Source organism: Chromobacterium sp. FG22 (genome assembly GCF_057809415.1).
Map to the genome: position 1 here is coordinate 1 of NZ_JBMDJX010000026.1, position 55,174 is coordinate 55,174.

Sequence of the window (55,174 nt, forward strand, 5' to 3'; positions counted from 1 at the left end):
CGGCTGATCTACGACGAGGCGCTGTCCGGCCTGGGCCGCTGCGGCGCCTGGTTCGCCTATCAGGCGCTGGGCGCGCCGGCGCCGGACCTGCTGATTGTCGCCAAGGGCCTGAGCGGCGGCGTGCTGCCGGTGTCGGCGCTGCTGTTCCGCCAAGACATTTACCAGGCGGTGTTCGCCCGGCCCGGCTGCGCCAAAATCCACGGCTCCACCTTCGGCGGCAACCGGCTGGCCTTGAGCTGCGGCCTGCGCATGCTGGAGCTGTTGCGCCAGCTGGACGCGCCGGCGCGGGCGCGGGAGAGCGGCCGGGCCTTGCGGCGGCGTTGGCGGGAGGCCGGGCTGGAGGGCTTCGAGCTCGAGGGCCAGGGCCTGATGCTGGCGCTGCGCGCCGGCCCGGCGGCGCAAGACCGGCTGGGCGAGGGCGCCGCCGGCCTGCTGTGGCTGCAATTGCTGCAAGAAGGCGTGCTGACGGTGCCGGCGGCGCACGACGCCGCCGCGCTGCGCTTGCTGCCGCCCTTGAACGTGGCGGAAGCCGAGTTGGACTTTTTCCTGGAAGCCTGCCGGCGCGCCATCGCCGCGCTGGAACAAGAGGCGACGACATCATGAAGATACGACACGTATTGCTGGCGGTGCTGGTGGCGGCCATCTGGGGCCTGAGCTTCATCGTGGTGAAGATAGGGCTGACCGAGTGTCCGCCGCTTTTGCTGGCGGCGCTGCGCTTCGTGGTGGTGTTCGCGGTCGGGGCCTGGTGGTTCACGCGGCCGTCCTTGCCCTGGCGCTGGTATCTGCGCGCCGGGCTGTGCCTGGGCGTGATCCAGTTCGCCGGCCTGTTTTCCGCCATCAAGCTGGGCATGCCGGCCGGCATCGTGTCGGTGCTGGCCCAGTTGCAGGTGTTCATCACCTTGCTGCTGGCCAGTCTGCTGCTGGGCGAAACGCGCTCCCGGCTGCAAAAGGCGGTGATGGCGCTGGCGTTGCTGGGCGTCTTGCTGCTGGGCTACGCCCGTTACCAGGACGCCTTGCCCTTGCTGCCGCTGGCGCTGGCCTTGATCGGCTCGGCCGGCTTCGCCTGGGGCAATGTGGAGCTCAAGCGCGCCGGCAAGGTGGACATGTTCGCCTTCACCGTGTGGATGAGCCTGGTGCCGCCGCTGCCCCTGCTGCTGCTGTCCTTCGCGCTGGAGGGCGGACCGGCGGCGGCCTGGAGCGCCGTGGCCGGCTTCGGCTGGACCGCCACGCTGGCGCTGTTGTTCCTGGCCCTGGTCGGCACCCTGTTCGCGCTGGGCAGCTGGGGCAAGCTGCTCAGCCTGTATCCGGCCACGCTGGTGGCGCCGTTTTCGCTGCTCAGCCCGGTTTTCGGCCTGCTGGGCGGCTATTGGATCCTGCATGAGCATTACGACGCGCTCAGCATCGTCGCGTCGGCCTTGATCGTCGCCGCGCTGGCCTTGAACACTTACGCCGGCAAACTGGACGCCGCGCGCGGCTGGCTGGCCGTCCAACTGAACAAGAGGACCGCGCCGCGATGAAGGAGGCCGAACTGGAGATTTCCACCGACAAGCGCCGGCTGGACCTGGCGCTGATCCACGCCTTCTTGCACGATCACGCGCCCTGGGCCAAGGGCATTTCGCGCGCCACAGTGGAGCAGGCCATCGCCGGCTCGCTGTGCTTCGGCGCCTATCTGGACGGGCGGCAAGTGGGCTTCGCCCGCGTGGTGACCGATCTGGCCACCTTCGGCTATCTGTGCGACGTGTTCGTGACGCCGGAGCACCGCGGCCGCGGCTATGCGCGGCAGCTGATGCGCGGCGTCGCGGCCGAGCCGGCCTTGGCCCGGCTGCGTCGCATCGTGCTGGTGACCTCCAACGCCCACGCGGTCTACCGGCCCTTCGGCTTCGCCGCGCTGGAACACCCGGAGCGCTATATGGAGCTGCACCGGCCGGATGTCTACCAGGGCTAGCCGGTCAGCGCGTCCAGAGACTCCGGCAAGACCTGGCCGCCGTCCACGATCAGGGTCTGGCCGGTGATGAAGCCCGCCTCCTTGCTGGCGAAGAACAGCGCGGCGTTGGCGATGTCGTCCACGCTGCCCAGCCGCCGCAGCGGCACCGCCGCCGCCATCTTGTCCAGATAGTCCTCGCCCAGCTCGCGCAGCCCCTCGGTCAGCACATTGCCCGGCATCACCGCGTTGATGGTGATGTCGTCGCGCGCCAGCTCCAGCGCCGCGCTGCGCATGAAGCCCAGTTGCGCGGCCTTGCTGGCGCCGTAATGGCTCCAGCCGGCGTAGCCGGTGACCGGGCCGGTGATGGAGGAGGTCAGGATCACGCGGCCGTACTCGGCCTGCCGCAGATAGGGCAGCGCCGCCTGCACGCAAAGGAAGTTGCCGCGCACATTGGTGTGCTGCACCTGATCCCATTCCTCCGCGCTCATGCTCTCCAGCGGCGCGGACGGGAAGATGCCGGCGTTGCAGCACAGCACGTCCAGGCCGTTGGACGCGGCGGTGTCCGCCAGCAGGCGGGCCACGTCTTCGGGACGGGCCACGTCGGCGACGCGGCCGACGGCGTTCAGGCCGTCGGCGCGCAGGCGGGCCAGCGCGGCGTCCAGCTTGTCCCGGCTGCGGCCGCTGATGGTGACGCGCGCGCCGGCGCGCGCGAAGGCCCGGGCCAGGCCCAGGCCGATGCCGGCGGTGCCGCCGGTGATGAGAACGTTTTTGTCTTGAAGCGGGGTCAACATGATGAATCTCCTTGTGGGGGATGGCGATGTCGATGGCGTTAGCGCAGCTCGGGATGGCCGCGCAGCCGCTCCGCCATCAGTTCGATGAAGGCGCGGGTCTTGGCCGAGGCCAGCCGGCCTTCCTGATGCAGGATGTGGATGGGCTGGCTGGCGTCGTCGTATTCGGCCAGCAGCGGCAGCAATTGGCCGGCGGCCAATTGCGGCGCCACTTGATAAGACAACAGACGGGTGACGCCGAGTCCGGCCGCGGCGGCGGCGATGGCCGCCTCGTTGTTGCTGACGGTGAGCCGGGGTTTGAGGCGGACGCTCAGCGGCTTGCCGCCGTCGCTGAAGCGCCATTCGTGGCAGGAACCCACGCCGTGCGAGGCGATCAGCGCGTGGCGCTGCAAATCCGCCGGCGTGAGCGGAACGCCGCGCTCGGCGAGATAGGCCGGCGACGCGCAGACCACCCGCCGCACCTGGCCGACGCGCAGGGCGCGCAGATTGGAGTCCGGCAGTTCGCCGATGCGGATGGCCACGTCCACGCCTTCTTCCAGCAGATTGACCACCCGGTCCAGCAGCAAGGCGTCCACCGTCACCTCGGGATGGCGGCGCAGGTAGTCGTTGATGCCCGGCATCACGTAGCGCAAGCCGAACAAGGCCGGCGCGGTGACGGTCAGCAAACCGCGCGGCGGCGCCTTGCCGCCGGAGGCGGCTTCGTCCGCCTCGTCCGCGGAGGCGATCACCCGGCGCGCGTCCTCCAGATAACGCTGGCCGGCCTCGGTGACGCGCACATGGCGGGTGCTGCGGTTGAGCAGACGGGCTTGCAGCCGCGTCTCCAGCGCCGCCACCGCGCGCGTCACCGCCGGCGGCGACATGCCCAGCTTGCGCGCCGCGCCGGCAAAGCTTTCCGCTTCCGCCACCGCGATGAATACGGTCATCAAGTGCAATCGATCCATGTTTTTTGCCGTGATTGTTGCAATGGGCGAAACGGAGCATTGTGGGCCGGGGGCGGGAGGGCGGCAAGTGGCCGTTGGGACGGCGCCGCGCGCGTTCCTTATAGGGCGGAGCGGCGGAGCGCGGCCGGCTTATCCATTTGGTTTGACATGAACGGAAAGAAATAAAGCGTTTTCAATGCCTTGTCCTTGTATGTCAAGTGTGGCGAAGTACATTAGAAAATTTGCATGTTCGATACAAACAGTGTTATAACTTATTAGGTTTTTCATCAGGCGCACACCGCGCCACTCAAAATCGACGGTTTCGCGCCGTCGAGCCTCGCCTTAAACGCACCTCATGTCCGGCCCGCGCCGGACGTCTATTTACTGGCAGCTCTCTAGTTGTCGCGATCATTACAGCGGATCGCCGTGGCCTTGCCGGCCATTGCTTTCGCCAAGGAGGACGCAGATGCACAAAAGAGCGTTTAGCAAGCGCAGCATGATCGGGCTGATCCTGGTCGCCGTAGCGGCGGCGGGATTGATTTACGGTGTAAGCCCAGCCGTATGGACCGAGTACCGGGAAGATCTGATCTACCTGGGCCGGCAGCATCTCTATCTGGTGGGCGTCTCCATGGCGCTGGCTCTCGCGGTGGGCCTGCCCAGCGGCGTGCTGCTCAGCCGTCAGCGGCTGCGGGGCAGCGCCGAGCACTGGATGCAGATTTTCAATATCGGCAACACCCTGCCGCCCATGGCGGTGCTGGCGTTGGCGATGGCCTTGGTCGGCATCGGCGACGCGCCGGCCATCGTGGCGCTGTTCCTGGCGTCCTTGCTGCCCATCGTGCGCAATACCTATACCGGCCTGGCCGGCCTGCAGCCGGCCTTGCTGGAGGCCGCCGACGCGCTGGGCATGACCCCGCGTCAACGGCTGTGGCGGGTGGAGCTGCCCAACGCCTTGCCGGTGATTCTGACCGGCGTGCGGGTGGCGCTGGCGCTGAATGTGGGCACCGCGCCGCTGGCCTTCTTGATCGGCGCCAGCAGCTACGGCGAACTGATCTTCCCCGGCATCTACCTGAACAACCACACCGCGCTGCTGCTGGGCGCCGGCGGCACCGCGCTGATCGCGCTGACGCTGGACCTGACGCTGGCCGGCCTGGGCCGCCTGGCCGCCGCCCGCGGCCTGGCCTGATTCGAACCCCCTTGTCGCCCGTTCCGGCGGGCGCTCGCACGGAGGACCCCTATGACAAAAGCACTTTCCTTTTCGCCCTGGCGTCGGCTGGCGCGCCGCGCGCTGACGCTGGCGGCCTTGCTGACCGCCGCGCCGGCCTTCGCCGCCGGCCTGGTGCTGGGCAGCAAGAACTTCACCGAACAGCATCTGCTGTCCGACATCACCACGCAGTACCTGGGCAGCAAGGGCTACCAGGTCACGCAAAAGCCGGACCTGGCGACGGTGATCCTGCGCAACGCGCTGGAAAACCGCCAACTGGATCTGGTGTGGGATTACACCGGCACCGGCCTGATCATCCATCACGGCATCCAGAAAAAAATGAGCAACGAGGAGGCTTACGCCACGGTCAAGAAGCTGGACGAGCCCCTGGGGCTGATCTGGCTGAACCCGGCTCCGCTCAACAACACGTATGCGCTGGCGATGAAGCGCGTGCGCGCCGAAGCCGAGGGCGTGCGCACGCTGTCCGATCTGGCGCGGCGGGTCAATGAAAACAACGGTTCGTCCAAACGCTGGCAGCTGGGCTTCGACATGGAGTTCGCCGGGCGACCGGACGGCCTCAAGCCGATGCAGCAGCTGTACGGCATGGAATTGAGCCGGCCGCAGATCCGCCAGATGGACCCGGGCCTGGTTTACAACGCCATCCGCGACGGCTTCGTCGACGCCGGCCTGGTCTACACCACCGACGGCCGCGTCAAGGGCTTCGACCTGGTGGTGCTGCAGGACGACATGGGCTATTTCCCGGCTTACGCCGCCACGCCGGTGGTGCGCCGCGACACGCTGGAACGCAACCCCGGTCTGGCCGAGGAACTGAACAAGCTGGCCGCGCTGCTGGACAACGACACCATGTCCGAGCTTAACGCCAAAGTGGACATCGAACACCGTCCGGTGAAGGAAGTCGCCAGCGAATTCCTGCGCCAGCGCGGCCTGATCTAAAGGAGGCCGCATGGAAACCCTATTGCAAACCTGCCAGTTCATCTGGCAAGACCTGCCGCAAATCGCCGCCTTGGCGGAACAACATCTGAGGCTGGTGGGCATCGCCGTCGGTTTGGCGGTGGTGCTGGGCGTGCCCCTGGGCGTACTGATCGTCCGCTTTCAGGCGCTGGCCGGCCTGGTGCTGGGCCTGGCCACCGTGGTGCTGACCATTCCGGCCATCGCCTTGTTCGGCCTGATGGTGCCGCTGTTTTCCATGATCGGGCAGGGCATCGGCGCGGTGCCGGCCATTACCGCCGCCTTCCTGTACTCCCTGCTGCCCATCGTGCGCAACACCCACACCGCGCTGACCCATCTGGAGCCCGGCGTGAGAGAAGCCGGCCGCGGCCTGGGCCTGACCTTCTGGCAGCGCCTGCGCTGGGTGGAACTGCCGCTGGCCACGCCGCTGATCTTCGGCGGCATCCGCACCGCGGTGGTGCTGAACATCGGCGTGATGGCGATTGCCGCCATCGTCGGCGCCGGCGGCCTGGGCACTTTGATATTGCACGGCATCAGCCAGAGCGACATTCGCAAGCTGATCGCCGGCGCGGTGGCGGTGAGCGTGCTCGCCGTCGCGATGGATTGGTTGTTGCTGCGCGCTCAGCGCGCGCTGACCCCGAAAGGAATTCGTTGATGATTGAACTGCAAAATCTCTGCAAGCAATTTACCCAGAAAAACGGCCAGGTCTTCCAGGCGGTGGACAAGGTCAATCTGCATGTGCCGGAAGGCGAAATCTGCGTGCTGCTGGGCCCGTCCGGCTGCGGCAAGACCACCACCATGAAAATGATCAACCGCCTGATCGAGCCCACCTCGGGCAAGGTGCTGATCAACGGCGAGGACACCGCCGGCATAGACAGCGTGACGCTGCGCCGCCAGATCGGCTACGTGATCCAGCAGATCGGCCTGTTCCCCAATATGACCATCGAGGACAACATCACCGTGGTGCCGCGGATGCTGGGCTGGGACAAGAAGCGCTGCCGCGAGCGGGCGCGCGAACTGATGAGCATGGTGGCTCTGGACCCCAACCGCTTCTTGCAACGTTATCCGCGCGAGATGTCCGGCGGCCAGCAGCAGCGCATCGGCGTGATCCGCGCGCTGGCGGCCGACGCGCCGGTCTTGCTGATGGACGAGCCCTTCGGCGCGGTGGACCCGATCAACCGCGAGCAGATCCAGAACGAGTTCCTGCAAATGCAGCGCCAACTGGGCAAGACCGTGATGCTGGTCAGCCACGATATCGACGAAGCGATCAAGCTGGGCGACCGCATCGCCGTGTTCCGTCAGGGCCGCATGGTGCAGTGCGCCGGCTCCGATGAGATCCTGGCGCGTCCGGCGGACGATTTCGTCGCCAGCTTCGTCGGCCAGGACCGCACGCTCAAGCGCTTGCTGCTGGTGCAGGCCGGCGAGGTGGCGGATCAGCAGGAAACGCTGACCGCGCGGCTGGATACGCCGCTGGCGGCCGCTTACGGCCTGATGGACGACAACGACCTGATGCACCTGACCGTGGTGGACGCGGACGGACAGCCCTTGGGCTTTGTCCGGCGCCGCGACGCGCGCGGCGCGGACGGCGTGTGCGCGGACAAGATCAAGCCGGTGAGCGTGACCGCGGCGGCGGGCGAAAACCTGCGCGTGGTGCTGTCCCGCCTGTACGAGCACAATCTGACCTGGATGCCGGTGCTGGACGACGACGGCCGCTACAACGGCGAAGTGTCGCAAGACTACATCGCCGGCTATCTGAACTCGGGCCGCACCTCGACGCGCGGCGCGCGTCAGCCGGCGGGCTGAGGCGGGAAGGGCGGAGAGTCAGACCGATGGCTCTCCGTCGGCCGGGTCCGCTTCCGGCGAGTGGCTCAACAAATCTCCTGGCTGGCAGCCCAGCTGCCGGCACAGCGCGTCCAGCGTGTCCAGGCGCAGGCTCTTGACCTTGCCCAGCTTCAACAGCGACAGATTGTGCGGTGTGATGCCGATGGCCCGCGCCAGATCCTTGGATTTGATCTTGCGTTGCGCCAGCATGACGTCCAGCGTGATCACGATAGCCATGCCGGTCTCCCCAGGGTTTTTAATGTCTTTTCCAACAGCGGCTTACAGGCTTATGAGGGGAAACATACTCCGCTACGCCGTCCTGTGGCAATGCGGACGGTTGCGTCCGCGCTGAGTAGTTTTACCTATGGGCAAGCGGGGTGGACGGACCTATGTTGGTAGGGCGGTGTTGCGTATCCACTGCGCTCGCGATGCGGGCGGCGGCGGCGAAATCATCGCGACGCGGTAATTAATCATTGTTTTCGTCTGTTTGCATCGAAATCGGCGGACGCACGCGCGGCCCGGCTTCGCGCCGCGCTTGTCGAACCCGGTTCCGGCTCCTTATAGTGATGGCCATGAAGATGTTCAGCGCCGCGGCGACAGCGGACAAAGAGGGGCTCTTGGCATTTTTTGCGGCATATGGCCGCGCAGGAAGTGGAGGACGCGGACCATGGCGATCCGGACAGTAAGCGAGTTGCGCAAGCGGGCTGCGGCCGGCGAAACGCTGGATTTTCTGTTTTTCTGGGGACACAGGCCCAAACACGAGGACGGCGTCTGCAAGAGCTGCCTGAGTCAGTGGTTTCCGGTGGGCTTCGAGCTGGACGGCGTGAGCTACGCCAGCGCCGAGCATTATATGATGGCGGAGAAAGCCCGCTTGTTCGAAGACGCGGAAACCCGGGGCAGGATACTGGCCGCGGCCACGCCGGCGGACGCCAAGGCCTTGGGCCGCCAGGTGCGCGGCTTTGATTCCGCCTTGTGGCAGCAGCGCTGTTGCGAGGTGGTGATGCGGGGCAATCTGGCCAAGTTCGAGCAAAATCCGGCGCTGGGCGATTTCCTGCGCGGCACCGGTGACGCCATCCTGGTGGAGGCCAGCCCGGTGGACTGCATCTGGGGCATAGGCTGGGCCGAGGACGACCCGCAGGCCAGTCTGCCGGACATGTGGGACGGCAGCAATCTGCTGGGCTTCGCCCTGATGGAAGTGCGCGAACGCCTGCGTTAGCGCCTGCGGACGACATTAAAAAAACCCTGCCGGTTTCGGCAGGGTTTTTTGTTGGGCGGAGCCGCTTACTGCTGCTCGGCGTGGTAGGCGGTGACGCGTTCCACTTCTTCCTTGGAGCCGAGGAAAACCGCCACCCGCTCGTGCAGCTTCTGCGGCTGGATGTCCATGATGCGCTGATGGCCGTTGGTGGCGGCGCCGCCGGCCTGTTCCACCACGAAGGCCATCGGATTGCCTTCGTACATCAGCCGCAGCTTGCCGGCCTGGTCCGGGGTGCGCGCGTCGCGCGGATACATGAAGATGCCGCCGCGGGTCAGGATGCGATGCACCTCGGCCACCATGGACGCCACCCAGCGCATATTGAAATCGCGGCCGCGCGGACCGGTGCTGCCGGCCAGCAATTCGTCGACATAGCGTTTCACCGGCGCATCCCAGTGACGCATATTGGACATATTGATGGCGAACTCGCCGGTGCTTTCCGGCACTTTCATGTCCGGGTGGGTCAGCACGAAAGAGCCTTGTTCGCGGTCCAGCGTGAAGCCGTGGACGCCGCTGCCGAAGGTCAGCACCAGCAGGGTTTGCGGGCCGTACACGGTGTAGCCGGCGGCCACTTGCTCGGTGCCCGGCTGCAGGAAGGCGCCCTCGGTGGCGTGGTCAATGCCCTGCGGGCAGCGCAGGATGGAGAAAATGGTGCCCACCGAGATGTTGACGTCGATATTGGATGAGCCGTCCAGCGGATCGAACATCAACAGGTACTCGCCCTTCGGGTATTCGCCGGGGATGTGGTAAGGCAGCTCCATTTCCTCGGAGGCCATTGCCGCCAGGCTGCCGCCCCATTCATTGGCGTCCAGCAGGTAATCGTTGGCGATCACGTCCAGCTTTTTCTGCGCCTCGCCCTGGATATTGCCGGTGCCGGCTTCGCCCAGCACGTCGGCCAGCGCCCCCTTGTTCACCGAATAGCTGATGGCCTTGCAGGCGCGGCCTACGGTTTCGATCAGCAGGCGCAACTCAGGCGGCAGCGTGCCGGCCTTGCGTTGCTGTTCGATCAAAAAGCGGGAGAGGGTGATGCGGCTCATGGCAATCCTTAGCTTTGGGTGGGTGCGCGAAACAAATGCTCGATATGCCGGCATGAGCCGGCTTGACCGCCACATTATAACGGATAAGCGAGTTGCGGTCGTCATGCCCCCGGGCGCGCGGGGGCGGGCGGAAATCGCAGGCAGGCGGCGCGTGGAACGGCTATGAATAAAATCGGGTTCACGCGGTACGGGGAAAGACCATGGCTAAGGGTTTATTGACGCTGCTATTGCTGCTGGCGGCCTGGCAGGCGCGGGCCATCACCATCTACACCGAAGACTGGCCGCCCATCACATTCCAGCACAACGGCGTGCCGGACGGCATGGCGGTGGAAGTGGTGCGCGAGATCCAGACGCGCATGCACGACAACAGCGCCATCGACGTGGTGCCCTGGGCGCGAGGCTATAAAGAGCTGCTGACCACGCCCGGAGTGATGCTGTTCACCGTGGGGCGCAACGACACCCGGGAAAAACAGATGACGCTGCTGGGCCCCATCGCCATCTCGCAGACCGTGCTGCTGGCGCGCAAGGGCGAGGCGGCCGGCCTGCTGGCGCTGGGCAACGGCATTTATCACCGGCCGGTGGGCGCTTACCGCGGCAGCATCTTCGCCGACGCGGCGATCGCGGCCGGCTTCATCGAGGTGGATCTGGCGCCCACCCCGCAGATCACCGCGCAGAAGCTGCTGGTCGGCCGCTACGATATGTGGTCGGAAGGCGGCTTCGTCGTGGCCTCGGTGCTGAAAGACATCCACCAGCCGCCGGAGGCGGTGGAAGTGGTGCGGGTGCTGGAAACGCTGGAACTCTACCTGGCGTTTTCGCGCGGCACCTCGGCGGCGGAAGTGAAGCGCTGGCAGACCGCCTTCGCCGCCGTCAAGAAAGACGGCAGCTTCAAGCGCATCTACAACAAATGGCTGCCGCGCGACGCGGCGCCGATGGAGCTCAAGCTGATTGGCCTGCCCCCCGGTTCCGCGCGTTGATTCAGGCGGCCGCGTCCGGGCGGACGGCCTCGCCCTCCAGCCAGCGGCAGAAGGCCGCGACGGCGGCGTCCTCCGCCGCCGCGCGCGGCGCCACCCAGCAGTAGTCGCGCACCGTGGCCACCGGCGCCGGCAACGGCGACAACAGCACGCCGGCGTCTATCTGCGCCTGCGCCATCGGCATCGGCCCCAGCACCACGCCCAGGCCGTCCATCGCCGCCTGCAAGGCCAGCGAGAAACTGTCGAAATGCATGGCGCTGGCCGGCTTCAGCTCCGGCACCCCGGCCAGGGTCAGCCAGCGCTGCCAGGCGGTGGGGCGGGTGTCCGCGTAGAGCAGGGTATGCCGCGCCAGATCCGCCGGGCTGGCGATGGGCGCGGCGGCCAGCAGCGCCGGACCGCACAGCGGCAGCTCCCATTCCTTCAGAAAGGGCTTGGCGATGTGGCCGGGCCAATCGCCGGGGCCGCGGCGGATGGCGATGTCGAACGGACTGTCCAGCCGGCTGATGTCGCGGTCCGAGGTGGCCAGATGCAGCTCCAGCTCCGGAAACTGCTCGCGAAAACGGCTCAGCCGCGGCAGCAGCCAGTGCATGGCGAAGGTGGGCGTGGAATTGATGCTGATCCGGCGGCGGCGGTCCGCCTGCAGCAGCTGGGAGGTGGCGTTGGCGATCAGATCCAGGCCGTCCTGCACCTGCACCAGATAGCGCCAGCCGGGGTCGGTCAGCTTGACTCTGCCGCCGCTGCGCTCGAACAGCGGCACGCCCAGCCAATCCTCCAGCTGCTTGATCTGCTTGCTCACAGCCCCGTGGGTGACGAAGAGTTCGCCGGCGGCGGCGGAAAAGCTCTCCAGCCGGGCCGCTGCCTCAAAAATACGCAGGGTGTTGAGAGGGGGGTAAGTGCTCATGCTGTGATTTTAACTCACAATCTATGTTGCGATAACTCGTTTGAAAGCGGACGGCTAACAGCGTAATCTTCAGGCATGAAATCAAGGCCGCCGCCCGGCGTTGCGGCGCGGTCTTGATGGCCGCAGCCATAGCCTTACCTCATTGTCCCGCAGCGTCGGAGTCCCGGCCTTGCCGGGGACGCTGCCAACAACCCAAGCCATAAAGGTCAAAAGTCATGCTGGAAGCTTACCGTCAACACGTGGCCGAGCGCGCCGCGCTGGGCATCCCGCCGCTGCCGCTGTCCGCCAAGCAGGTGGAAGCGCTGGTGGAACTGCTGAAAAACCCGCCCAAGGGCGAGGAAAGTACCCTGGTCGAACTGATCACCCATCGCGTGCCGCCGGGCGTGGACGACGCCGCCAAGGTCAAGGCTTCCTTCCTGGCCGCCGTGGCCGAGGGCGACGCCCAATCCCCGCTGATCTCCCGCGAGCTGGCCACTCAGCTGCTGGGCACCATGCTGGGCGGCTACAACATCAAGCCGCTGATCGACCTGCTGGACGACGCCGCCGTGGCGCAGATCGCCGCCGACGGCCTGAAGAAAACCCTGCTGATGTTCGACGCCTTCCACGACGTGAAGGAGAAAATGGACAAGGGCAACGCCCACGCCAAGCAGGTGGTGGAATCCTGGGCCAATGCCGAATGGTTCACCAGCCGTCCGGCGGTGGCCGATAAAATCACCGTCACCGTGTTCAAGGTCACCGGCGAAACCAATACCGACGACCTGTCCCCGGCGCCGGACGCCTGGAGCCGCCCGGACATCCCGCTGCACTACCTCGCCATGCTGAAAAACGCCCGTCCCGGCATCACCCCGGAAGAAGACGGCAAGCGCGGCCCGATGCAGTTCATCGAAGACCTGAAGCAAAAAGGCCATCTGGTCGCCTACGTCGGCGATGTCGTCGGCACCGGCTCCAGCCGCAAATCCGCCACCAACAGCGTGATCTGGGGCACCGGCGAAGACATTCCTTACGTGCCCAACAAGCGCTTCGGCGGCGTGTGCCTGGGCGGCAAGATCGCCCCCATCTTCTTCAACACCCAGGAAGACTCCGGCGCGCTGCCGATCGAAGTGGACGTGTCCAAGATGGACATGGGCGATGTGATCGACATCTACCCGTATGAAGGCAAGATCGAGAAGGCCGGCCAGAAGATCGCCGACTTCGCGCTCAAGTCCGAGGTGATCCTGGACGAAGTGCGTGCCGGCGGCCGCATCAACCTGATTATCGGCCGCGGTTTGACCGGCAAGGCGCGCGAAGCGCTGGGCCTGCCGGCGTCCACGGAATTCCGCCTGCCCAAATCCCCGGTGGATTCCGGCAAGGGCTTCAGCCTGGCGCAAAAAATGGTCGGCCGCGCCTGTGGCCTGCCGGAAGGCCAGGGCGTGCGCCCGGGCACCTACTGCGAACCGAAGATGACCACCGTCGGCTCCCAGGACACCACCGGCCCGATGACCCGCGACGAACTGAAAGACCTGGCTTGCCTGGGCTTCTCCGCCGATCTGGTGATGCAGTCCTTCTGCCACACCGCCGCTTATCCCAAGCCGGTGGACGTGAAGATGCACAAGGAACTGCCGGCCTTCATCTCCACCCGCGGCGGCGTGTCGCTGCGCCCGGGCGACGGCGTGATCCACAGCTGGCTGAACCGCCTGTTGCTGCCGGACACCGTGGGCACCGGCGGCGACAGCCACACCCGTTTCCCGATCGGCATCTCCTTCCCGGCCGGCTCCGGCCTGGTGGCCTTCGCCGCCGCCACCGGCGTGATGCCGCTGGACATGCCTGAATCGGTGCTGGTGCGCTTCAAGGGCAAGATGCAGCCGGGCGTGACCCTGCGCGATCTGGTCAACGCCATTCCGCTGTACGCGATCAAGCAAGGCCTGCTGACCGTGGCCAAGGCCGGCAAGAAAAACGCCTTCTCCGGCCGCATCCTGGAAATCGAAGGCTTGCCGGATCTGAAGGTGGAGCAAGCGTTTGAGCTGTCCGACGCCTCCGCCGAGCGTTCCGCCGCCGGTTGCACCGTGCATCTGGACAAAGCGCCGATCATCGAATACATGACCTCCAACATCACCCTGATGAAGACCATGATCGCCAACGGCTATGAGGACGCGCGCACGCTGGAGCGCCGCATCAAGGCGATGGAGGCCTGGATCGCCAATCCGCAGCTGCTGAAGGGCGACGCCGACGCGGAATACGCGGCGGTGATCGAGATCGATCTGGCCGATATCCACGAGCCCATCGTGGCCTGCCCGAACGACCCGGACGATGTGAAAACCCTGTCCGACGTGGCCGGCGCCAAGATCGACGAAGTGTTCATCGGTTCTTGCATGACCAATATCGGCCACTTCCGCGCCGCTTCCAAGCTGCTGGAAGGCAAGCGCGACATCCCGGTGAAACTGTGGGTGGCGCCGCCGACCAAGATGGACGCCGAACAGCTGACCGCGGAAGGCCATTACGGCACCTTCGGCACCGCCGGCGCGCGGATGGAAATGCCGGGCTGCTCGCTGTGCATGGGCAACCAGGCGCAGGTGAAGGAGGGCGCCACCGTGATGTCCACCTCCACCCGCAACTTCCCCAACCGTCTGGGCAAGAACTCCAACGTCTACCTGGGTTCCGCCGAACTGGCCGCGATCTGCTCCCGTCTGGGTCGCATCCCGACCAAGGAGGAATACATGGCCGACATCGGCGTGCTCAACCAGAAGGCCGGCGAAGTGTACCGCTACATGAACTTCAACGAGATCGCCGACTACCAGGAACTGGCCGATACCGTGAAGGTGTAAGCCAGGCGATGGTTTGATGCCAGAGCCTTGGAGAGATGCCTGGGGAATGTTCCCAGGCCTAGCCCAGGAAAATACCCCGCGCCAGCGGGGTATTTTTTTGGCGGCAGCCATTCAAGAAAGCATCTCAGAGCCTGTTCAAAGTCTCGCGAGCCAGAGCGAGACAAGGCGAAAACGGCTGAGAAAGCGGAATGTACGCGTGGTACATGAGCATTTCGAAGCGGTACTCACCGTGCCACGTCTCACGAAGCGCAGCAGACTTTGAACGGGTTCTCAGACCGGCCGGCGCGTCTCCAAATACTGAGTAGGCGTTTCGCCGAGCACACGGCGGAAGGCTGAGGAAAAGGCGCTGGGGCTGGCATAGCCCAGGTCCAGCGCAACCCGCGTCATCGCTTGACCGGCGCTCAAGTGCTCGATGGCGGCGAGCAGGCAAACCTGCTGACGCCACTCGGCGAAACTCACCCCGGTCTGGGCGCGGAACTGCCGGGTGAAGGTGCGCCGGCTCATTCCCGCGTCGATGGCCACCGCATCCGGATCGACGCCTATCGATGGCGCATCAAACAGCCGCTGGCAGGCCCGAGCGAGTCGAGGGTCAGCGGGCAAAGGCGCATACAGCGACAGACGCGGCATCGATGCGATTTCCGCCACCAGCAGGCTCATCAGCTTGCCGTCACGGCCATCCCGGTCATATAGGGCGGGCAGATCGACAGCCTCCTCAAGCAATTGCCGCAACAGGGGGGAGACGCCATAGACGCCGCACCGCGGTGGCATGCCCGCAATTGCTGGCTCTTCGCGCGACACAAAAGCATTGAGCATGGTCACTGGCCCGCTCATCGTCATGGCATGGCTCATGTCGGCGGGCAGCCAGCAAGCGCGCCGCGGCGGCACGAGCCAGCGGCCTTCGGGTGTGGCCACGCTGATGGCGCCGCTAGAGGCGAAGGCAAACTGCCCGCGGCGATACGCATGCGCTGGAAACAGGGTGCCGGCCGCGTAATCGTTGGCGGTCACCACCACGCCGCGCGGGATGTTTTCGTAAGGATCAAGCAAGGTGTTTCTCATGGCCCAAGCCCTACAGTAAATGGCTTTTGATAGAAAGCGGGCCGATTCCGGCTGGTTTAGGATGCGTTATCGCCGTGCCTGCACGGCGCAATGGCGCCAGCGGCGGCACCCGTCGCGGCGAATATGCACATACCGGAGGCGATATGCCCAATACCTTTCTCCGCGTGGGGAATGGCCCTCACCCTGTCATCGTGCTGCATGGCTGGTTCGGCGATGCGCACTCGTTCAAGCCGATAGAGCCATGGCTATCTGGCCAGCGTTTCAGCTACATCTTCATGGATTGCCGCGGCTATGGCGGCATGCGGGAAGCGCGGGGCGCCTACACCATGGACGAAATCGCCGCCGACGCGCTGGCGCTGGCGGATGCGCTTGGCTATCCGGCTTTTAGCCTGATCGGCCATTCGATGGGAGGCATGGCGAGCGAAAGGATCGCGACACTGGCCCCGGAGCTCGTGCTGTCCATGCTTGCCGTGGCGCCGGTGCCTTGCGGCGGCATGGTTTACGATGCCGCGACGCGGCGTTTGCTCGAAGACGCCGCGGAACATGTGGACAGCCGCAAAACCATCATCAATCGCAGCACCGGCGGCCGGCTGCCGTCGTCCTGGGTCGAATGGAAGGCGGCCTATTCGGCGTCGCGCTCCTCCCGGCAAGCATTCGCCGCCTATCTACGCGCGTGGGCCGACACCGATTTCAGCGAGCAGATCAGCGGCCGGCATCCGGTGAAAGTCTTGGTGGGGGAGCATGATCCCACGTTCAATGCCCGGCTGATGGCGGACACCTATCTACGCCGCTCGCGCTGGCGGCGGCGATCGAGTCTTTCCTTGAACCCATCCGTGTGAGCAGCAAGCCGGAGCGGACGGCGCCCCCGTGCCAGCAGGCGGCCGCCTGCCGCTGAGGCGCGCATCGCTTCGGGGCGGCAGTTTTGGTGCGGCATGGCCTGAAATGCATGCCGGCCGAGCGTGCTAAAATGCCGCCCTTTATCCGATGGCGAATGCTTTTGAGCAAGGAGGCGCTTGGTGGAATTTCTGGTGAACCTGGTCATGGCCGTTGTGGTGACGGCTTATCCCTTGTGGCGCATCTTCAAGCGGGTCGGCTTGCCGCCTTATTATGCGCTGGTAGTGGTGGTGCCGGTTTTGGGCATGCTGGTAGCGCTGTGGATTCTGGCAAGGTCGAAATGGCCGGCGTTTGAAGGAGTCAAGTGATGGCGATAATGGGGATCATTCTGCTCTTGATCGCGGCGATCACGATTCTGACGGTGGTGCTGTCCGGAATCGTGATGTCGAGGATGGGGTATTCAAGATGGGCCGGCCTGCTTTTCGCGTTTCCCTTTTTCGGCATCGTCGCGCTTTGGTTCATGGCCTTTTCCCAATGGCCGCGGGAAATGAATGTACCGAAGAAAGATCAATAAGCGCGGATGTTTGCGCGCCGTCTTTATCTGCGCGCGGATACGGCCTGGGGTGGAGTCCATGCGCCTAGCCGGCACGCCAGCGCCAGCGCCGCCAGGCTGAGCCCCGCGGCCAGCCCATACCAGAGGCCGACGCCGCCCAGCCCTCCCTGGGTGGCCAGCATCCAGCCGCCGCCTATGCCTATCAGCCAATAGCCAATGCTGGCAATCCACATTGGCGCCAGCGTGTCGCGCAAGCCTTTCAGACTGCGCGACAAGATGATTTGAGCGGCATCCGCCAGCAAGAACCAGGCAAGAATGCCCAGCAGGATTTGGGCGTATCGCAACACCTCGGCCGCCTCGGCCTTGGCGGTATCGATGAAGATGCCGGCAATCCAGCCCGGCCCCCACCAGCAAAGCGCGGCCAAGGGCGCGGTCAGCGCGCTGATTAAGAGCAGGGCGCTCCAGGCCAGCCGGCGGCCGCCGCGCACATCGCCCCGCGCCGCCTTGGCGGCCAGTTGCACGGTGAGTAAATCGCCTATTCCCAGCGCCAGGATGATGAAAAGATCGCCAACGTAGATGGCTATGGTGGTGGCGGCCATGAAGGCCACGCCGAAGTAGCCCGCCAGCAGCGTCACCACGCCGAACAAGCTGCTTTCGAACAAGCCAACAGCGAAGGAGGGCAGGCCGATGCGGAGCAGGTCGCGGCAGGTTTGTCTGTCCAGCCCCGACAGCGAGCGCCAGCGAAAGCGGTAGCCGAGTCGATGCCGGCAGTGGCGAGCAATGGCGAACAACATCGCCCAACTGGCCAAGGCGGTTCCTATCGCCGCGCCGGGCAGACCAAGGGTGGGCAGGCCGAGCGCTCCGAAAACCAGTCCATAATTGAGCGCGGCATTCAGCAGCACGCCGCCCAGGCTGACGACGAAGATCACCCGGTTCGCGCCCAGCGCCGAAACATAGGCGCGGTAGACGCTGAAACCCAGCATGGCGGGAATGCTCCAGCCGGCGATGGCAAGGTATTGCGCGCACAAGGCGACCACGGCCGGGTCCTGGCCGGCCAGCCGGAACGCCGCCGGCAGCAGCAAGGCGGCGGCAATCAGCGCCGGGGACAGGGCGAGGCAGGCCCATAGACTGAGATCGAGCGCCGCCTGGGTACCGGCGTGATCACCGCGCGCATGGGCCTCGGAAACGAAGATGCACCCGGTCGAGACCAAGGCCATGCCGCCAAATATCAATGGAAACAGCGTGCCGATGGAAAGACCTATCGCCGCCAGCTCCGTGTTCCCGAGATGGCCGACGAAGGCCGCATCGGTAAGCGTCATCGCCACTTCGGCCAGATAGAAGCTGATCACCGGCAGCGAGCCCTTGAGCAAGCGGCGCTGCAAAAGCAGAGATCGCCGCACATGGCGGGCTGGCGAGCGGGAGAGGCCGGGCATTGGCGGTGCTTTTAAGCGCTTTGGCGCTGCATATCGGCCACCATTGCCTGTGCCCGTTGCGGATCGAGCCAATCCCTGCGGGCATCCGGGCTGAGCGCGTGCAGCGGATCCGGATATAGGAAGAGGCGGCCCGCTTTCACTGCAGGGGCGGTAAACGTGGATAGGCCGGAGTAACGATCATAGCGCTCATAACTATGAATAAGGCGCTTGCCGCCACCACCTGGGGCGTCGACGACAAATGCGGGCATATTGTAACCCGCAGTCAAACCCCTCACTGCTTTTTCCAGCTGGCAGGCCGTTGCCAAGTCAACTCGCATGTCTTCAATGCCGGGAACCGGGTCGCATAGGTACACATAATATGGATGTATGTGCAAATCCCCCAGATGTTTGATGAGAAGACCAAGCACGCTTGCATCGTCATTGACTCCGCGTAGCAGGACGGATTGATTTCGTACCATCACGCCTTTGGCAAATAGAAGATTGGCCGCGGACAATACGGAAGGCGTGATTTCAATAGGGTGATTGAAGTGGGTTTGCAGGGAGACTTCCACGCCTTGGCGCCGGCCCTCATCGCTTACCACGGTTAAGGCATCGGTCCAGGCGTGATCCCGGGTGATCTTCATCGGCAATACAGAGAGCCCTTTTGAAGCAAAGCGGATGCGCCGAATGGATGGGATGGAGAGGAGACCTCTTCCTATTTCTAGTAATTGGCTGGCTTTGAGCCGGGCGCAATCTCCTCCCGATACGACAACATCCACAATGCGTGGGGTCATGCGCAGATGGGACAGGATGGACTGCCATCGATGCGATATGGATTGGGCGCGAATCTTGATGACTGAACTGGTATCTACGCCGACATTGTAGCTGCGGGTGCAGAATCGACAGTAAACCGGGCAGCGATCCGTCACCAGCAACAAGGCTCGGTCCGGATAACGATGGACCAAGCCTTCCACGGGGGAGTCTGCTGTTTCATCCAAGGCATCAAGCGACTGCAACGGGTGCGATGCAGTCATTTCCGAGGCGAGGGGTAAAAACTGTCTACGGATAGGATCATGTTCCATATCTTGCCAATTAATCAGATCAAGCAGATAGGGGTTGATACGAACAGACATCGATGCTTGGTGCAGGCCGGCAATCATGTCGTCTAGCGCCGATGGGCGCAAGATCTCATCCAGCACCTCTCGCAGCTGTTCTGGCCGGGTAATGGTATGGCGCTCCTGCCAGAGAGGGTCGTCGAAGTGTATGTCCTTGACTAATTGATGTAGACGCATGGTAGGGTCGCCTCCAATGGCAATGAAGGAAAAACCTGGCCGGCCGTTTCGTTCAAAGGGCGGGATTTCTCATCAAGTGGCTGGGGCCCATGTCCTGATCTGCCGGCAGCAGTTGTGCCTGGATCTCCTCTTGTAAGATTTGCGGTTTATGCACGATACCGCCAAGGTCAAGTATCTTGACAGGAGCGACGCACGCCAGCCCTTTGACAAGATGGGACAGCTGGGCATGGCTGTGCGACTGGGCAAGAATCAATATCGGTTTCTTGAGGGCGGAGGCCCAGCCAAGCTCGATATGGGTGCCATCTGTCCGGATCAGTTGGCTCTGGCTGTCGCAAGGCAAGATGGCGATGAAGAGTGAACATTGCACCATCCAGTCATAGTCGCGCAGCACCACCTCGGTAGGCGAGTAGTTGTGGCTATCTTGCCCAAAGCGCTCGGCAAGGTGAGCAGAAAGCAAGTGCAGCCTCATCCCATGAATGGCGTCATGGACGGCCTTGATCGGTGATGCCGCTTCCGCCGTCATTCCCTCTTTTTTCAGCGCATGTTGAATGGGGCCGCCAACGAAGACAGAAACGCCCTCCGTACTAGCGGGTGAAATGTGCGGTGCTATCGAGTGATTCATCCCAGTCTCCATGGCTATGCCGTTTGATGGGTGGCGTGTTTGAGCACTTGTTCCACCACGTGCTCGAACAAGGCTTTGCCCAGCTCCATTGAGGAGCCCAAAGTGGAAGACAAGACCCCGTTGTTGCTGGTCATGTTGGGATCTGCAGGGTGGGAGTAGAGGCCGGGGAGCGGAGGGGTGTCATGGATGGGGCGTTCTACCCTGACGACATCGGGACGCAGGTAAAGCATCAGGCTCGTTTCTGTCAGTCCGGCATGTTCGGCATGCCAGCCGGGGAAGCGGGGGCCAATGTATTGGCAGATCCAATCAGCTTGTACCAGGCTCCACCAGCTGAAGGCGGAAACTCGGATATGCGTTAACTGGCCAGCCTGACGACAGTGGTCTATCGCCTCGAATAGGAAAGCCTCGTTCTCGTAGTGCCCATTGATTATCAGCAGATGCGAGCATTCCAGTTGGGCCAGGCCGGTGATGATTTCCTGCAGATAATCGATGAGGGTGGAGCCGGTCAGGTACAGCGTTCCCGGATAGAACAGGCCGCCGCCACTTTGTGGCAATGACCGGGCGCCAAAAGCCTGCGCGGGAGCAAGGTAAGCATTGTCCAGGCGCGTGGCGACGGCCTCACAGAGGGCCGCCGCGATGTCAAGATCGACGGATAAAGGCAGGTGTGGCCCATGCTGCTCTATGCTTCCCACCCCCCAGACCACGGTGGAATGTTTCACCATGGCGGGGAGTTCAGCGCTGGTCAGGTCTGCCAAGTGGCGAGCGTTAATCAGCATGTCTGCTCCTCCAAATACAAGCTGCTGCCTATCAATTGAGAGAGTGGGATCTGCCGTTCGGCCAACAGCTGGGTGATTCCTGTCGATATTTGCGCGACAGAATGGTTTTTGGTCTGCAACACAGAGTAAATCTGGACCGCATTCGCGCCTATGCATAAGTACTCGATGGCGTCGCTTGACGACATCACGCCTCCCGACCCAAAGATGGGTATGGAGACTCCGGTTTTGCGCAGCTCATAAATGGCGGCTTGCACCAGTGGGCGGATGCCTGGCCCCGAGTAACCGTATGCGCCTCCCAGGCGGATTTGCGATGTGCGGGGGTCCACGGCGAGTCCAAGAACCGTGTCGCTCAAGGTAATCGCATTCGCCCCAGCGCTGATGGCGGCGTCGACGCGCTGCCGGAGCGTGCTGCTGATGGCTAGTTTTACGCTGAAAGGTAGCTTAACGGCTCTTCTTACCGCTAGCGCATAGTCGAAAACCCGCTTGGGGGTATCCATCAACTTCTCAGCCTCGTTAAGGCAGGAAATACCGAGCTCCAGAGCTTGGCAGCCGGTTGTCGCAATGGCCGCGGCCAACGATGCGAGTTCGCCAGGCGAGTCGGCATGGATGGAAGCCATGACCGGCGCATTATCCGCTGCTAGGCGGGAGAGAATGGTTATCCACCCGCTGACGGGGCGCTGGGAATAGGTCGTGCTATTCAACCAGCCGCTTGGAATGGCAATCACTTTTTCATCATTGTCTTTGGGCGGCTTGGGGTGAATGGTCTTGGTGACGACGGCGCCCGCGCCCGCGCGCAGGAAACGCCGGATATTGCGCTCATTGTCGGTGATGGGACCAGACCCGACAATCAAAGGAGATAGCAGTGGCAGGCCACAGACTTGGTAAGCAGTCATGGGACTTTCCTTCTAATCTATTGTCGTGATCGCGCGCCTTACTGAGCGTGGGGTTCGTTCAAAATCGGCCGCGCTTCGTGAGTCATCGCACGGTGACTGCCGTAGGTGAAATGCTATGTGCCGTCCAGTGGGAACCCCAGTTGTTGCAGAGCTGCCAGGGCGGTTTGTTTCAAGGACAAGACCGACTCGGCAGTGGGACCCCACAGCATGAGGCTGATGCGGCCTTCTTGAAGTCCGGTGAGCTCACAGGGTATGCAACCTTCGGTTGCGGTCAGTGGGCTGCGAATAGATGAGCCCAGCTTGGAGAGAACTTCTTCGAATTGAACAGGGCGCTGTCCGTATAAATCGATGGCGCCAACCGTGTGGGTGCGTTGGTAGCCTGCGCCCAGCGTGGCCGAGGCAAACTCGTGCACATGCGTTGCACCGGTGCGGCGCGGATTCAGGTCAAGCATGATGCTGTCCCCATTTGGCAATGCGACCGCATCGATATCGAAATAACCGACATAACCGGTATCTTGCATGGCTTGCGCAAGGCCGAGACCTGCATTGCACAGCGGCTCGTACCAAGGCGCATGGCTGTGTTCAGGAGACACGAAGTTACCGCATAGCTCCATCATGTCGCTGAATAGCATGGAGCAGGCATAAGTCAGGTAGGGCGCTTGGTCGCTCTTCTTGGGGACAAAGTATTCCACCGAGGGAAAAATAAGTTCCTCGCCTTGAATGTATTCCTCAATGACGATAGGTTCGTCGCCAAAAAAAGAATTGGCGCCTAGCGTATCGCGCAGGATGGACCCGCTAGCGTCGGGTTGGAATACGTTCAGGCCAACGCTGGCCTCGCCGCGGTCCGGCTTGGCAATGACAGGCCTGCCCGTCGCCAACAGGTCGGCAATGGCGATGGCAGCATCTGCGCGCGTAGCGCAACTCTGGCCTTTGGCGATTCTGGCTCTGCCGACGCTGAAGCCATGATCAGAGGCGAATTGGCGAAAGCCGGATTTGGAATCCAGGCGGTCCCTCAAGGCCTGATCGGAACAGCTTTCAGGAAGCATCACGGTCAGTTTCAGCTGATGTCGCAGAAACTGCACCATAGGCCAGAGGTCTTGGGTAGTGGTGTGGACGATGAGCTGGATGCAGCGCTCCGCGCCGCTCCACTGTACGATGGCGGCCTGCAATGCAGAGTCGAGTACCACGTCCCGAAAGAGGTTGCCGCTGGGGTGTTTGGGGCTGATGTTTTGCGCGTGAGAGGCGCCAAGGAAGGCGCCGAGCCACGGGAATCCTGCTATTGGCTGCTCGGATATAGTTAGTTTATCCAATGGCCGCCAGAAGACCGCTTGATCCTGCTGCGGGAAGAGCGACTTGATGAGCCGTGCCTGCTCAGACGCGGTTGGCGCGCGCTGAATGATGGGCCGCAGGGTGTCGATTGCATTGGCGATGCAGACGGTGGGATATGAGGATGGATGAGGGGTCAAGGCCATTTCCTCCCAGCGGTTGCTCTTGACCAATCTTTTCGTCGCTAAGCCTCAGGCCGCGTCAATGCATCCCTTACGATGGGGTGATTCGGTCATATTGCTTATGAAATAGGTCAAGCATATTTAAAATGGATAGTCCATGTGCTGTCTGAGGCGGATACTAGGAGATGGAATTCTATGGTGCAAGTGATTTGATTAACTTATGTAGTTTTTTCGCCATTGCATCATCATAGGGTAGGGCGGTGCCTTGAAGGCAAGTGGAAGGCCGACCGTTTTCAATCGTGCCTCTTCGATGCGTGGCGAGGGGGAGGAATTGGCTTTAGGATAGCGCCTTCCTGAAAAACACCACTCTTTCGGTTTCCTCGAAACCCAGGCAGGCGTGCATGCGCTGCGAATCGACATTGCTCAGCGGCGTGTCGGACGCCAGTTCCATGCAGTCGTGTTCCAAGCCCCAGGCCTGCACCGCCGCCACCAATTGCCGGGCGATGCCGTTTCGCCGGCAGACGGGCAACACGAAAATGCCTTCCAGGAAGGCGACCGGGCTGTCGGCGCAACCATTGACATAGTCGTGCCGGATGGCGGCGTCGGCGAAGCCCACCGCCAGGCCGGCGGCATCCCGCGCCAGGAAGGCGGCAAGGTGGCCCGACGCTAGGATGGCCTCGCCGTCGCGGTAGTGGGCGGCGGACGCATGGTGCGGCCAGAGTTGTTGGCGCAGCGCCGCCCAGTCTGGCAGGGTGGCGTGGTCCAGTTTTTGAATCTGCATAAGGTTTCCTGTGCCGATGCGGCGACGTCGGAAAAAACAAAGGGCCGGCAAGGCCGGCCCGGTATGGAGGGGGAGGCGCGGCTTAGTCTACCTCGCCGCACAGCTCGCAAGGTTGATCCGTTTCGCCGTGGATGGCCAGGATGCCGACATCGCTGGCGCAGTGCTCGCAGAGGGTGAGCAAGGCTTGGGTGTTTTCCAAGGACTCTTGGCTCATGCCGCTCAAGACTTGATACTGTTGCATGTCTCAGCCTTTCATTGCTTGGATGGAGCCCGTACCCTAAACCGTTATGGCGCGGGTCGCCATACTCAGATAGGACAGGTCGGGCTGGGCGGCGCGTCATAAAAGCGTCACTGAACGCCGCCGAGGTTTATCAGGCGGTGGTCAGCACCACCACCGAGGAAATCACCACCGCCATGCCCACCCAGCCCAGCGGCTTGAGCCGCTGGCCAAAGAAGATGCGCGCGCCGATGGCGGTGCCGATGATGCCCAGCGCGCCCCACAGCGCGTAGGCCACGGCCAGATCGATGCCGCGCACCGCCTGGCCCAGCAGGGCGAAAGCCACCCAGACCATGGCGATGGCGCTGAAGCCCCAGGCCTTGTTGCGGAAGCCGTTGGATTTTTCCAGCATCAGGTTGGCGGCCACCTCGATCAGGGCCGAGGACACCACGAATACATAAAATACGGTTTTCATGCGGTTTGCTCCTGGGTGTGTTCATCGGCTTCGCCGGCCACCACGCAGGCGATGCCCACCACGGACAAGGCCAGTCCGATGATTTCCTGCGTCAGCAGCGTTTCGCCGAACAGATGGACGCCGATCAGCGCCAGGCCGGCCAGGCCCAGGGCTTCCCAGGCGGCGTAGGCGACGCCCACGGAAATGGTGCGGATGGCGAGGGATAGGAAGTAATAGGACAGCGCCAGCGCCGCCGCCATCACGCCGTAGCCCCAGTAGCTCTCGGTGCGGGCGGCGTAGGCCATGAAGGACGTGCCCAGGATTTCGGTGGCGATGGCCACCAGTAGAAAGGCCCAGCCCAGCCAGGCTGGGGAAGACGATTGAGTTTGCATGCTACGCTCCTGTGATTGGAAATCCGGAAGCCACATGCGCTAGAGGCGCAACAACGCTCCGCTAAAAGCGCGGATGACGCCGTCAGCAAAGACAGTCGGTCGCTTAGGCTGCCCCGTGAAACCGTCTGGGGCAGAAGGGTTGTTTATCGCATTGAAGCGCAAGATAAGCGCCTGTCAAAGGCGAGGCGCTTATGGTGGCTGTTTGATATTTTGAACAAATATAACACAACGCTAATAGTTGTTCAATTTAATTGATAGCAAAAACTTTCAAATGCTATTTGCACGCGGCCATCCGGACATTGTAGCGGCGCGCCAGACGCGGCAGCGTCCCGTCGTGGCACAGCGCGTTCAAGGCTTGGTTGAAGTCCGCCACCATGCCGGGTTTCACTGATTTCAAAGGGAATCCGTATAGATAGGTCAGCGGCTGTATGGTGGCCAGCGGGCGCAGGCCGCTCAGCGCTTCGCGCCGGATGATGTAGCGAGTGACGTCTTCGTTGGCGAAAACCACCGCGTCCGCGCCGTAACGCATGGCGGCCAATTTCTTTAACACCGTTTCCTGATTGTTTTCCACGGAGATGTTCATATTGGGCAAGCCGGCGATCAGCTTGTCCAGGGCGTTTTGAGAGATGGACGGGCCGTAGACCGCGATGCGGTGGTTGAGCAGGTCCTGGGGGCGCTGGTAGCGGAAGGTGGAGCTGGCGGTGGCGAACAGGCCGTAACTGCTGTTGTACACCGGGGCGCTCAAGGCCAGCGACATCCTGCGCTCGGGCGTGTCCTGCACCGGGAAAATGCCGTCCACCTTGCCTTCATCGGCCAGCAGCAGGGCGCGGCGCCAGACCATGGCCTGGATTTCGCAGTTCCAGTTCAGCCGCTGGCAGACGGCCACCAGCGTATCCACCATCAGGCCTTGGGGCTGGGGTTTGTCGGTCACCTCGATGAAGGGCGGAAAATCCTGGGTGACGAAGTGCAGGGTGGCCGCGTTGACGGGGAGCGACAGCGACAAGACCAGCGCGGCGCTGCTCGACAATTTCAGCATGTGCGGGCTTCTCCCCAGTGACGGCGCGGGGCCGGCGGCGCTCAGGCGAAAGCCGGTTTTAACGCCGTATCGCCGCAGCGCGGCAGACTTTGAACAGTTTCCTTATTACATTATGGTTGAGTTTTGACGCCGGTTTCTCGCTTTATCGGCCGGCCGGGCGCGTCCTTGAACGGCGCCCGGCCGGCGCGTCTTAATAGCCCATCGTGGCGCCGTCAGGGTTGCGCGGGTCGGAATAGCCGTACAAGCCGCCATCGCGCAGCTGTATGGTCTGGGTCCGGCCCATGCTGGGCTTGAGCGCGATCTTGTAGCCTTGTTCGCGCAGCAGGCGCAGCGTATCCGGGCTCAGGCCCTTTTCCACCCGCAATTCGTCCGGCAGCCATTGATGGTGCACCCGCGGCGTGGACGCGGCTTCCGCCGGGTTCATGCCGAAATCGACGGCGTTGACGATGGTCTGCAAAGTGGTGGTGATGATGCGCGCGCCGCCCGGGCTGCCGGTGACCAGCCAGGGCTTGCCGTTTTTCAGCACCAGCGTCGGCGACATCGAGGACAGCGGCCGCTTGCCGGCCGCCACCGCGTTGGCGTCGCCGCCGATCAGGCCGAAGGCGTTGGGCACGCCGGGCTTGACGGAAAAGTCGTCCATCTCGTTGTTGAGCAGAATGCCGGTGCCGCCGGCGATGATGCCGCTGCCGAAGTTCAGGTTCAGCGTGTAAGTCACCGCCACCGCGTTGCCTTGCTTGTCCACGATGGAGTAATGGGTGGTCTGGTCGCTCTCATAGGGCTGCGGCTTGCCGGGCTTGATCTCGGCGGCGGGGCGGGCCTTGACCGGGTCTATCGTCGTGGCCAGCTGATCGGCGTAGCGCTTGGAGGTCAGGCCGGCCTGCGGCACTTTGACGAAGGCCGGGTCGCCCAGGAATTCCGAGCGGTCGGCGTAGGCCAGCTTCATCGCCTCGGCCAGATAGTGGATGGTCTGCGCGCTGTTGGGGCCGTAGTCGGCCAGCGGATAGCGTTCCAGCAGGTTCAGGATCTGGACGATGTGGATGCCGCCGGAGCTGGGCGGCGGCATGGACACCACCTGATAGCCGCGATACGTGCCGCTGACCGGCGCGCGTTCCTCCACCTTGTAGCCGGCCAGATCGGCCTTATTGATCAGGCCGCCGTGGCGCGCCATTTCCGCCACGATCTTGTCGGCGATGTCGCCCTGATAGAAGGCTTTGGGTCCTTGTCGCGCGATCAGACGCAGCGATTTGCCCAGGTCGCGCTGCACCAGCTTCTCGCCGGCGCGCAGCGGGCGGCCGTCGCGGAAGAACACCGCCCGGCTACTGTCCCAGCGGCCCAGATTGTCTTTTTCCACTTCCAGCATTTCCGCCAGCGTCTGAGACACCGGGAAACCCTGCTCCGCCAGCTTCACCGCCGGCGCAATCACCTTGGCCAGCGGCAGGCTGCCCCAGCGCTGCTGAGCGTGGGCCAGGCCGGCCACGGTGCCGGGCACGCCCACTGCCAGGTGGGTGTACAGCGAGCGGCCGTCCACGACCTTGCCCTGCGCGTCCAGATACATGTCGCGGCTGGCCTTGGCCGGCGCGATCTCGCGGAAATCCAGCGCGATATTGCGGCCGCTCTTGGCGTCGTGCAGCACCATGAAGCCGCCGCCGCCCAGGTTGCCGGCGTTGGGCAGCGTCACCGCCAGCGCAAAGCCCACCGCCACCGCGGCGTCCACCGCGTTGCCGCCCTGGCGCAGAATGTCCAGGCCCACCTGGGTGGCCAGGCCCTGTTCGGTGGCCACCATGCCGTTGCGGGCGTAGACCGGGTGGAAGACATCGTAGTCGTAATCGTATTTGACCTGCGGCGGCGCCGGCGGGCTCAGCGCCAGGGCCGGGGCGTTGAAGCCCAGGCTCAGGGCCAGGGCCAGCGCGCTCAGCAGCAGTCTGGGGCGGGGACGGAATGGCGTCATGGTGATTCTCCTTTGTTGTTGGCGTTTTATGAATGTTGTGATTGCGAGAACATTCTACGGTGCCGCCGCCTGTCGCAAAAGCCTGATTTTCCATGCCAAATGATTTGAAAATCCCAAGCAGACACGCCTATAAAGAATCGAGTTTCATAAGTCATCACCTAGGGGGCTACCATGAGCATATCCCAACGTTTGCTGCTGACCTTGGCGGTCGCCTTGCTCGGCTTGTTCATTGTGGGCAGCTTCGGGCTGCTCCAGCTGCACCGGGCCAATGAGCGCTTCGACTATCTGCAGGCCAACACCTTTCCCAGCATCCATACACTGGATCAGGCCTTGCAGGCGCAAACCGATATGCGGGTGCTGACCTACCGCCACGGCATCAGCGAAGACCCCAAGGTCAAGGCCGATATCGAAGCCAATATCGCGCAGCTGGACAAGCAGATGGACACGGCGCTGGATCATTACCAGAAAGACCTGGTGTCCGACGACGAGGACAGGCGGATGATAGAAAAAGACCGCGCGGACATCCGGATCTACCGCCAGCAGCGCGACACCGTGTTCAAGATCTCCCGCGAGCAGCCGCCGGAAACCACGCGGCGGGAGCTGGTGGGCGGTCCGCTGTTGGCCACGGCCAAGACCGTGGTCAAGGACATCAAGGAGCATATTGAATTCAACTACGGCCTGGCCAAGAAATTGGCGGGCGAGAACGCCACGGCGTATCAGGAGGCTTTCGTGTCCTCCCTGGTGGTGATTGTGGGCGCCCTGATTCTGAGCGGGGCGCTGGGCTTCGCGCTGTTCCGCAGCATACGCAGCAGCCTGAACCAGATTGGCGAAACCCTGGATCAGGTCAGCGCCAGCAAGGATTTCCGCCTGCGCGCCAAGGTCTTGCGCAAGGACGAGATCGGCCGCACCGCCGCCGCCTTCAACCATTTGCTGGACGATCTGCAGCATAGCTTCCGCGGCATACGCGACAATATTTCGGAAATCGACAAAGCCACCTCCGGCCTGGCGGCCAACACCAATCAGATTGCGCGCAGCTCGGAAGTGCAGAGCGAATCCGCCGGGGCGATGGCGGCGGCGGTGGAGCAGATGACGGTGAGCATCAACCATGTGGCGGACAACGCGGTGGAGGCGCGCACCCAGGCGCAGCAGGCGGGCAGCATGGCCACCGAGGGCGGCCAGGTGATCTCCGCCACCGTGCTGGGCATTTCCGAGGTGGCGGGCGCGATCAGCGACGCCTCGCATCGCATTGGGCAATTGAAGGAAGACAGCGCCACCATCGCCTCGGTGATGGGCGTGATCAAGGACATTGCGGACCAGACCAACCTTTTGGCGCTGAACGCGGCCATCGAGGCGGCGCGGGCCGGCGAAACCGGCCGCGGCTTCGCCGTGGTGGCGGACGAGGTGCGCAAGCTGGCCGAGCGCACCGCCAGCTCCACCACGGAAATTGGCTCCATCATCAACAAGATGCAAAGCAGCACACTGGAAGCGGTGCAAAGCATGGAAAAAGTGGTGGAACAGGTGCATCAGGAAACCGACAACGCCCGCGAAGCCAGCAGCGTGATAGAGAAGATTCAAGACAGCAGCGGCCAGGCGATGGAACTGGTCAAGGACATTTCCGGCAGCATCAATGAGCAAAGCACCGCCAGCAACACCATTGCCCAGAAAGTGGAGCAGATTGCGCAGATGGCGGAAGAAAACGCGTCCGCCTCCAGCGCCTCGGCGGACGCGGCGGAGCAATTGCAGCAGCAGGCCAAGAATATCCTGAACACCGTGACCCAATATCAAGTGTAGGGCCGAGCCGACGCTAAATATTTGTTCTTAATAGATATTCTCACTTAGTACTTTCTCCTGTTTTCTGACTGCGCCTATAACAAAGCTACATGTGGTATCGGGCGAAGACACGGAGAATAAGGATGAATATCTCACAGCGACTCATGCTGACCTTGATGGTGGCCATGCTGGCCTTGATCGGCGTCGGCAGTTACGGCCTGTGGCAGTTGCACAGCGGCAATGAACGTTTCAACTATTTGAAGAACAACACCTTTCCCAGCATACAGGCGCTGGACCAGGGCCTGCTGGCCTTGACCAAGATGCGGGTGGCGGCTTACCGCCACGGCATCGCCGCGGACGCCAAGAGCAAGGCGGACGCCGAGGCGCAGATCGCCGAAGGCGACAAGATCCTGGATCAGGTGTTGGCCGCTTACGAGAAAGACCTGCTATCCAACGACGCGGACCGCAAGCTGCTGCAACAGGACCGGGCGGATCTGCAAGCCTACCGCAATAATCGCGAAAGCTTTTTGAAGGCTTCGCGCGAGCATCCGGGGCCGGCGACGCAGGCCATGCTGGTGGCCGGGCCGATACCGGACTCCGCCAAGGCCCTGGCCAAAGACCTCAACGACCACATCGACTTCAATTACTCCATGGCGGACAGCCTGTCCAAGGACAACGCCGCCGCTTACAGCATGGCCTTCGGCAGCTCGGTGGCGGTAATCGCCGCCTGTCTGCTGCTGAGCGGCGGCCTGGGCTGGCTGCTGTTCAGTCATATCCGGACCAGCTTGCACCAGATCCGCTCCACGCTGTTCAAGGTGAATCAGCACAAAGACTTCACCTTGCGCGCGCCGGTGGGACGCATGGACGAGGTGGGCGAAACCGCGTCCGCCTTCAACCAGCTGCTGGAGAATCTGCAGCGCAGTTTCCGGGACATCCGCGACAGCATCGGCGCCATAGACGGCGCGATGTCCGGCCTGGCCAACAATACTCATGAAATCGCCCGCAGTTCGGAAATGCAAAGCGAATCCGCGGCGGCGATGGCGGCGGCGGTGGAGCAGATGACGGTGAGCATCAACCATGTCGCCTCCAGCGCGGTGGAAGCGCGCGGGCAGGCGCAGCAGGCCGGCGAGAGGGCGACCGAGGGCGGTCAGGTGATTTCCGCCACCGTGCGCGGCATCACCGAGGTGGCCGGCGCGATTACCGACGCCGCGCAACGCATTGGGCAGTTGAAGGAAGACAGCGCCACCATCGCCTCGGTGATGGGGGTGATCAAGGACATTGCGGATCAGACCAATCTCTTGGCGCTGAACGCGGCGATCGAGGCCGCGCGGGCCGGGGAGATGGGCCGCGGCTTCGCCGTGGTGGCGGACGAGGTGCGCAAGCTGGCCGAGCGCACCGCCAGCTCCACTACCGAGATCGCCGCCATCATCAACAAAATGCAGGGCAGCACGCTGGAAGCGGTGCAGAGCATGGAGAAAGTGGTGGAGCAGGTGCATCAGGAGACCGCCAACACCCGCGCCGCCAACGACGCCATCGACGGCATACGGGACAGCAGCGGCAAGGCGATGGAATTGGTGCGCGACATCTCCAACAGCATTTCCGAGCAGAGCGTGGCCAGCAACACCATCGCCCAGCGCGTGGAGCAGATTGCGCAGATGGCCGAGGAAAATTCGTCGGCGTCCAGCGGATCGGCGGACGCGGCGGGTCAGTTGAGCAAGCAGGCGCGGGTGATCTTGCAGACGGTGTCGGCCTATCAGGTGTGAAGCCCGGCTCAGGAATGCCAAAAGGCGGCGCGGCATGCTTGCCGTTCGCCGCCTTTTGGCGTGTGGGAGCCGGCTTATTCAGCCTGCTTGTCGCCCTTGTCCCGCTTGGCGCGTTTTAGCTCCTTCTTCTTGGCCGGTTTGTCGGTCATCGGGTGCTTCAGCACCTTGGCGGCCAGCTTCCTGGCCGATTTGGTGGCCTTCTTCTGTCCGCGCACCTTGTCCGCCAGCGCCGCCAGTTTCTTGGCGGCGCGCTTGTTCTTGGCCATCTGACTCTCCTTTACGGATTGATGAATCGAAGCCCCATGGTAAGGCGTTGGGGGGAATAAGCACCGGGTCTTTAGGCCATTGACGGATGGGCTTGGGCGTGAAAGCCGCTGGGGGAGGGGGCGGGAATGACAAGCATTTCGGCTGGGCGAGTCACCCGCCTGTGGTTTTTATCCGGCACCAAGAGGGAGGGTGAATGGATCAAACAGGTGACTCGCGCAGCCGCCTTGCCAGCGCTTTCCAGCAAGGATTGCAGGCTTTTTACCATAGATTGCCGGCGCCAGCCATTGTCACATTCCCCATTGCCGCCCGGACGAGGGCCGTCCGGGCGCGTTTTGCGGCTCAGGGCAGCGCGGTTTGCGCCTCCGCGTCCGACTCATGCATGCGGATGCTGACTGCGATCAATACTTCCAGATGGTCGAAGAAACCGGCCCAAGCGCCGCGCTGCGGGCTGAAGTCGAACAAATTCATATCATGGGCGATGCGGCTGAGCAGGCCGTGGCCGGCGTGCTCCGGGTGCTGGCGGAACAGCTCAACCAGCGCGCGGCCGTGACGTTCTCCCAGCGCGTAGGCCTCCGGGAAATCCCGGCACAGAGGCACACGCCAGTAATGCGGCCGGCTGCGCGCGGGCGAGGGGCCGACAAAGGGCAGCTTGGCTTCGCGGGCTTCCAGCAAACGGTAGAAGGCGCGCAGTTCTTCCTTGGTTTTACTCATGGCGGGCCTCCTGGTTGAAGCCGGCAAGCGCCGATGCGGGGAAAGACGGGGACGCGGGGCGGGATACGCGCCGAATGGATTTCGACATTGCTACCTCCTCAAGCGGATGCCGGCCTGGCCGCGGAGCGCGGCTAGGCGGGCGCATGACAAGGTTGGACTACCGGGAGATCATTCCAAAGACCGGCGCACCGCGAGGTGCCCTCGCCATGGCCCGCCCGAATAGGCAAAGCAATAGCGAGACAGAGCGCGGGGAGGCCGCGGTCTGCCGAAATGATCTCAACGTCGGGAGTCCAAGCCCGAGCGCCGCAGTTGCAGCGGCGCGGGGCTATTGTTGGCGAGGCGGGGCTTTGCTGTCAATGAAGGGACGGCATCCGCGAAAAAACCGCCCCGCGGATCAGGCCGGCGGGGCGGGGAATGAAGCCGTTGAATCACGGGCTTAGAGCTTGAAGGCCAGCGTGGTCTGCTGCAGCCGCTCCGCCACCACCGCCAGTTCGCGGGTGGCTTGCGAGAACACGTCCACGGCCACGCCGTTTTCCTTGGACATCTGGGCGATGGCCTCCACGCGGCCGGCCAGATCGGTGCTGGCCTGGCGTTGTTCCTGCATCGCCAGCGCGATGTCGCTGATGGCGCCCACCACTTCCTCCGCCCGCACTTCCACCGAACTGATGGTGGTGGACACATGTTCCGACGATTCCACCACCTGGCTGACGATGTGGCGGCTATTGCGCATGCTGTCCACCGCCTCCTTCGCCCCGGCCTGGATCTTGGCGATCATCTGGGTGATTTCGGTGGCGGAGCCGGTGGTGCGCTCGGCCAGCTTGCGCACTTCGTCGGCCACTACGGCAAAGCCGCGGCCCTGTTCGCCGGCGCGCGCGGCCTCGATGGCGGCGTTGAGCGCCAAGAGGTTGGTCTGATCCGCCACTTCCTTGATCACGGTGGCGATGCTGCTGATCATTTGCGCCTGTTCGGACAGCGACTCCAGGTTGTTGGCGGAGGCGGCCACGCTGTCGTTGACCTTGCGCACTTGCTGGGTGGAGTCCTGCACTTCCTTATTGCCTATCTTGGCCTGACTGCCGGCTTCGCTGGCTTGGGAGTCCGCCAGCGAGGCGTTGTTGGAGCATTGGTCGATGCTGACGGTCAGCTCTTCGATCGAGGCGGCGGCGCTGGAGGTGGCGTTGACCTGCTGACCGATGCTGGCGCTGACTTGCTCGGTGGAGGCGGCCAGTTCCTCGGCGGTGGCGGCCACGCTGGAGGCGGAGTTGATGATGTCGCCCACGGTGACGCGCAGTTTTTTCTGGGTGTCGGACAGCGATTGCATCATCTGGGCCACTTCGTCCCGGCCTTGCACTTCAATGGTGCCGGTCAGATCGCCGCTCCCCAGCTGAAACAGCGCCGCCATGCCTTTTTTCAGGCTGCTGACGATGCCGTTCTGTATCATCACGCCCAGCGCCAGCAGCACGAGCACGGCCGCCACCAGCACGGCGATGACGACATTGCGAGCATGCTCGTACTTGGCCGCGGCCTCTTTCAAGGCCTTGTCGGCTCCTTTTACATTGATGTCGACGATCTGACTCATGATGTCGTCGGCGGCCTGGAATTTGGGCCGGCACTCCTTGGCCATCAGTTCCACCGCTTTCTTGTTGTTGGCGCCGTCGCCGGTGTCGCTGTAGCTGAGGTCGCGCACTTTTTTACAGGCTTCCTCCATCGCCGGCCAGGCGGCGTCAAAGCGTTTGAGCGCGTCCACTTCCGGCGGGGTGAGTACGGTTTTGCGATAGAGATCCATCAGCCGGTTCATTTCCGCCAAGAATTTGGTACGGTTGGCTGTGACCTGATCCATCTGCTTTTTTTCGGTTTCGGCGATAAAGCGGTAATCAGCGCGGCTGATGTAAATCGCGTTTTGGTTGGCCACGGCCACCCAGTAGACCGACATCAATAAATTGTCGTGCATATCGACAGTGAGGTCGTTCATATCCGACGTGCTTCTGACGCCCACTCCTCCAATAATCACGCTGGCCAGCACGCCTAACAGGATCAGGCCGAAAATCTTGACCTTGATGCTGAACTGCGCAAGAAAGTTTCCCATCGCTCGCTCCCTAACTTCCGCCGATAACCACGCATTGTTTTCTAGCTACTGTTATAAGTGTGTAGTGCAGCTGTATTCATCTTGCAATGCTTGATGTAGGAAATTTTGCAGACGGGCAGTTCGTTCTAGGCGAATGATTTTCAGTTCCATGTCCGCCTGGGAGCGGAGATTGAAATTGCGCGGCCAGCGCTTATCTTTGAAACTGAGGCGGCGGACAATGGGCGCGGGGAACGGGGCGGGCGGCCGGCGGTCTGAGTTAGCTTGTTCACGGGGCAGTTTTGAAGCGGCGGGCGGTGCGCCCGCCCGATTAAGAGCCACTAACAGAACCTCACAGAGACCCTGAGCCAAGGCGCGCCGACGCGGCAGTACAAGCCGTACGGCAAGGAGGCGCCACGCGGGATCAGGGGTTTTGTTAGCGGGTCAAAAGAAGCGTATCGCATGAAAGCCATTACCGTAGCCACTTACAACATCCACAAGGGCATGTCGCCGCTGAACCGCCATGTGCGGCTGGGCGATATGGCCTCCGCGCTGGAATCCATAGACGCCGACGTGTTGTTCTTGCAGGAGGTGCAGGGCAAGAACATAGAACGCGCCTTGCAGCACGCCAGCTGGCCCAAGCTGCCGCAGCATCATTTTCTGGCGCGCCGGCTGGATCACAAAGCGGCTTACGGCCTGAACGCGGCCTATGAGCACGGCCATCACGGCAACGCCTTGCTGACGCGCTTTCCCATCAATACCTGGTGCAACCGCGATATCTCGGTCAACCGCTTCGAGAACCGCGGCCTGCTGCACTGTCAGTTGACGCCGGCGGGCTGGAAGCGGCCGGTGGTGACCTTGTGCGGCCATTTCAATCTGTTGGCGCGGGACCGGCGCAAGCAGTATCTGGACCTGGCGCGCTATGTGCGCGAGAACGTGCCGGCGGACGCGCCGCTGATTCTGGCCGGCGATTTCAACGACTGGCGGGAAGAGGCGACGGATCACCTGATGGACAGTCTGGGCATGGTGGAGGTGTTCGATCAGTTGTTCGGCCGCCATGCGCGCAGCTTTCCGGCGCGCATGCCCATGCTGCCGCTGGACCGGATCTATGTGCGCGGGCTGAAGCCCTTGGGGGCGGAGGTGCTGAAGGGCGCGCCGTGGTCGCGCTTGTCCGATCATTTGCCGCTGTCCGCCAGTTTGGCGCCGATTTGAGGGATAGACTTTGAACCGGTTCTGAGAGTCCAATGAAGGAAAACAGGGCTCCGCATTGCGGAGCCCTGTCGCTTTGTCGCGGACCGGTTTAGAGGTGGAAGCGCTCCACCACGTTCTTCAGCTTGCTGGCGTGGCCGTTCAGCTCGCTCAGGGTGGCGCTGGCGCCTTGCGCCACCTCGGAGGTGCTGCGGGTCATGCCGTTGATGTGCTCGGTGTTGTGGGCGATGTTGCCGACGGCGGTGGATTGCTCGCGGGTGGCGTGGGTGATCTGGGTGAAGGTGTCCACCACTTGCCGCATCAGGCCGCCGATGTTTTCAATCTCGCTGGCCGCGCCCTGGGCCAGGCCCACGCTTTGATCCACGGTGGAGCGGGCCTGCTGCATGCTGGCCACGGTGCCGGCGGTTTGCTGGCGCATGCCCTGGGTCATCTGGGTGATTTCGGTGGTGGCCTGGGCGGTGCGCTCGGCCAGTTTGCGCACTTCATCCGCCACCACGGCGAAGCCGCGGCCCATTTCGCCGGCGCGCGCGGCTTCGATGGCGGCGTTGAGCGCCAAGAGGTTGGTCTGGTCGGCGATGTCCTTGATCACGTTGACGATGGAGCTGATTTCCTCGGAGCGGGTGCCCAGCGAGTTCAGCGTGTCGCTGAGGGTGGACATGGCCTGGGACAGTTTGCCCACCTCGGCCGAAACCTGATGCATGGCGTGGCGGCCGCGCTCCGCGCTGCTGTTGGCCTGGGAGATGATGGCGTTGGCGTCGGCGGTGGTGTCGGCCACATGGGTGACGCTGACGGTGATCTGCTCAATGGTGGCGGCGCTGGAGCTGATGGCCTGGTTGACCTGGTCCGCGTCCTCGCTGATGCGGTTGGTGGTCTGGTGCAGGGAGCCGACGGCGCTGACCAGCTGGCCGGCGTTGTTGTTGACTTCGCCTATCAAGCGGCGCAGCCGCTGGTTCATCACGCCGATCTGGCCCAGCGCGCTGGCTTCCGGCGCCTTGGGCACGTCCACGGCCAGGTTGCCGGAGGCGATTTCCTGCAACACGCCTTCGATGTCGGTGACCGATCCGCCCAGCTGGGTATGGATCTGGCGGCGGCCCAGCAGGATCAGCAGCAGGATTTCGCCCACCAGCAGCACGATGGCGGTGAGGAATTGCAGCTGGGCGCTGGACAGCCTGTCCTTGGCCTGGGCCAGCGCGGCGTTGGTGCGCTGGTCCAGCAGCACGAAGAAGTCGTCGATGGGCTTCATGATCTGGGCTTTGAACTGGTGGTATTCCTTGCTGTGCACCAGTTTGCGCGCCAGCTCCATGTCCGGCTGGCCGCTGACGCTGTACTGACCCTGGGCGTCGGCGAACTTGCCCTTGACCGCGTTCATCGCCCGCACTTCCAGCTTGACCAGACCGTCCGAGTTGGCTTGCGCCTCCTTGAGCTTGGCGAACTCGCCTTCGGTGAAGCCGGCTTGCTGCATCAGGGTTTGCAGCGGAACGGTTTCGCTGTCCTGCCGGGGTTTTTCCTGGCCGGCGGCGACGAAGTCCCAATAGATGCGGTTGTATTCCTGCGGGCGTGGCGCCTTGCCGTTGCGGATGTCCAGCACGCGGTTGTATTGCTGCTCATAACCGGGGTCGCCGGTGACGACGTAGGTGCGGCCCAGCCGGGTCAGGTCGTCCGAGCTTTGCCGCAGTTCCGAGGCCAGCAGGTAGGAGTGATAACGGCTTTCGCTGGCGGCGCTCATCACATCCACCGCCTGGCGCATGGAAATGAAGGTGTAGATCACGCCGATAAAGGTGAGCGCGATGAGAATCAGCAGGCCGGTGATGGCCTGGTTGGCGCGAAAATTTTTCATGTGGAGAGGTCCTCGCAGTGCGGCTGAACGATGTTGTGGTGGCCGGTCAATATCGGGTTCCATGGCCCGCGGTGACGCGGCCGGCGGCGCTGGTTTCTCCTCTGGGGGGAGCGGGGGCGGCGGCGTGGAAGCGCTGCATCTGGGCTTGCACTTGGTCCGCATGGCCGCGGCTGTCCGCCGAGATGGCGGCGAGTTCTTCCACCAGGCTGGCGTTTTGCCGGGTGGCGGCGCTCAGTTGCTGAATGGTGGCGTTGATTTGTCCCACGCCTTGCGCCTGTTCGTTGGCGGCCACGGCGATTTGCTGGATCAGGCTGGCGGTCTTGCCGCTGGAGGAGACGATGGCGGCCAGTTGCGCGCCGGCCTGGCCGGCGAGCTGTACGCCGCTGGCGGCCATGCCGCTGATCTCTCTGGCGGCCAGCTGGCTGCGCTCCGCCAGTTTGCGCACTTCCTGGGCCACGATGGAGAAGCCGTTGCCCTGGGCGCCGGCGCGGGCGGCTTCAATGGCGGCGTTGAGCGCCAGCAGATTGGTTTGATAGGCGATGTCGTCTATCACCGAGATGTGTTCCGCGATGCGCCGCATGCTGCGCACGGTGTGTTCGACGATTTCGCCGCCCTGGCGCGCGTCGTCCGCCGCCTGGACGGCCATGGTTTCGGTGAGCTTGGCGTTGTCGCTGCTCTGGTTGATGGCGGAGGAGATCTGCTCCAGCGAGCAGGCGGCCTCGGACAGGCTGGCCGCCTGGCCGTTGGTGTTGAGGGAGAGCTGCTGGGAGCTGTGGTTGATCTGGGCCGACATCATGGACAGATGGCCGGCGCCGCGCTGGGAGTCCGCTATCGCGCGGCTGAGCGTGGTCACGGTCTGGAGCATGGCTTCCGCCAGGCTGTCCCTGGGGTAGCCGCCGGGCGGGGCCGCGGCGGCCAGATCGCCGGCCGCCACCGCCCGCATCAGCCGGGTGACGCGCAAGGGCTCGTCGCCCAGCATGGCGAACAGGCGCCGGTAAATGGTCCAGAACATCAACAGGCCCAGCGCGCAGCAGCCCAGCATCAGGCCGATGACGATGGCCAGCCATAGCCCGGCCTGGGTCCGGGATTGGGCGACGGCCTGGTTGGTGCGCTCTTCCATCAGCCGGTAGAAGGCGTCCACCGGCTGCATGATGGCGGCCTTGTCCAGATGGTATTGGCGGTCGTGCAGGATGCGCCGGGCCAGTTCCGGGTCCGGCGGGCCTTGGCGGCTGAAACCGCCCTGGCCGTCGGCGAAGCGTCCCTTCATCGCGTTCATCGCCACGGTTTCGGTGTTGACCAGCCGGTCCGAGTTGGCCTGGGCCAGCCCGAGCTGGTCGAATTCCTGCTGGGTGAAGCCGGCCTGCCGCATCAGCTGTTGCAGCGGCACGGCGGGGCCGTCCGGCTGCGGCTTGTTGTCGCTAGCCGCCATGAAGTCCCAGTAGATGCGGTTGTAGTGCTGCGGGCGCGGCTGCTGGCCGTTGCGTATCGCCAGCACCGCCCAGTATTGCCGCTCGTAGCGCGGGTCCGCGGTTTCCGCGTAGGTGCGGACCAGGCGGGTGAGGTCGTCCGAGCTTTGCCGCAGTTCGTTGGCCAGCAGATAGCTTTGATTGCGCTGCGATTCCGCCTGGGCTTGCAGATCCAGCTCATGCCGCAGGCGCAGGGTGCACAGCAGGAGCAGCAGCAAAAGCAGGGCGAAGACGCCGGCGCTGGCCGTCAGCAGGGATTTGATGCTCAGTTTCATAGGCCTCCCGCCATGCTGCTGTTGCCGTGTTCGCACCGTCGCGCGTTGGCTTGCTTACTGTTTTTTATAAAACAATCTGTTTCTTGACTACTTTTAGTGTGGACACTTAAGTAAAAACAGTGAGTTAACACCCGCTTGGCGTTTGGTTTGGGGGCGCGGAATGACCTTGCATGTCGAAACCGGCGAGGGTTGGGCCAGGGCCAGCCTGAGCGGCGAGTTGAGCGTTTACACGGTGGAGCAGCTGAAAAGCGAGCTCCTGCCCTTGCTGGGGCAGGAGTCGGTGTCGTTGAGCTTCGCCGAGGTGACGGAGGTGGACGGCTGCGCCTTGCAGTTGCTGCTGGTCTTTGGCCGGCAGCTGCGGCGGCTGGAGCTGCTGGCGGACAACCCCCTGGTCAGCGAGGCCTTTCAGTTGCTGGGCGTGGCGCTGACGGCGCCGACGGCGGGAGGCGAGGATGGACTGGAGTAAGGCCAGGGCGATTTTCCTGGAGGAGTCCCGCGAGCTGTGCGACGCGCTGGAAGGCGCACTGCTGGACCCGGCCGCCTTTCCCGCCGACGCCGAGACCTTCAACCTGCTGCTGCGCACCGCGCACACCATCAAGGGCTCCGCCGGCACCTTCGGCTTCGACGCGCTGGTGGCCTTCGCCCATGCGATGGAGAGCGTGCTGGAACGGCTGCGCGGCGGCAAGATCGCGCTGGGCGACGATCTGGTCAGCCTGCTGCTGGCCTGCAACGATCATCTGCGGCGGATGCTGGAGGCGGTGGAGGCCTCCGCGCTGGACGCGGAGCCGGCCTGGCCGGACGGCATGCCGCTGTTACAGCGTTTGCAGCTGTTCCTGCTGGACGGGGCCCCCTGCGCGGTGGCCGGCGAGGAGGCGCTGGACGCCGCCTCCACGCCGCTGTGGCAGTTGTCGCTGCGCTTTTATCCCGATCTGTTCCGCGACGGCTTCGATCCGCTGTCCTGCCTGCGTTTCCTCAGCCAGTTGGGCGCGCTGCGCGAGGTGGAGCTGGTCTGGCCGCCGCTGCCGGCCTTCGCCGACTTGGAGCCGACGGATTGTTTCATCGGCCTGGAGCTGAGCCTGGAATCCGCGGCCAGCCTGGAGCAGGTGCGCGACGTGTTCGAGTTTGTCGCCGAAGACAGCATGCTGGGCATTCTGCCGCCGCACGCGCCGCTGGCGGCCTTCCGCTCGCTGGCGGAGCGCCTGGGGGAGTCGATAGAGCCGCAGCTGTCGCGCTGGCTGGCGCGCGGGGCCTTGACCGCGGCGGAGGCGGAACGGGTGCGGGAGGCGCCCTGGCTGGCGCGGCCGGAGAGCGGGCGGAGCGGGGAGCCGGGCGCCGCGGCGGGCCGGCCGACCCGCGGCGACAGTCACTATATCCGGGTGGAGGCCGGCAAGCTGGACCGGCTGATCAACCGGGTGGGCGAGCTGGTGATCGCGTCCGCCGGCACCAAGCTGATTGCGCAGAGCCGCTGCGACGCGGAGCTGCTGGAGTCGGTGGCCATCATCAACACGCTGGTGGAAAGCATACGCGACGACGCGCTGACCTTGCGCATGGTGCCGGTGGACGAGGTGTTCTGCCGGTTTCCGCGCATGGTTCGCGAGGTGTCGCGGCAGTTGGGCAAATCCATACAGCTGACGATTCAGGGCGCGGACACCGAGATCGACAAATCCATGGTGGAGCGCTTGACCGACCCGCTGATGCACTTGGTGCGCAACGCGGTGGACCACGGCCTGGAAACGGCGGCGGAGCGGCGGGAGGCGGGCAAGCCGGAAACCGGCAAGGTGGTGCTCAACGCCTTTCACGACGCCGGCTCGGTGGTGGTGGAAATCAAGGACGACGGCCGCGGCATAGACCGCGACAAGGTGCTGGCCAAGGCGCTGGAGCGCGGCTTGTTGAGCGAGGGCCGGCAGTTGAGCGAGCAGGAAACCCTGCAGCTGATCTTCCTGCCCGGCTTTTCCACCGCGCACGCGTTGAGCGATCTGTCCGGCCGCGGCATGGGTCTGGACGTGGTGAAACGCAATATCGAACTCTTGCGCGGCGAGATCGAAATTTTTTCCCAGCCGGGCCAGGGCGCCACGTTCCGGCTGCGGCTGCCGCTGACGCTGGCCATCATCGACGGCTTCCGGGTGGAGGTGAACGATTCCTCGCTGGTGATGCCGCTGGACATGATGATCGAGTGCGTGGACATGCCGGAGGAGGCGATGCGGCAGAACGCGCGCCAGATCAATGTGCGCGGCGATTGGCTGCCTTTCGTGTCCTTGCGGGAGTTGTTCAATCTGCCGCCGGCCACGCGGCCGGAGTACGTGGTGATTGTGCATTACGGGGAAAACCGCGCCGGCGTGGTGGTGGACCGGCTGATGGGCGAGGTGCAGGCGGTGATCAAGCCCTTGGGCGAGATTTTCCGCTCGCTGCGCGGCATCAGCGGCTCCACCATCCTGGGCAACGGCAAGCCGGCGCTGGTGCTGGACATTCCGCAATTGATCCACCACGCCTGCCGCCGCGAGCGGCGGCGGATTCGCCAGTCCAGCGAGGCGCAGGCGAGCGACGTCATTTAGCGCGCCGATGCGCGCCGGGAGGTAGTCATGCAGTGGTTTCACAATGCGCAGGTCAAGACCAAGCTGGGTCTGTCGTTTGGCGTGGTGCTGTGTTTCTTGTTGGCGCTGGGCTTTGTCAGCTACACCGCCACGGAGCGCATCACCGGCGTGATGGTGAATCTGTTCGACAACCAGCTGACGCCAATCAAGGATATCGGCAGCGCGGCGCGCAACGCGATGGCCAGCAACCGCTCCTTGTACCGCTATGTCGCCGAGACCGACACCAAGACCATGGACGCGGTTGAGCTGGAGATGGCCGGTTTCGAGAAGAGCATGAACGCCAGCATAGACGCTTACCGCAAGACGGACCTGACGCCGCCCGAGGTGGACGCGCTGCGCCGCTTCGACGCCGCCTGGGCCATTTACCAGCCCTACGCCACCGAGGTGAAACGGCTGTCCTATACCGACCGCGGCGACGGCGAGAGCAATAAAATTGCACTGAAACTGATGGCGGACAAGGGCTGGCCGGCTTTCCAGGCGGTGGACGCGGTGCTGACCGAGTTGGTGAACCTCAACGCCAAGCTGGCCGACAATTCCCTGGTGGAAACCAAGGCAATCAGCACGGACGCCTTGCGGGTGCTGGTGGCCATCGCGGTGGCGGCGGTGCTGCTGAGCATCGCGCTGGGGGTGATGGTGACGCGCAGCCTGCTCAAGCAATTGGGAGGCGACCCGTCCTACACCGTGCAGGTGGTGAGCCGGGTGGCGGCCGGGGATTTGTCGGTGCCGGTGAAGCTGCATCCGGACGATACTTCCAGCCTGCTGTATTCGATCAAATCCATGGCGCACCGGCTGTCCGAGACCCTGTCCGAGGTCAGCGCGATGTCGGAGGCGATAGGCTCGGCGTCCGAGGAGGTGTCGTCCACCGCCAATTCCCTGGCGCAGACTTCGTCCGAGCTGTCGTCCAGCATCGAGCAGACCAGCGCCTCGGTGGAGGAGATGGCGGCCACGGTGACGCAGAACGCCGACAATGCGCGGGTGACCGAGGGCATCGCGTCCAAATCCGCGTCCAGCGCCACTCAGGGCGGCAGCGCGGTCAGCGATATGGTGCACGCGATGAAGGAGATCGCGTCGCGGATCACGGTGATCAACGATATCGCCAACAAGACGGATCTGCTGGCCATCAACGCGGCGATCGAGGCGGCGCGCGCAGGCGAGCACGGCAAGGGCTTCGCCACGGTGGCGGTGGAGGTGAGGAAGCTGGCGGAGCGCTCCCAGGTGGCGGCCAAGGAGATAGGCGATCTGGCCAGCCGCTCGGTGAGCGTGGCGGAGAAGGCCGGCACCTTGCTGCAGGAGATGTTGCCCGGCATAGACCAGACCGCCAGCCTGGTGCAGGAGATTTCCGCGGCCTCGCGCGAGCAGCGCACCGGCATTGATCAGATCAACAGCGCGGTGACGCAGATCAGCAGCGGCATGCAGTCTTCGGCCACGTCGGCCGAGGAGCTGAGCTCCACCTCCGAGGAACTGAGTTCCGCGGCGATGCAGCTGCAGGATTTGATGCAGCAGTTCAAGCTGCGCAACACCCGCGGCGGCCGCAAGTCCCGGCTGGTGCACATCGGCCACTTGCACGGCGGCAAGGCCGCGCCGCCGCCGCCGATGGACGACGATGACGATATGGATCTGACCGTGGACGAGGACAAGTTCTCCAAGTATTGAGAGGGAGGAAGACGGCGATGAGAAACAGCGACCAGCCGGCCGGCCAGGACGGCGGCGACCAGAAATTCCATTGCGTCACATTCATCCTGGGCGAGGATTTGTTCGGCATTCAGATCAACTTCATCCGGGAGATCATCGAGTTCGACGGCATCACCGAGGTGCCGATGATGCCCAACTTCGTGCGCGGCATCATCAATCTGCGCGGCGCGGTGGTGCCGGTGATCGATTTGTCGGTGCGCTTCGGCCGCGGCCAGACGGCCTTGAAGTCGTCCACCTGCGTGGCCATCCTGTCCTTGCCGGGCCTGGAGGGCGGCTACGCCGACATCGGCATTCTGCTGGATTCGGTGTGCGAGGTGCTGGAGATCCCGCAAAGCGAGATCGATCCCTCGCCCAGCTTCGGCTCCAATATCCGCAGCGACTTCATCCAGGGCATCGCCACCATCAATCAGCGCTTCGCCATTCTGCTGAATGTGCGCCAGGCGCTGTCGGTGTCCGAGCTCAGCGCGATGGCGGAGGCGGTGACCCAGCAGTTTCTGAGCGACGACATCGAGGCGCTGTAGATGTTCGCCCTGGAAGAGACGCTGGCCGCCGCGCCTTTGTTGACGGATGGGGAGTTTTTCCAGCTGCGCCGCTTCATCTACCAGACCGCCGGCATCGCCATGCCGATGAGCAAGCGTTCGCTGATCCAGTCGCGCCTGGCCAAGCGCATCCGCCATTTGCGGCTGAACAGCTACGCGGCTTACTGGCGTCTGATCTCGGACCCGGCCAATGTGACGGAGCGGCAGTACGCGATCAATCTGCTGTCCACCAATGAAACCTATTTTTTCCGCGAGCCGGAACACTTCGCCTGGCTGCGGCAAGAGGCGGCGCGGCTGCAGGGCAAGGGCGAGTTTCGGGTGTGGTCGGCGGCCTGCTCCACCGGCGAGGAGCCGTACACGGTGGCGATGATCCTGGCGGAGGCGCTGGGCCTGCTGGGCCAGTGGCGGGTGTACGCCACCGATATCAATACCCGGGTCACGCATCTGGCCCGGCGCGGGGTTTACTCGGTGGAGCGCGCGCGCAGGACGCCGCCGGAGCTGTGGCGGCGTTATTTCCTGCGCGGCCGCGACGAATACGCCGGCATGGTCAAGGTGGCGCCGGAGCTGGCGAAGAAGGTGAGTTTCGCCAATCTGAACCTGCTGCACGCGACGGACTTCAACCATAGTCATTTCGATGTGATTTTCCTGCGCAATGTGCTGATTTATTTCGACGAGGCCACCAAGCTGCGGGTTTTGCTGTCGCTGTGCGACAAGCTGCGGCAGGGCGGACATTTGATCATCGGGCATTCGGAATCCATCCGGCACCTGGCGCTGCCCTTGGCGCAGGAGGCGCCGTCGCGCTACCGGCTGGATGCCCACTTGGCGGGCGGAAGAATCGATGAGCATCAGTGTTCTGATTGTTGACGACTCCGCGGTGGCGCGGGAGATGCTGGGCCAGATGCTGGCCACCGCGCCGGACATCAAGCTGCTGGGCGCGTCGCCGGACCCCATTTACGCGATGAGCCGGATGAAGATCCGCTGGCCGGACGTGATCATCCTGGATCTGGCCATGCCGCGGATGGACGGCCTGACCTTTTTGCGCCAGGTGATGGCGGAGCGGCCCACGCCGGTGATCATCTGCTCGGCCTTGACCACCGAGGGCGCGCTGGTGTCGCTGGAGGCGATGAGCGCCGGCGCGGTGTCGGTGCTGCTCAAGCCGCTGGTCAACGCGAGGACGAATTTCGTCGAGAACGCCAAGCGGCTGGTGGAAGAGGTGTACGCGGCGGCGCGGGTGAGGGTGGAGGCCTTGAAGCAGACGTCGCCGTCCGGCTATCCCGCGCCCAAGCTGACCGCCGACGCCATTCTGGACGCGCCGCCGGAGCGCCGGCGGCCGGCGCAGGGCACGGAGCGCGTCATCGCGCTGGGCGCGTCCACCGGCGGCACCCAGGCGCTGGAGTTCCTGTTGCAGCGGCTGCCGCCGCATTGCCCGGGCATGGTGGTGGTGCAGCATATGCCTGAGGGCTTCACTTCCATCTTCGCCGGCCGGCTCAACCAGCTGGCCCAGGTGGAGGTGAGGGAGGCGAAGAACGGCGACGTGCTCAGCGCCGGCACGGTGCTGATTGCGCCGGGAGGCCAGCATCTGCTCTTGCATCGCCGGCAGAAGCAGTTTGTCGCGGAGGTCAAGGGCGGGCCGCCGGTGTCGCGGCACCGGCCGTCGGTGGACGTGTTGTTCCGCTCGGTGGCGGTGAGCGCCGGGGCCAACGCGGTGGGCGTGATCCTCACCGGCATGGGGGACGACGGCGCGCGCGGCATGCGCGAGATGCACGACGCCGGCGCGCGCACGCTGGCTCAGGACGAGGCGTCCTGCGTGGTGTTCGGCATGCCGCAGGCGGCCATCGCCCGCGGCGGGGTGGACGAGGTGATGTCTCTGGAGCGCCTGGCGCGGCTGTTGCAGGGTCTGCGCGCCTGAGAGCCTGTCCATGGTCCGCCGCGCGGCGGCGGACGCGGCCCTCAAGATAGATACAGATGCGATAGGTGTTTTTACGTAAATACCGATGCTTGCCGGCGTCTATTTGTAAAAAACCTTTTAAAAACAAAGCCGGCGCGGGTCGCTTCACCTCGAGAAAAAGCGATTATGCACTTGCTATGTGCAAACTACCAAAGCCAGTCGCATTGATTCGCGTTTAATTGGCGTTATCATCACTTTCCATATTCAGCGCTCGCCGCCGCACTGGGCCGCTTGTCCCGGCGCGCCGCCGCCTGTCTATCTTTCCCCGCCCGCTCCGCACCACTTCGCGGCGCCGTCATCGTCTCTTGTCGATTACTGCCTGATCCACTGCCTGGACCTGCGGCGCCGGTCCGGCGCGCTCCGGATGCGCCGCCGGCGGCGGGGAGCCGTTTTTGGAATGAATGTCGAAGGAATGCATCCGTATGAGTGTCTTGAACAAGGACTGGGGCTTGCGGGCCAAACTATCCGCCGCTTTTACTCTGGTGAGCCTGCTGATCGTGGCGGTTTATTCGATCTACGCTTATCGCAGCACGGTCGACTCCGAAATGAAGGGCGTGGATCAGACCCTGCTGACCGCCGCCTACGCGGCGCGCCAGATGGTGGGCGAGAACTTCCACGACCAATTGCCGGACAGCAACCCCAATAGCCAGGCCACCACCAAGCAGCTGACCGATTTTGCGCGCGACAGCGGTCTGGCCTACGCCTATTCCACGATTCAGCGCGGCGGCCGCGTGTTGTACACCAGTTCTTCCGCCAGCCCCGACGAGGTGAAGTCCGGCCAGTACCAGCAGTGGTTCCTGGCGGAATACAAGGATGTGCCGGCCGGCCTGGCCGCGGCCTTGCGCAGCGGCTCCACCCAGTTTGAGGAATACCAGGGCGAGTTCGGCCTGTTCCGCTCGGTGTTCGTGCCCTTCACCTCGGCCAGCGGCATGCGCTACGTGGTGGGGGTGGACACGTCCTTGCAAAAAGTGGAGGCCTTGCGCACCCAGGTGCTGTGGCAAAGCGGCGCGGTGGGCCTGGGCCTGCTGCTGATGTCCCAGCTGGCGGCCCTGTTGCTGGCCAACCGCATGGTGCAGCCGGTGAACGAGTTGAACGTGGCCCTGCAGCAACTGGCCGGCGGCGACTGGAACCTGGTGCGCAGCATGCCGGTGCGCAGCCGCGACGAAGTGGGCCGCATCGCGTCCTCCTTCAACACCTTCATGGCGGCCCTGCGTGAGCGCTTGCTGGAGATCCGCGGCGAATCCGACGCGGTGCAGAGCGAATCCCAGCACATCGATCAGTTGGTGGGCGGCGTGGCCGCGCGTTCCGGCCAGCAGGCCGAGGACGTGCGCGGCAGCGCGGCGGCGGTGGAGGAGCTGGCGGTGAGCATCGCCCATGTCTCGGAAATCGCCGAGGACGCGGCCACGCTGATGTCTTCGTTCGAAGGCCAGACCCAGACCACGGTGCAATACATCCAGAACGCGGTGGAAGGCATGCGGACGGTGCAGCAGGAAGTGACCCAACTGGCAGGCAAGCTGGATCAGCTGGATTCGCGCACCAATGAGATCAATATGATTGTGGCGGTGATCAAGGACATCGCCGATCAGACCAATCTGCTGGCCTTGAACGCGGCGATCGAGGCGGCGCGGGCCGGCGAGCAGGGCCGCGGTTTCGCGGTGGTGGCGGACGAGGTGCGCAAGCTGTCCGAACGCACCGCCAACGCCACGGTGGAGATCGGCTCGATGATCGCTTCGGTGCAGCAGGATTCCGCCTCCGCCATCTCCGGCATGCGCGCGGCGGTGGACCGCGTGGACGCCAGCGTCAATCACGCCGGCGAGGCGCAGGACACTTTGCAGGGTTTCTCGGTGCAGATCCAGGGCGTGTCGCGCGGCATGGGCGATATCTCGGCGGCGGTGCGCGAGCAGGCCAACGCTTCGCAGCATCTGGCCGGCAGCGTGGAGTCGGTCAGCAGCTCGGCCGAGGAAAACCGGCTGGCGGCGGAAGAGGCTCAGCAGGGCGTGGTCAATCTGTTGGAGCGCGGGGTGTCTTTGCGCGGCGTGGTACAGCAGTTCACGCTCTAAGCCATGCGCACGCAACCGCCCTCGGGCGGTTTTCTTTTTGCCAGATAAATGACATTGGCGTAAAGTGGCTTGTCGTCCTAAAGGAAGGAGGCGGGTCATGGAGCGGGAGCTGTCGTTGTCGCATGCCGGCGCGGACCCGGCGCGAGGTCCTTTGATCATCGTGGCGTCCAGCGGCACCGGCGGGGACATGCAGCCCTTCGTCGCGCTGGCGCGCGGCTTGAGCGAGCGCGGCCACCGGGTGCGGATGCTGGCGCCGGCCTTGCAGGAGGAAGCGGCGCGGGCGGCCGGCCTGCCGTACTGGCTGTTCGGCAGCGTCGAGCGGGAACAGGCGGCGCTGGACAACCCCGATCTATGGCATGAGCGCAAGAGTTGGGGCGTGCTCTGGGATAGCCTGGCGCCGGATCTGGACGCCTTGCGGGAGCGGGTGAGGGATCTGCCGGCGGATGAGGACTGCGTGGTCTTGTGCCACCCCGTCCTGGTGCCGATGGCGGCGCTGGCGCGAGCGGCGCGGCCGGATTTGCGCATTGTGACGGCCTATCTCGCGCCGTCCAATCTGTGCAGCCGCCACGACCTGCTCACCCTGGGCTCCTTGCGGATTCCCGGCTGGCTGCCGCCGGCCGGAGCTGGCCTGCTGTGGTGGGCGCTGCATCACTGGTTCAACGCCCAGACCTTGCCCAGTCTGAACGCGGCGCGCGCACAGCGCGGCCTGCCGGCGGAGCCGCATTTTTTCGAGCATATGTTGAGAGCCCCCAACGCCTCGGTGGGCCTGTTTCCCCGCTGGTTCGCCGCCTTGCAGCCGGATTGGCCGCGGCCGTTCTTCGAAGGGGATTTCCTGCTGCCCGCCGCGCAGCGGGGCGCGGGGCTGTCCGCCGAGCTGGAGGCCTTTCTGGCCGCCGGCGATGCGCCCGTCGTGTTCACGCCGGGCACCGGCCATCGGCACGCGGCGGCCTTCTTCGACGCCGCGCTGCGGGCCTTGCGGCGGCTGGGCCGGCGCGGGATTTTCGTCACGCCGCACGCGGCGCAGTTGCCGCCGGCTTTGCCGGCCGATGTGCTGTGGCAGGCGCACGCGCCTTTCGCCGCGCTGTTGCCGCGGGCGGCGGCGCTGACGCATCACGGCGGCGTCAGCACCATGGCGGACGCGATGCGCGCCGGGATTCCGCAATTGATCGTGCCTTACGCCTACGATCAGTTCGACAACGGCCAGCGCGCCAAGCGCCTGGGCGTGGCCGAGGTCTTGCACGCGCAGCGCGTGTCCGCGGGGAGAATGGAGCGTTTGTTGGCGCGCTTATTGGCCGAGCCGGGCCCGGGCCCGGCCTGCCGCGAGCTGGCCTTGCGCATGGCGGCCGGCGCGGAAGCGACGCGGGCGCTGTTGGACAGCGTGGAGGAGGCCTTGTTGGGGAAACCCGGACGCGCGGCGGAAAAATCCGGCGCCAGGCCGGCCTTGGCGGAGGGGTGACGAGGCTCTACAAGGCGAAACCCGCCGAGGAAGCGGAATGCACATGCGGTGCATGAGCGTTTCGAAGCGGGTTTGAGCGCCTTTGTCTAAAATCCCGCCGAAGCGCGGCAGACTTTTGTGGTTTTCAAAGTCTAGCGAGCTAGAGCGAGACAAGGCGAAAACTAGCGAAAAAGCGGAATGTACAAGTGGTACATGAGCATTTTGAGCTGGTTTTCAACGCCGTATCGCCGAAGCGCAGCAGACTTTGAACAGCTTCTTAGCTGAACAGCGTGCGCGCGCCCTCGTAACGGGCGGCGAAATAGCTATTGTCCAGCCGCGCCACGCGAATGGAGCTGTTGGTGCGCGGCGCGTGCACGAACTTGCCGTCGCCGATGAAGATGCCCATATGCGAGAACGGGCGGTTCATGGTGTTGAAGAACACCAGGTCGCCGACCCGCATCCGGCTGTCCGGGATGGGCCGCGCCACGCCGGCGATCTCGGCCGCGGTGCGCGGCAGCGTGACGCCAACGGCGTTCTGGTAGATGTAGCCGACCATGCCGCTGCAATCCAGGCCGGCCTCGGGGTTGGTGCCGCCGAACTTGTAGTCCAGGCCCAGCAGGCCCAGCGTGTAGATCAGGATTTCCCGGCTGGCGCCGTCGGCCTTCAGTCCGGACAGGCTGAGGTCGCCGGAAGGGCGGGGCTTGCGGCCGCCGGCCACCTTGGAGGGCGTGGTGCCGCAGGCGGCCAGCAGGCCGGCCAGCGACAGCAGCGCGGCGCCGCGCAGCAGCGCGCGGCGGTCCAACGGCGAAGAGGGCGAAGGCGGCAGGGTTTTGCTCATTGTTGCTTTGACTCCAGTTCTTCCCAGCGCGCCAGCTTGTCCATCAGCAATTCGTCGATTTCCTCCACCCGGCGCTGCCAGGCGATGGCCTCCTTGGGCGTGTCGCGGTAGCAGTTGGGGTCCAGCAATTGCTGATTCAGGCTGGCTTGCTCGGTTTCCAGCGCGGCGATCTCGTCCGGCAGCGCGGCGAGCTCTCGCGTCTCATTGTAGGACAGTTTATTGCGCGCGGACTTGGGCTTGTCCTTGGGTTTCTCCTGCGGGGCCGAAGCGTCCCGCGGCTTCTCCGCCGGCTTCATCGCCGCCATGCGCGCCTTGGTGTCGATCCAGTCCTGGTAGCCGCCCGGATACTCTTCCAGCCGGCCGTCGCCTTCGAAGGCGATCACCTGGGTGACCACGTTGTCCAGGAAGGCGCGGTCGTGGCTGACCAGGAACACGGTTCCCGAGTATTGAGCGATCACGTCTTCCAGAAGTTCCAGCGTGTCGATGTCCAGGTCGTTGGTGGGCTCGTCCAGCACCAGCACATTGGCCGGCCGGGTGAACAGCCGGGCCAGCAGCAGGCGGTTGCGTTCGCCGCCGGACAGCGAGCGCACCGGGCTGCGCGCGCGCTGCGGCGAGAACAGGAAGTCTTCCAGATAGCTCATCACGTGTTTCTTCACGCCGCCGATTTCAACGAAGTCGTTGCCCTGGCTGATGATGTCGGCGACGCTGGTTTCCTCGTCCAGCTGTTCGCGGAACTGGTCGAAGTAGGCGATCTCCAGCTTGCTGCCCTGCTTGACGCTGCCGCTGTCCGCGTCCAGCTGGCCCAGAATCAGCTTGAGCAGCGTGGTCTTGCCGGCGCCGTTGGGGCCGATCAGGCCGATCTTGTCGCCGCGCAGGATGCGGGTGGTGAAGTCGCGGATCAGGGTCTTGCCCTCGAAGCCCTTGCCGACGTGCTCCAGCTCCGCCACCAGCTTGCCGGAGCGTTCGCCGGCGTCCAGCTGGAAGTTGACCTGGCCCACGCGCTCGCGCCGCGCCGAGCGCTCGCGGCGGATGGCCTCCAGCCGGCGCACCCGGCCTTCGTTGCGGGTGCGGCGCGCCTCGATGCCCTTGCGGATCCACACCTCTTCCTGGGCGTGGAATTTGTCGAAGATGCGGTTTTGCTCTTCCTCGACGGCCAGTTCTTCCGCCTTGCGCACATGGTAGCTGGAGAAGCTGCCCGGGTAGCTGCGCAGCAGGCCGCGGTCCAGTTCCACGATGCGGGTGGCCACATTGTCCAGGAAGCGGCGGTCGTGGGTGATCAAGAGCACGCTGCCGCCGTAGTTCTTGATCAGGGTTTCCAGCCATTCGATGGCGGACACGTCCAAGTGGTTGGTGGGTTCGTCCAGCAGCAGCACGTCGGGCCTGGCGGCCAGCGCGCGCGCCAGCGCCACGCGTTTTTTCCAGCCGCCGGACAGCTCCTCGATCCGCGCGTCCGGGTTCAGGCCCAGATGGGACAGGGTGGAGGAGATTAGCGCGTCGAACTGCCAGCCGCCGCGGGCCTCCAGCTCGTGCTGGATGTGCTCCATCCGCGCCAGCGCCTGTTCGTGGTCGGCGTCGGCCTGGGTCAGCTGATGGGTGACTTGGTGGTATTCGGTGAGCAGGCTTTTCAGTTCGCCCAGGCCTTCGGCCACGGCTTCGAACACCGTGTGTTCCGGCGCCAGCTCAGGCTCTTGCGGCACATAGGCCACTTTGACGTCGCCCTTGATGTTGACGCGGCCGTCGTCCAGCGCCACCGCGCCGGCCACGCTTTTGAGCAGCGAGGACTTGCCGGCGCCGTTGCGGCCGATCAGGCCGACCACTTCGCCCGGTTCCAGCGCGAAATCGACGTTATCCAGCAATGCGTGGTGACCAAAAGCCAGGCAGGCTTTTTCGACGGTAATCAGAGCCATGGTGCGTGTTGTTTTCTGTATGGAAAGTTGGGCGGATTGTAACATGGGCTTCACCTTTCCACGCTTAGCGCCGCGCGGTTTGTGCTGTTACAATGCCGGCCAAACTTGAATGAAAGGCATGCTATGTACTTCGTTGACCGCTCGGTGGCCGTGATCAAACCGAAACAACCGTTCCTGGACTGGCTGAACCAGGCCCCGGACAACGACATGGATCTGGCGCTGGACAGCCTGCGCACCGACTGCACCGTGATCCTGCTGCCGGAGTTCGACGAGCCGGAAGAGGGCGTCGCCTACATCGACGAAATCTACGAACAATTGTTCAAGATGGAACTGGCGTCCTGGTACGAGGACGAAGACACATGGCCCAAGGATCTGTCCTTGAAAGCCTTCTGGGAATGGTTCGACGTGGAGATCCACTCCACGGTGATAGACAGCGTGGACGCCGACATCAGCAACACCCCGGCGCTGGATCTCTAAACCATGAACCGGCGGCCCCGGCTGGAGCCTTTCGGCTTCGAGCTGAGGCCTTCGCGCCTTTGGCTGGCGCTGACGGTTTCCGCCGCCGCGCTGCTGGCCTGGGCGGTGATCCGCCATCTGCCGCCCATCTGGCTGGCCTTGTTGCCGGCCGAGGCCTTCTTGCTTATGCGGGCGCTGCGCGCCGACGGCTGGGGCGACGCCGGCCGTTTCCGGCGGCTGGAAGTGGACGGCCTGGGGCGGCTGAGCGTGTGGCGCGAAGCCGCGCTGCCGGCGCAGGCCTTGGACGATTGCTTCGTCACCCCTTGGCTGACGGTATTGAATGTGCGCATCGGCGGCCGCCGGCGCGCCTTGATGGTGTGGCCGGATTCGGCGCCGGCGGACGGCCGCCGCCGCTTGCGGACTTATTTGCTGTGGTTTCAAGCCGCGGACGACACTGAGACGAAATGACTGGACACAAGACTCTGGCCGAGTGGCTGAGCTGGCAGGAAAGCCTGCACGCCACCGCCATCGATATGGGCCTGGCCCGCGTGGAGCGGGTGCGCGCCGCGATGAAACTGCAACCGTCCTGCCCGGTGGTGATGGTGGCCGGCACCAACGGCAAGGGCTCGGTCTGCGCGATGCTGTCCGCCATGCTGCATTGCGCCGGCTTCAAGGTGGGCACTTACACCTCCCCCCACATCCTGCGTTACAACGAGCGCATCGCCATCGATCTGGCGCCCGCCAGCGATGAGCGCATCGTCGCCAGCTTCGAGGCGATAGACGCCGCGCGCGGCGACACCTCGCTGACGTATTTCGAATTCGGCACCCTGGCGGCGGTGCACAGCTTTGTCGCCGAAAAAGTGGACGTGATCGTGCTGGAGGTGGGCCTGGGCGGACGCCTGGACGCGGTCAACATCTTCGAGCCGGACGTGTCGGTGGTGGTCAGCGTGGACATAGACCACCAGGCCATCCTGGGCGACAACCGCGAGGACATCGGCTTCGAGAAAGCCGGCGTTTACCGCGCCGGCAAGCCGGCCTTGTGCGCGGACCCGAATCCGCCGGCCAGGCTGATCGAGCACGCGCGCGCCATCGGCGCGGACCTGAAGCTGTACGGGCCGGACTTCGGCTATCAGCGCATGGACAATCAATGGTCCTTCCACATGGGCGACGCCCATCGCCACGCCTTGCCCTTGCCGGCGCTGCGCGGCGGCTATCAGATGGTCAACGCCTCGGCGGCGCTGGCCGTGCTGGAGTGCTTGAAGCCGCGGCTGCCGGTGAACCTGGGCGCGGTCAAGCGCGGCCTGCTGGAAGTGGAGTGGCCGGGCCGTTTCCAGGTGCTGCCGGGCCGTCCGGCGGTGGTGCTGGACGTGGGCCACAATCCGCACGCGGTCAAGGCGATGACGGCCAGCCTGAAACAGCTGCCGTTCGCCCGCAACCGGCTGGCGGTGTTCTCCATGCTGGAAGACAAGGACCTGGAACAGGTGGCGGCCTTGGCGCGTGAGGAGTTCGACGCCTGGTTCGTCGGCGGCCTCGACATGCCCCGCGGCCAGAGCGGCGAACGCATCGCCGCCAGGCTGGCGGAAATGGGCGTTGAGAGGGTGCAATCCTTCGCCACCGTGGCGCAAGCCTGGTCGGCGGCCTTATCGCAGGCGGAGGAGAGTGATAGAATTGTCGTTTTTGGTTCCTTCCACACCGTTGCCGAGGTGATGGAAGCCCGGCAACACCCGGCTTGAGGAAAGCATGGCTTTATCCACCCACGAGGAGTTGATCCTGTTGCGCAAGCGCGCCAGACGCCGTCTGGTGGGCGCTGTCGTCTTGGTTACCGTCGCCACCGTCGTTTTGTGGAACGTGGTGGGACGCCTGCCCGAGCAGCAGATGAAGCCGGAGTCCATAGAAGTGCTGGGCGCGGGCGCTTCCGCGCCGGCCGCCAATCACGCCGAAGCGCCGGCGGGCGCCTTGCCGCCGCCGGCCCAGCCGGCCTCGGCGCCGTCCGCGGCCTCCGCCGCGCTGGCCGAAGTCTCGCCCGCGGCCAAGCCCGGCGCCACCGAACTG

53 protein-coding genes (1 of these 53 cut by a window edge) are annotated in these 55,174 nt (G+C 64.2%); 28 read left to right on the plus strand and 25 right to left on the minus strand.

Translation table 11 applies throughout. The annotated features are described in order from the left end of the window. The 3 genes from ACODSD_RS19890 to ACODSD_RS19900 all read left to right on the plus strand — a co-directional run. On the plus strand, positions 1 to 603 hold a 603-nt coding region (locus ACODSD_RS19890; RefSeq protein WP_488878126.1), incomplete at its 5' end, for an aminotransferase class III-fold pyridoxal phosphate-dependent enzyme. Beyond that, entirely contained in the window at positions 600 to 1,517 is a 918-nt protein-coding gene (locus tag ACODSD_RS19895; RefSeq protein WP_227103205.1) for an EamA family transporter, read from the plus strand. The genes ACODSD_RS19890 and ACODSD_RS19895, both read left to right, overlap by 4 nt. Then, positions 1,514 to 1,945: a GNAT family N-acetyltransferase gene (locus ACODSD_RS19900; protein ID WP_107799042.1), complete on the plus strand. Its 432-nt coding sequence runs from the start codon at positions 1,514 to 1,516 to the stop codon at positions 1,943 to 1,945. The genes ACODSD_RS19895 and ACODSD_RS19900 overlap by 4 nt, the downstream gene beginning before the upstream one ends. Here ACODSD_RS19900 and fabG read toward each other — a convergent pair. Together fabG and ACODSD_RS19910 are read right to left on the minus strand one after the other, a co-directional pair. Further along, the gene (gene fabG / locus ACODSD_RS19905; protein ID WP_107799043.1) at positions 1,942 to 2,715 is read right to left on the minus strand and encodes a 3-oxoacyl-ACP reductase FabG; all 774 of its coding nucleotides are present in this window, start codon (positions 2,713 to 2,715) and stop codon (positions 1,942 to 1,944) included. The two genes, ACODSD_RS19900 and fabG, sit on opposite strands and share 4 nt — an antisense overlap. Before the next feature lie 38 nt (positions 2,716 to 2,753). Continuing rightward, positions 2,754 to 3,653 carry a LysR family transcriptional regulator gene (locus ACODSD_RS19910; RefSeq protein WP_488878127.1) on the minus strand — a complete coding sequence of 300 codons (900 nt, stop codon included), beginning with the start codon at positions 3,651 to 3,653 and terminating at the stop codon, positions 2,754 to 2,756. A gap of 445 nt (positions 3,654 to 4,098) precedes the next feature. Between ACODSD_RS19910 and ACODSD_RS19915 the strand changes: the two genes are divergently transcribed. The 4 genes from ACODSD_RS19915 to ACODSD_RS19930 are packed head-to-tail and all read left to right on the plus strand — an operon-like array spanning position 4,099 to position 7,605. Continuing rightward, positions 4,099 to 4,815: an ABC transporter permease gene (locus ACODSD_RS19915; protein ID WP_488878128.1), complete on the plus strand. Its 717-nt coding sequence runs from the start codon at positions 4,099 to 4,101 to the stop codon at positions 4,813 to 4,815. Between the two features lie 51 nt (positions 4,816 to 4,866). Continuing rightward, positions 4,867 to 5,787, plus strand: coding sequence for a glycine betaine ABC transporter substrate-binding protein (locus tag ACODSD_RS19920; RefSeq protein ID WP_227103200.1), 921 nt, complete (start codon positions 4,867 to 4,869; stop codon positions 5,785 to 5,787). A gap of 10 nt (positions 5,788 to 5,797) precedes the next feature. After that, complete coding sequence (locus tag ACODSD_RS19925) at positions 5,798 to 6,457, plus strand: ABC transporter permease (RefSeq protein ID WP_107799047.1); 660 nt, start codon at positions 5,798 to 5,800, stop codon at positions 6,455 to 6,457. Beyond that, positions 6,457 to 7,605 carry an osmoprotectant ABC transporter ATP-binding protein OsmV gene (locus ACODSD_RS19930; protein WP_107799048.1) on the plus strand — a complete coding sequence of 383 codons (1,149 nt, stop codon included), beginning with the start codon at positions 6,457 to 6,459 and terminating at the stop codon, positions 7,603 to 7,605. Before ACODSD_RS19925 ends, ACODSD_RS19930 begins: the two co-directional genes overlap by 1 nt. Before the next feature lie 18 nt (positions 7,606 to 7,623). On the opposite strand, the gene ACODSD_RS19935 is transcribed toward ACODSD_RS19930, so the two are convergent. Further along, positions 7,624 to 7,860 (minus strand): helix-turn-helix domain-containing protein, encoded by a 237-nt coding sequence (locus ACODSD_RS19935; RefSeq protein WP_107799049.1) that lies wholly within the window; start codon positions 7,858 to 7,860, stop codon positions 7,624 to 7,626. A 430-nt stretch (positions 7,861 to 8,290) separates the two neighbouring features. Here ACODSD_RS19935 and ybiA point away from each other — a divergent pair, with 430 nt between their 5' ends. Continuing rightward, positions 8,291 to 8,839 carry a riboflavin biosynthesis intermediates N-glycosidase gene (gene ybiA / locus ACODSD_RS19940; RefSeq protein ID WP_227108498.1) on the plus strand — a complete coding sequence of 183 codons (549 nt, stop codon included), beginning with the start codon at positions 8,291 to 8,293 and terminating at the stop codon, positions 8,837 to 8,839. A 65-nt stretch (positions 8,840 to 8,904) separates the two neighbouring features. Here ybiA and ACODSD_RS19945 read toward each other — a convergent pair whose 3' ends face one another. After that, the gene (locus tag ACODSD_RS19945) at positions 8,905 to 9,912 is read right to left on the minus strand and encodes a class 1 fructose-bisphosphatase (protein WP_227108495.1); all 1,008 of its coding nucleotides are present in this window, start codon (positions 9,910 to 9,912) and stop codon (positions 8,905 to 8,907) included. 200 nt (positions 9,913 to 10,112) lie between these two features. Between ACODSD_RS19945 and ACODSD_RS19950 the strand changes: the two genes are divergently transcribed. Further along, complete coding sequence (locus ACODSD_RS19950) at positions 10,113 to 10,886, plus strand: substrate-binding periplasmic protein (RefSeq protein ID WP_235088558.1); 774 nt, start codon at positions 10,113 to 10,115, stop codon at positions 10,884 to 10,886. A gap of 1 nt (position 10,887) precedes the next feature. Here the strand turns inward: ACODSD_RS19950 and gcvA are convergent, their stop codons facing one another. Continuing rightward, positions 10,888 to 11,784 (minus strand): transcriptional regulator GcvA, encoded by an 897-nt coding sequence (gcvA, locus tag ACODSD_RS19955; protein ID WP_107799053.1) that lies wholly within the window; start codon positions 11,782 to 11,784, stop codon positions 10,888 to 10,890. A gap of 215 nt (positions 11,785 to 11,999) precedes the next feature. Between gcvA and acnB the strand changes: the two genes are divergently transcribed. After that, on the plus strand, positions 12,000 to 14,585 hold the full coding sequence (acnB, locus tag ACODSD_RS19960; protein ID WP_488878129.1) for a bifunctional aconitate hydratase 2/2-methylisocitrate dehydratase: 2,586 nt from the start codon (positions 12,000 to 12,002) through the stop codon (positions 14,583 to 14,585). 270 nt (positions 14,586 to 14,855) lie between these two features. Here acnB and ACODSD_RS19965 read toward each other — a convergent pair whose 3' ends face one another. Then, the gene (locus ACODSD_RS19965) at positions 14,856 to 15,641 is read right to left on the minus strand and encodes an AraC family transcriptional regulator (RefSeq protein ID WP_488878130.1); all 786 of its coding nucleotides are present in this window, start codon (positions 15,639 to 15,641) and stop codon (positions 14,856 to 14,858) included. Positions 15,642 to 15,784: 143 nt separating this feature from the next. On the opposite strand from ACODSD_RS19965, the gene ACODSD_RS19970 reads away from it, so the two are divergent. From ACODSD_RS19970 to ACODSD_RS19980, 3 genes are all read left to right on the plus strand, one after another. After that, positions 15,785 to 16,480, plus strand: a complete 696-nt coding sequence (locus ACODSD_RS19970; RefSeq protein WP_227108491.1) for an alpha/beta fold hydrolase — start codon at positions 15,785 to 15,787, stop codon at positions 16,478 to 16,480. Positions 16,481 to 16,657: 177 nt separating this feature from the next. Continuing rightward, on the plus strand, positions 16,658 to 16,843 hold the full coding sequence (locus tag ACODSD_RS19975; RefSeq protein ID WP_227108489.1) for a hypothetical protein: 186 nt from the start codon (positions 16,658 to 16,660) through the stop codon (positions 16,841 to 16,843). Continuing rightward, positions 16,843 to 17,049, plus strand: a complete 207-nt coding sequence (locus tag ACODSD_RS19980) for a hypothetical protein (RefSeq protein WP_488878131.1) — start codon at positions 16,843 to 16,845, stop codon at positions 17,047 to 17,049. The genes ACODSD_RS19975 and ACODSD_RS19980 overlap by 1 nt, the downstream gene beginning before the upstream one ends. A gap of 23 nt (positions 17,050 to 17,072) precedes the next feature. Here the strand turns inward: ACODSD_RS19980 and ACODSD_RS19985 are convergent, their stop codons facing one another. The 12 genes from ACODSD_RS19985 to ggt all read right to left on the minus strand — a co-directional run bounded on the left by ACODSD_RS19985 (position 17,073) and on the right by ggt (position 28,299). Continuing rightward, on the minus strand, positions 17,073 to 18,461 hold the full coding sequence (locus ACODSD_RS19985; RefSeq protein ID WP_488878132.1) for an MATE family efflux transporter: 1,389 nt from the start codon (positions 18,459 to 18,461) through the stop codon (positions 17,073 to 17,075). Between the two features lie 11 nt (positions 18,462 to 18,472). Next, entirely contained in the window at positions 18,473 to 19,732 is a 1,260-nt protein-coding gene (locus ACODSD_RS19990; protein WP_227108486.1) for a KamA family radical SAM protein, read from the minus strand. A gap of 52 nt (positions 19,733 to 19,784) precedes the next feature. Then, positions 19,785 to 20,354 (minus strand): nucleoside 2-deoxyribosyltransferase, encoded by a 570-nt coding sequence (locus ACODSD_RS19995; RefSeq protein WP_227108485.1) that lies wholly within the window; start codon positions 20,352 to 20,354, stop codon positions 19,785 to 19,787. 14 nt (positions 20,355 to 20,368) lie between these two features. Then, complete coding sequence (locus ACODSD_RS20000; protein ID WP_227108484.1) at positions 20,369 to 21,130, minus strand: creatininase family protein; 762 nt, start codon at positions 21,128 to 21,130, stop codon at positions 20,369 to 20,371. Further along, positions 21,124 to 22,023: a beta/alpha barrel domain-containing protein gene (locus ACODSD_RS20005; protein WP_227108483.1), complete on the minus strand. Its 900-nt coding sequence runs from the start codon at positions 22,021 to 22,023 to the stop codon at positions 21,124 to 21,126. The genes ACODSD_RS20000 and ACODSD_RS20005 overlap by 7 nt, the downstream gene beginning before the upstream one ends. A 113-nt stretch (positions 22,024 to 22,136) precedes the next feature. Further along, positions 22,137 to 23,522: a hypothetical protein gene (locus ACODSD_RS20010; protein ID WP_488878133.1), complete on the minus strand. Its 1,386-nt coding sequence runs from the start codon at positions 23,520 to 23,522 to the stop codon at positions 22,137 to 22,139. A 286-nt stretch (positions 23,523 to 23,808) separates the two neighbouring features. Beyond that, positions 23,809 to 24,252, minus strand: coding sequence for an aminoglycoside 6'-N-acetyltransferase (gene aac(6') / locus ACODSD_RS20015; RefSeq protein ID WP_488878134.1), 444 nt, complete (start codon positions 24,250 to 24,252; stop codon positions 23,809 to 23,811). An 82-nt stretch (positions 24,253 to 24,334) separates the two neighbouring features. Then, a complete protein-coding gene (locus ACODSD_RS20020) occupies positions 24,335 to 24,493 on the minus strand; it encodes a hypothetical protein (protein ID WP_158274264.1) in 159 nt (52 codons plus the stop codon). Positions 24,494 to 24,623: 130 nt separating this feature from the next. Next, complete coding sequence (locus ACODSD_RS20025; RefSeq protein WP_488878135.1) at positions 24,624 to 24,944, minus strand: SMR family transporter; 321 nt, start codon at positions 24,942 to 24,944, stop codon at positions 24,624 to 24,626. Continuing rightward, positions 24,941 to 25,315 (minus strand): DMT family transporter, encoded by a 375-nt coding sequence (locus ACODSD_RS20030; protein ID WP_488878136.1) that lies wholly within the window; start codon positions 25,313 to 25,315, stop codon positions 24,941 to 24,943. Before ACODSD_RS20030 ends, ACODSD_RS20025 begins: the two co-directional genes overlap by 4 nt. A gap of 274 nt (positions 25,316 to 25,589) precedes the next feature. Then, the gene (locus tag ACODSD_RS20035; RefSeq protein WP_107799060.1) at positions 25,590 to 26,351 is read right to left on the minus strand and encodes a substrate-binding periplasmic protein; all 762 of its coding nucleotides are present in this window, start codon (positions 26,349 to 26,351) and stop codon (positions 25,590 to 25,592) included. Positions 26,352 to 26,541: 190 nt separating this feature from the next. Then, on the minus strand, positions 26,542 to 28,299 hold the full coding sequence (gene ggt / locus ACODSD_RS20040; RefSeq protein ID WP_488878137.1) for a gamma-glutamyltransferase: 1,758 nt from the start codon (positions 28,297 to 28,299) through the stop codon (positions 26,542 to 26,544). Between the two features lie 171 nt (positions 28,300 to 28,470). Here ggt and ACODSD_RS20045 point away from each other — a divergent pair, with 171 nt between their 5' ends. Beyond that, a complete protein-coding gene (locus ACODSD_RS20045; RefSeq protein WP_107799062.1) occupies positions 28,471 to 30,090 on the plus strand; it encodes a methyl-accepting chemotaxis protein in 1,620 nt (539 codons plus the stop codon). 122 nt (positions 30,091 to 30,212) lie between these two features. Further along, positions 30,213 to 31,832, plus strand: a complete 1,620-nt coding sequence (locus tag ACODSD_RS20050; protein WP_253315306.1) for a methyl-accepting chemotaxis protein — start codon at positions 30,213 to 30,215, stop codon at positions 31,830 to 31,832. Positions 31,833 to 31,906: 74 nt separating this feature from the next. Here the strand turns inward: ACODSD_RS20050 and ACODSD_RS20055 are convergent, their stop codons facing one another. From ACODSD_RS20055 to ACODSD_RS20065, 3 genes are all read right to left on the minus strand, one after another. Continuing rightward, positions 31,907 to 32,098, minus strand: a complete 192-nt coding sequence (locus ACODSD_RS20055; RefSeq protein ID WP_253315305.1) for a hypothetical protein — start codon at positions 32,096 to 32,098, stop codon at positions 31,907 to 31,909. Positions 32,099 to 32,438: 340 nt separating this feature from the next. Next, positions 32,439 to 32,810 (minus strand): hypothetical protein, encoded by a 372-nt coding sequence (locus ACODSD_RS20060; RefSeq protein WP_253315304.1) that lies wholly within the window; start codon positions 32,808 to 32,810, stop codon positions 32,439 to 32,441. 436 nt (positions 32,811 to 33,246) lie between these two features. Further along, positions 33,247 to 34,893 carry a methyl-accepting chemotaxis protein gene (locus ACODSD_RS20065; RefSeq protein WP_488878138.1) on the minus strand — a complete coding sequence of 549 codons (1,647 nt, stop codon included), beginning with the start codon at positions 34,891 to 34,893 and terminating at the stop codon, positions 33,247 to 33,249. Positions 34,894 to 35,331: 438 nt separating this feature from the next. Here ACODSD_RS20065 and ACODSD_RS20070 point away from each other — a divergent pair, with 438 nt between their 5' ends. Continuing rightward, the gene (locus ACODSD_RS20070) at positions 35,332 to 36,081 is read left to right on the plus strand and encodes an endonuclease/exonuclease/phosphatase family protein (RefSeq protein ID WP_107799067.1); all 750 of its coding nucleotides are present in this window, start codon (positions 35,332 to 35,334) and stop codon (positions 36,079 to 36,081) included. Between the two features lie 88 nt (positions 36,082 to 36,169). On the opposite strand, the gene ACODSD_RS20075 is transcribed toward ACODSD_RS20070, so the two are convergent. Beyond that, positions 36,170 to 37,915, minus strand: coding sequence for a methyl-accepting chemotaxis protein (locus ACODSD_RS20075; RefSeq protein ID WP_227108475.1), 1,746 nt, complete (start codon positions 37,913 to 37,915; stop codon positions 36,170 to 36,172). Positions 37,916 to 37,961: 46 nt separating this feature from the next. Then, complete coding sequence (locus ACODSD_RS20080; protein ID WP_488878139.1) at positions 37,962 to 39,656, minus strand: methyl-accepting chemotaxis protein; 1,695 nt, start codon at positions 39,654 to 39,656, stop codon at positions 37,962 to 37,964. Positions 39,657 to 39,816: 160 nt separating this feature from the next. On the opposite strand from ACODSD_RS20080, the gene ACODSD_RS20085 reads away from it, so the two are divergent. The 8 genes from ACODSD_RS20085 (at position 39,817) to ACODSD_RS20120 (ending at position 49,942) form a co-directional block, all read left to right on the plus strand. Then, complete coding sequence (locus ACODSD_RS20085) at positions 39,817 to 40,122, plus strand: STAS domain-containing protein (RefSeq protein ID WP_253315302.1); 306 nt, start codon at positions 39,817 to 39,819, stop codon at positions 40,120 to 40,122. Then, a complete protein-coding gene (locus ACODSD_RS20090; RefSeq protein WP_488878140.1) occupies positions 40,109 to 42,208 on the plus strand; it encodes a chemotaxis protein CheA in 2,100 nt (699 codons plus the stop codon). The genes ACODSD_RS20085 and ACODSD_RS20090 overlap by 14 nt, the downstream gene beginning before the upstream one ends. 27 nt (positions 42,209 to 42,235) lie before the next feature. Continuing rightward, entirely contained in the window at positions 42,236 to 43,900 is a 1,665-nt protein-coding gene (locus ACODSD_RS20095) for a methyl-accepting chemotaxis protein (RefSeq protein WP_488878141.1), read from the plus strand. 17 nt (positions 43,901 to 43,917) lie between these two features. Next, on the plus strand, positions 43,918 to 44,460 hold the full coding sequence (locus ACODSD_RS20100) for a chemotaxis protein CheW (protein WP_107799073.1): 543 nt from the start codon (positions 43,918 to 43,920) through the stop codon (positions 44,458 to 44,460). Next, positions 44,461 to 45,342, plus strand: coding sequence for a CheR family methyltransferase (locus ACODSD_RS20105; protein ID WP_227108470.1), 882 nt, complete (start codon positions 44,461 to 44,463; stop codon positions 45,340 to 45,342). It abuts the gene before it with no gap. Beyond that, positions 45,317 to 46,387, plus strand: coding sequence for a protein-glutamate methylesterase/protein-glutamine glutaminase (locus tag ACODSD_RS20110; protein WP_227108469.1), 1,071 nt, complete (start codon positions 45,317 to 45,319; stop codon positions 46,385 to 46,387). The genes ACODSD_RS20105 and ACODSD_RS20110 overlap by 26 nt, the downstream gene beginning before the upstream one ends. A gap of 461 nt (positions 46,388 to 46,848) precedes the next feature. Next, positions 46,849 to 48,486, plus strand: a complete 1,638-nt coding sequence (locus tag ACODSD_RS20115; RefSeq protein WP_488878142.1) for a methyl-accepting chemotaxis protein — start codon at positions 46,849 to 46,851, stop codon at positions 48,484 to 48,486. Between the two features lie 97 nt (positions 48,487 to 48,583). Then, positions 48,584 to 49,942: a nucleotide disphospho-sugar-binding domain-containing protein gene (locus tag ACODSD_RS20120; protein WP_488878143.1), complete on the plus strand. Its 1,359-nt coding sequence runs from the start codon at positions 48,584 to 48,586 to the stop codon at positions 49,940 to 49,942. Positions 49,943 to 50,198: 256 nt separating this feature from the next. On the opposite strand, the gene ACODSD_RS20125 is transcribed toward ACODSD_RS20120, so the two are convergent. Both ACODSD_RS20125 and ACODSD_RS20130 read right to left on the minus strand, forming a co-directional pair. Continuing rightward, positions 50,199 to 50,759 carry a C40 family peptidase gene (locus ACODSD_RS20125; RefSeq protein ID WP_081549764.1) on the minus strand — a complete coding sequence of 187 codons (561 nt, stop codon included), beginning with the start codon at positions 50,757 to 50,759 and terminating at the stop codon, positions 50,199 to 50,201. Then, positions 50,756 to 52,666 carry an ATP-binding cassette domain-containing protein gene (locus tag ACODSD_RS20130; RefSeq protein WP_107799078.1) on the minus strand — a complete coding sequence of 637 codons (1,911 nt, stop codon included), beginning with the start codon at positions 52,664 to 52,666 and terminating at the stop codon, positions 50,756 to 50,758. The genes ACODSD_RS20125 and ACODSD_RS20130 overlap by 4 nt, the downstream gene beginning before the upstream one ends. Positions 52,667 to 52,789: 123 nt before the next feature. Between ACODSD_RS20130 and ACODSD_RS20135 the strand changes: the two genes are divergently transcribed. The 4 genes in view from ACODSD_RS20135 to ACODSD_RS20150 are tightly spaced (at most 7 nt apart) and all read left to right on the plus strand, a layout consistent with a single transcriptional unit that may run on beyond the window. Then, positions 52,790 to 53,143, plus strand: a complete 354-nt coding sequence (locus ACODSD_RS20135) for a hypothetical protein (RefSeq protein WP_107799079.1) — start codon at positions 52,790 to 52,792, stop codon at positions 53,141 to 53,143. A gap of 3 nt (positions 53,144 to 53,146) precedes the next feature. Next, positions 53,147 to 53,590: a protein YgfX gene (locus ACODSD_RS20140; RefSeq protein ID WP_486637213.1), complete on the plus strand. Its 444-nt coding sequence runs from the start codon at positions 53,147 to 53,149 to the stop codon at positions 53,588 to 53,590. After that, positions 53,587 to 54,855 (plus strand): bifunctional tetrahydrofolate synthase/dihydrofolate synthase, encoded by a 1,269-nt coding sequence (folC, locus tag ACODSD_RS20145; protein ID WP_107799081.1) that lies wholly within the window; start codon positions 53,587 to 53,589, stop codon positions 54,853 to 54,855. Before ACODSD_RS20140 ends, folC begins: the two co-directional genes overlap by 4 nt. 7 nt (positions 54,856 to 54,862) lie before the next feature. After that, positions 54,863 to 55,174 carry the 5' end (the start) of an SPOR domain-containing protein gene (locus ACODSD_RS20150; RefSeq protein ID WP_107799082.1) on the plus strand. 516 nt of this gene lie beyond the right edge of the window, so 312 of the gene's 828 nt are visible here — the first part of the coding sequence; it begins with the start codon at positions 54,863 to 54,865; the stop codon falls past the right edge of the window.

Excerpts from the sequence above, each read along its gene's own strand:
- ACODSD_RS20005 (WP_227108483.1), bottom strand. The coding sequence starts at position 22,023 with ATGACTGCTTACCAAGTCTGTGGCCTGCCACTGCTATCTCCTTTGATT.
- ACODSD_RS20055 (WP_253315305.1), bottom strand. The coding sequence starts at position 32,098 with ATGGCCAAGAACAAGCGCGCCGCCAAGAAACTGGCGGCGCTGGCGGAC.
- ACODSD_RS19925 (WP_107799047.1), top strand. The coding sequence starts at position 5,798 with ATGGAAACCCTATTGCAAACCTGCCAGTTCATCTGGCAAGACCTGCCG.
- ACODSD_RS19900 (WP_107799042.1), top strand. The coding sequence starts at position 1,514 with ATGAAGGAGGCCGAACTGGAGATTTCCACCGACAAGCGCCGGCTGGAC.
- ACODSD_RS19980 (WP_488878131.1), top strand. The coding sequence starts at position 16,843 with ATGGCGATAATGGGGATCATTCTGCTCTTGATCGCGGCGATCACGATT.
- ACODSD_RS19910 (WP_488878127.1), bottom strand. The coding sequence starts at position 3,653 with ATGGATCGATTGCACTTGATGACCGTATTCATCGCGGTGGCGGAAGCG.
- ACODSD_RS19995 (WP_227108485.1), bottom strand. The coding sequence starts at position 20,354 with ATGAATCACTCGATAGCACCGCACATTTCACCCGCTAGTACGGAGGGC.
- ACODSD_RS20000 (WP_227108484.1), bottom strand. The coding sequence starts at position 21,130 with ATGCTGATTAACGCTCGCCACTTGGCAGACCTGACCAGCGCTGAACTC.
- ACODSD_RS19990 (WP_227108486.1), bottom strand. The coding sequence starts at position 19,732 with ATGCGTCTACATCAATTAGTCAAGGACATACACTTCGACGACCCTCTC.
- ACODSD_RS20070 (WP_107799067.1), top strand. The coding sequence starts at position 35,332 with ATGAAAGCCATTACCGTAGCCACTTACAACATCCACAAGGGCATGTCG.
- ACODSD_RS19965 (WP_488878130.1), bottom strand. The coding sequence starts at position 15,641 with ATGAGAAACACCTTGCTTGATCCTTACGAAAACATCCCGCGCGGCGTG.
- ACODSD_RS20075 (WP_227108475.1), bottom strand. The coding sequence starts at position 37,915 with ATGAAAAATTTTCGCGCCAACCAGGCCATCACCGGCCTGCTGATTCTC.
- ACODSD_RS20125 (WP_081549764.1), bottom strand. The coding sequence starts at position 50,759 with ATGAGCAAAACCCTGCCGCCTTCGCCCTCTTCGCCGTTGGACCGCCGC.
- ACODSD_RS20135 (WP_107799079.1), top strand. The coding sequence starts at position 52,790 with ATGTACTTCGTTGACCGCTCGGTGGCCGTGATCAAACCGAAACAACCG.
- ACODSD_RS20045 (WP_107799062.1), top strand. The coding sequence starts at position 28,471 with ATGAGCATATCCCAACGTTTGCTGCTGACCTTGGCGGTCGCCTTGCTC.
- ACODSD_RS19935 (WP_107799049.1), bottom strand. The coding sequence starts at position 7,860 with ATGGCTATCGTGATCACGCTGGACGTCATGCTGGCGCAACGCAAGATC.
- ACODSD_RS20110 (WP_227108469.1), top strand. The coding sequence starts at position 45,317 with ATGAGCATCAGTGTTCTGATTGTTGACGACTCCGCGGTGGCGCGGGAG.
- ACODSD_RS19970 (WP_227108491.1), top strand. The coding sequence starts at position 15,785 with ATGCCCAATACCTTTCTCCGCGTGGGGAATGGCCCTCACCCTGTCATC.
- ACODSD_RS19945 (WP_227108495.1), bottom strand. The coding sequence starts at position 9,912 with ATGAGCCGCATCACCCTCTCCCGCTTTTTGATCGAACAGCAACGCAAG.
- ACODSD_RS20050 (WP_253315306.1), top strand. The coding sequence starts at position 30,213 with ATGAATATCTCACAGCGACTCATGCTGACCTTGATGGTGGCCATGCTG.
- ACODSD_RS20065 (WP_488878138.1), bottom strand. The coding sequence starts at position 34,893 with ATGGGAAACTTTCTTGCGCAGTTCAGCATCAAGGTCAAGATTTTCGGC.
- ACODSD_RS20090 (WP_488878140.1), top strand. The coding sequence starts at position 40,109 with ATGGACTGGAGTAAGGCCAGGGCGATTTTCCTGGAGGAGTCCCGCGAG.
- ACODSD_RS20025 (WP_488878135.1), bottom strand. The coding sequence starts at position 24,944 with ATGAAAACCGTATTTTATGTATTCGTGGTGTCCTCGGCCCTGATCGAG.
- ACODSD_RS20095 (WP_488878141.1), top strand. The coding sequence starts at position 42,236 with ATGCAGTGGTTTCACAATGCGCAGGTCAAGACCAAGCTGGGTCTGTCG.
- ACODSD_RS20080 (WP_488878139.1), bottom strand. The coding sequence starts at position 39,656 with ATGAAACTGAGCATCAAATCCCTGCTGACGGCCAGCGCCGGCGTCTTC.
- ACODSD_RS19920 (WP_227103200.1), top strand. The coding sequence starts at position 4,867 with ATGACAAAAGCACTTTCCTTTTCGCCCTGGCGTCGGCTGGCGCGCCGC.
- ACODSD_RS19895 (WP_227103205.1), top strand. The coding sequence starts at position 600 with ATGAAGATACGACACGTATTGCTGGCGGTGCTGGTGGCGGCCATCTGG.
- fabG (WP_107799043.1), bottom strand. The coding sequence starts at position 2,715 with ATGTTGACCCCGCTTCAAGACAAAAACGTTCTCATCACCGGCGGCACC.
- ACODSD_RS20120 (WP_488878143.1), top strand. The coding sequence starts at position 48,584 with ATGGAGCGGGAGCTGTCGTTGTCGCATGCCGGCGCGGACCCGGCGCGA.
- ACODSD_RS19915 (WP_488878128.1), top strand. The coding sequence starts at position 4,099 with ATGCACAAAAGAGCGTTTAGCAAGCGCAGCATGATCGGGCTGATCCTG.
- ACODSD_RS20035 (WP_107799060.1), bottom strand. The coding sequence starts at position 26,351 with ATGCTGAAATTGTCGAGCAGCGCCGCGCTGGTCTTGTCGCTGTCGCTC.
- ACODSD_RS19950 (WP_235088558.1), top strand. The coding sequence starts at position 10,113 with ATGGCTAAGGGTTTATTGACGCTGCTATTGCTGCTGGCGGCCTGGCAG.
- ACODSD_RS20085 (WP_253315302.1), top strand. The coding sequence starts at position 39,817 with ATGACCTTGCATGTCGAAACCGGCGAGGGTTGGGCCAGGGCCAGCCTG.
- ACODSD_RS19985 (WP_488878132.1), bottom strand. The coding sequence starts at position 18,461 with ATGCCCGGCCTCTCCCGCTCGCCAGCCCGCCATGTGCGGCGATCTCTG.
- ybiA (WP_227108498.1), top strand. The coding sequence starts at position 8,291 with ATGGCGATCCGGACAGTAAGCGAGTTGCGCAAGCGGGCTGCGGCCGGC.
- ACODSD_RS20140 (WP_486637213.1), top strand. The coding sequence starts at position 53,147 with ATGAACCGGCGGCCCCGGCTGGAGCCTTTCGGCTTCGAGCTGAGGCCT.
- ACODSD_RS20100 (WP_107799073.1), top strand. The coding sequence starts at position 43,918 with ATGAGAAACAGCGACCAGCCGGCCGGCCAGGACGGCGGCGACCAGAAA.
- ACODSD_RS20060 (WP_253315304.1), bottom strand. The coding sequence starts at position 32,810 with ATGAGTAAAACCAAGGAAGAACTGCGCGCCTTCTACCGTTTGCTGGAA.
- ggt (WP_488878137.1), bottom strand. The coding sequence starts at position 28,299 with ATGACGCCATTCCGTCCCCGCCCCAGACTGCTGCTGAGCGCGCTGGCC.
- ACODSD_RS20115 (WP_488878142.1), top strand. The coding sequence starts at position 46,849 with ATGAGTGTCTTGAACAAGGACTGGGGCTTGCGGGCCAAACTATCCGCC.
- gcvA (WP_107799053.1), bottom strand. The coding sequence starts at position 11,784 with ATGAGCACTTACCCCCCTCTCAACACCCTGCGTATTTTTGAGGCAGCG.
- ACODSD_RS20130 (WP_107799078.1), bottom strand. The coding sequence starts at position 52,666 with ATGGCTCTGATTACCGTCGAAAAAGCCTGCCTGGCTTTTGGTCACCAC.
- folC (WP_107799081.1), top strand. The coding sequence starts at position 53,587 with ATGACTGGACACAAGACTCTGGCCGAGTGGCTGAGCTGGCAGGAAAGC.
- ACODSD_RS20030 (WP_488878136.1), bottom strand. The coding sequence starts at position 25,315 with ATGCAAACTCAATCGTCTTCCCCAGCCTGGCTGGGCTGGGCCTTTCTA.
- acnB (WP_488878129.1), top strand. The coding sequence starts at position 12,000 with ATGCTGGAAGCTTACCGTCAACACGTGGCCGAGCGCGCCGCGCTGGGC.
- ACODSD_RS19930 (WP_107799048.1), top strand. The coding sequence starts at position 6,457 with ATGATTGAACTGCAAAATCTCTGCAAGCAATTTACCCAGAAAAACGGC.
- ACODSD_RS20105 (WP_227108470.1), top strand. The coding sequence starts at position 44,461 with ATGTTCGCCCTGGAAGAGACGCTGGCCGCCGCGCCTTTGTTGACGGAT.
- ACODSD_RS20020 (WP_158274264.1), bottom strand. The coding sequence starts at position 24,493 with ATGCAACAGTATCAAGTCTTGAGCGGCATGAGCCAAGAGTCCTTGGAA.